41 protein-coding genes, 6 tRNA genes, 6 rRNA genes, 1 other RNA gene and 1 pseudogene (2 of these 55 cut by a window edge) are annotated in these 57,671 nt (G+C 43.9%); 7 read left to right on the top strand and 48 right to left on the bottom strand.

Annotated features, from left to right (window positions below):
- From murD to rsmI, 9 genes are all read right to left on the bottom strand, one after another.
- On the bottom strand, window positions 1-1,034 hold the 5' portion of the coding sequence (gene murD, locus AC2VOY_RS08485; protein WP_491830880.1) for a UDP-N-acetylmuramoyl-L-alanine--D-glutamate ligase. 370 nt of this gene lie to the left of the window's left edge; the window shows 1,034 of its 1,404 coding nt (coding positions 1-1,034); the start codon lies at window positions 1,032-1,034; its stop codon lies beyond the left edge, outside the window.
- Between the two features lie 38 nt (window positions 1,035-1,072).
- Complete coding sequence (gene mraY, locus AC2VOY_RS08480; RefSeq protein WP_491830879.1) at window positions 1,073-2,155, bottom strand: phospho-N-acetylmuramoyl-pentapeptide-transferase; 1,083 nt, start codon at window positions 2,153-2,155, stop codon at window positions 1,073-1,075.
- Window positions 2,152-3,519 carry a UDP-N-acetylmuramoyl-tripeptide--D-alanyl-D-alanine ligase gene (locus AC2VOY_RS08475; protein ID WP_491830878.1) on the bottom strand — a complete coding sequence of 456 codons (1,368 nt, stop codon included), beginning with the start codon at window positions 3,517-3,519 and terminating at the stop codon, window positions 2,152-2,154. Before AC2VOY_RS08475 ends, mraY begins: the two co-directional genes overlap by 4 nt.
- A 13-nt stretch (window positions 3,520-3,532) precedes the next feature.
- Window positions 3,533-5,101, bottom strand: coding sequence for a UDP-N-acetylmuramoyl-L-alanyl-D-glutamate--2,6-diaminopimelate ligase (gene murE / locus AC2VOY_RS08470; RefSeq protein WP_491830877.1), 1,569 nt, complete (start codon window positions 5,099-5,101; stop codon window positions 3,533-3,535).
- Between the two features lie 14 nt (window positions 5,102-5,115).
- Window positions 5,116-6,870 (bottom strand): penicillin-binding transpeptidase domain-containing protein, encoded by a 1,755-nt coding sequence (locus AC2VOY_RS08465; RefSeq protein ID WP_491830876.1) that lies wholly within the window; start codon window positions 6,868-6,870, stop codon window positions 5,116-5,118.
- Window positions 6,867-7,268, bottom strand: a complete 402-nt coding sequence (gene ftsL, locus AC2VOY_RS08460; RefSeq protein WP_491830875.1) for a cell division protein FtsL — start codon at window positions 7,266-7,268, stop codon at window positions 6,867-6,869. The genes AC2VOY_RS08465 and ftsL overlap by 4 nt, the downstream gene beginning before the upstream one ends.
- A 12-nt stretch (window positions 7,269-7,280) precedes the next feature.
- Window positions 7,281-8,231 carry a 16S rRNA (cytosine(1402)-N(4))-methyltransferase RsmH gene (rsmH, locus tag AC2VOY_RS08455; protein WP_491830874.1) on the bottom strand — a complete coding sequence of 317 codons (951 nt, stop codon included), beginning with the start codon at window positions 8,229-8,231 and terminating at the stop codon, window positions 7,281-7,283.
- 282 nt (window positions 8,232-8,513) lie between these two features.
- Window positions 8,514-8,936: RNase P RNA component class A (gene rnpB, locus AC2VOY_RS08450), an RNA gene on the bottom strand.
- Window positions 8,937-8,991: 55 nt separating this feature from the next.
- On the bottom strand, window positions 8,992-9,879 hold the full coding sequence (gene rsmI, locus AC2VOY_RS08445; protein ID WP_491830873.1) for a 16S rRNA (cytidine(1402)-2'-O)-methyltransferase: 888 nt from the start codon (window positions 9,877-9,879) through the stop codon (window positions 8,992-8,994).
- Window positions 9,880-10,035: 156 nt separating this feature from the next.
- On the opposite strand from rsmI, the gene AC2VOY_RS08440 reads away from it, so the two are divergent.
- The 3 genes from AC2VOY_RS08440 to AC2VOY_RS08430 are packed head-to-tail and all read left to right on the top strand — an operon-like array spanning window position 10,036 to window position 12,998.
- Entirely contained in the window at window positions 10,036-11,904 is a 1,869-nt protein-coding gene (locus AC2VOY_RS08440; protein WP_491830872.1) for a penicillin-binding protein activator, read from the top strand.
- Window positions 11,905-11,961: 57 nt separating this feature from the next.
- On the top strand, window positions 11,962-12,375 hold the full coding sequence (locus AC2VOY_RS08435; RefSeq protein ID WP_491830871.1) for a YraN family protein: 414 nt from the start codon (window positions 11,962-11,964) through the stop codon (window positions 12,373-12,375).
- A gap of 38 nt (window positions 12,376-12,413) precedes the next feature.
- Window positions 12,414-12,998 carry an SIS domain-containing protein gene (locus AC2VOY_RS08430; protein WP_491830870.1) on the top strand — a complete coding sequence of 195 codons (585 nt, stop codon included), beginning with the start codon at window positions 12,414-12,416 and terminating at the stop codon, window positions 12,996-12,998.
- Between the two features lie 388 nt (window positions 12,999-13,386).
- Here the strand turns inward: AC2VOY_RS08430 and AC2VOY_RS08425 are convergent.
- The 19 genes from AC2VOY_RS08425 to AC2VOY_RS08335 form a co-directional block, all read right to left on the bottom strand.
- Window positions 13,387-13,463, bottom strand: a tRNA-Trp gene (locus tag AC2VOY_RS08425).
- Between the two features lie 62 nt (window positions 13,464-13,525).
- Window positions 13,526-13,602: transfer RNA gene (locus AC2VOY_RS08420), tRNA-Asp, on the bottom strand.
- 95 nt (window positions 13,603-13,697) lie between these two features.
- A 5S ribosomal RNA gene (gene rrf, locus AC2VOY_RS08415) occupies window positions 13,698-13,813 on the bottom strand.
- A 134-nt stretch (window positions 13,814-13,947) separates the two neighbouring features.
- Window positions 13,948-16,841: ribosomal RNA gene (locus tag AC2VOY_RS08410) — 23S ribosomal RNA — on the bottom strand.
- A 355-nt stretch (window positions 16,842-17,196) separates the two neighbouring features.
- Window positions 17,197-17,272, bottom strand: a tRNA-Val gene (locus AC2VOY_RS08405).
- 41 nt (window positions 17,273-17,313) lie between these two features.
- A tRNA-Lys gene (locus AC2VOY_RS08400) sits at window positions 17,314-17,389 on the bottom strand.
- A gap of 38 nt (window positions 17,390-17,427) precedes the next feature.
- A tRNA-Glu gene (locus AC2VOY_RS08395) sits at window positions 17,428-17,503 on the bottom strand.
- Window positions 17,504-17,601: 98 nt separating this feature from the next.
- Window positions 17,602-19,144, bottom strand: a 16S ribosomal RNA gene (locus AC2VOY_RS08390).
- Window positions 19,145-19,553: 409 nt separating this feature from the next.
- A 5S ribosomal RNA gene (gene rrf, locus AC2VOY_RS08385) occupies window positions 19,554-19,669 on the bottom strand.
- A gap of 144 nt (window positions 19,670-19,813) precedes the next feature.
- Window positions 19,814-22,707: ribosomal RNA gene (locus AC2VOY_RS08380) — 23S ribosomal RNA — on the bottom strand.
- 437 nt (window positions 22,708-23,144) lie between these two features.
- Window positions 23,145-23,220 (bottom strand) — tRNA-Glu (locus tag AC2VOY_RS08375).
- 98 nt (window positions 23,221-23,318) lie between these two features.
- A 16S ribosomal RNA gene (locus AC2VOY_RS08370) occupies window positions 23,319-24,861 on the bottom strand.
- Together the 16S, 23S and 5S rRNA genes with 6 tRNA genes alongside form the textbook arrangement of a ribosomal RNA operon.
- Before the next feature lie 624 nt (window positions 24,862-25,485).
- Entirely contained in the window at window positions 25,486-26,265 is a 780-nt protein-coding gene (locus tag AC2VOY_RS08365; RefSeq protein WP_491830869.1) for a phosphoadenylyl-sulfate reductase, read from the bottom strand.
- Window positions 26,258-27,973 carry an assimilatory sulfite reductase (NADPH) hemoprotein subunit gene (cysI, locus tag AC2VOY_RS08360; RefSeq protein ID WP_491830868.1) on the bottom strand — a complete coding sequence of 572 codons (1,716 nt, stop codon included), beginning with the start codon at window positions 27,971-27,973 and terminating at the stop codon, window positions 26,258-26,260. The genes AC2VOY_RS08365 and cysI overlap by 8 nt, the downstream gene beginning before the upstream one ends.
- A complete protein-coding gene (locus AC2VOY_RS08355) occupies window positions 27,973-29,772 on the bottom strand; it encodes an assimilatory sulfite reductase (NADPH) flavoprotein subunit (protein WP_491830867.1) in 1,800 nt (599 codons plus the stop codon). Before AC2VOY_RS08355 ends, cysI begins: the two co-directional genes overlap by 1 nt.
- Window positions 29,773-29,915: 143 nt before the next feature.
- Window positions 29,916-30,146 (bottom strand): thymidylate kinase, encoded by a 231-nt coding sequence (locus tag AC2VOY_RS08350; RefSeq protein ID WP_491830866.1) that lies wholly within the window; start codon window positions 30,144-30,146, stop codon window positions 29,916-29,918.
- Window positions 30,147-30,365: 219 nt separating this feature from the next.
- Complete coding sequence (dusA, locus tag AC2VOY_RS08345) at window positions 30,366-31,352, bottom strand: tRNA dihydrouridine(20/20a) synthase DusA (RefSeq protein WP_491830865.1); 987 nt, start codon at window positions 31,350-31,352, stop codon at window positions 30,366-30,368.
- A 139-nt stretch (window positions 31,353-31,491) separates the two neighbouring features.
- Window positions 31,492-32,073 (bottom strand): class I SAM-dependent methyltransferase, encoded by a 582-nt coding sequence (locus tag AC2VOY_RS08340; RefSeq protein WP_491830864.1) that lies wholly within the window; start codon window positions 32,071-32,073, stop codon window positions 31,492-31,494.
- On the bottom strand, window positions 32,073-33,086 hold the full coding sequence (locus tag AC2VOY_RS08335; RefSeq protein ID WP_491830863.1) for an HNH endonuclease family protein: 1,014 nt from the start codon (window positions 33,084-33,086) through the stop codon (window positions 32,073-32,075). The genes AC2VOY_RS08340 and AC2VOY_RS08335 overlap by 1 nt, the downstream gene beginning before the upstream one ends.
- A 213-nt stretch (window positions 33,087-33,299) precedes the next feature.
- On the opposite strand from AC2VOY_RS08335, the gene zur reads away from it, so the two are divergent.
- A complete protein-coding gene (zur, locus tag AC2VOY_RS08330; RefSeq protein ID WP_491830862.1) occupies window positions 33,300-33,731 on the top strand; it encodes a zinc uptake transcriptional repressor Zur in 432 nt (143 codons plus the stop codon).
- Window positions 33,732-33,943: 212 nt separating this feature from the next.
- Here the strand turns inward: zur and pgi are convergent, their stop codons facing one another.
- The 4 genes from pgi to AC2VOY_RS08310 all read right to left on the bottom strand — a co-directional run bounded on the left by pgi (window position 33,944) and on the right by AC2VOY_RS08310 (window position 39,634).
- The gene (gene pgi / locus AC2VOY_RS08325; RefSeq protein ID WP_491830861.1) at window positions 33,944-35,593 is read right to left on the bottom strand and encodes a glucose-6-phosphate isomerase; all 1,650 of its coding nucleotides are present in this window, start codon (window positions 35,591-35,593) and stop codon (window positions 33,944-33,946) included.
- Between the two features lie 235 nt (window positions 35,594-35,828).
- Window positions 35,829-37,076 (bottom strand): BamA/TamA family outer membrane protein, encoded by a 1,248-nt coding sequence (locus AC2VOY_RS08320; protein WP_491830860.1) that lies wholly within the window; start codon window positions 37,074-37,076, stop codon window positions 35,829-35,831.
- A gap of 19 nt (window positions 37,077-37,095) precedes the next feature.
- A complete protein-coding gene (alr, locus tag AC2VOY_RS08315) occupies window positions 37,096-38,190 on the bottom strand; it encodes an alanine racemase (protein WP_491833055.1) in 1,095 nt (364 codons plus the stop codon).
- Between the two features lie 49 nt (window positions 38,191-38,239).
- Window positions 38,240-39,634: a replicative DNA helicase gene (locus AC2VOY_RS08310; RefSeq protein ID WP_491830859.1), complete on the bottom strand. Its 1,395-nt coding sequence runs from the start codon at window positions 39,632-39,634 to the stop codon at window positions 38,240-38,242.
- A gap of 228 nt (window positions 39,635-39,862) precedes the next feature.
- Between AC2VOY_RS08310 and AC2VOY_RS08305 the strand changes: the two genes are divergently transcribed.
- The gene (locus AC2VOY_RS08305; RefSeq protein WP_491830858.1) at window positions 39,863-40,834 is read left to right on the top strand and encodes a DUF481 domain-containing protein; all 972 of its coding nucleotides are present in this window, start codon (window positions 39,863-39,865) and stop codon (window positions 40,832-40,834) included.
- 152 nt (window positions 40,835-40,986) lie between these two features.
- Here AC2VOY_RS08305 and rplI read toward each other — a convergent pair whose 3' ends face one another.
- The 5 genes from rplI to AC2VOY_RS08280 form a co-directional block, all read right to left on the bottom strand.
- Entirely contained in the window at window positions 40,987-41,439 is a 453-nt protein-coding gene (gene rplI, locus AC2VOY_RS08300) for a 50S ribosomal protein L9 (RefSeq protein WP_491830857.1), read from the bottom strand.
- A 38-nt stretch (window positions 41,440-41,477) separates the two neighbouring features.
- Window positions 41,478-41,705, bottom strand: coding sequence for a 30S ribosomal protein S18 (gene rpsR, locus AC2VOY_RS08295; protein ID WP_000090472.1), 228 nt, complete (start codon window positions 41,703-41,705; stop codon window positions 41,478-41,480).
- Between the two features lie 10 nt (window positions 41,706-41,715).
- Entirely contained in the window at window positions 41,716-42,024 is a 309-nt protein-coding gene (gene priB, locus AC2VOY_RS08290) for a primosomal replication protein N (RefSeq protein WP_491830856.1), read from the bottom strand.
- A gap of 7 nt (window positions 42,025-42,031) precedes the next feature.
- The gene (gene rpsF, locus AC2VOY_RS08285; RefSeq protein WP_491830855.1) at window positions 42,032-42,412 is read right to left on the bottom strand and encodes a 30S ribosomal protein S6; all 381 of its coding nucleotides are present in this window, start codon (window positions 42,410-42,412) and stop codon (window positions 42,032-42,034) included.
- A gap of 325 nt (window positions 42,413-42,737) precedes the next feature.
- Window positions 42,738-43,982 carry a PQQ-dependent sugar dehydrogenase gene (locus tag AC2VOY_RS08280; protein ID WP_491830854.1) on the bottom strand — a complete coding sequence of 415 codons (1,245 nt, stop codon included), beginning with the start codon at window positions 43,980-43,982 and terminating at the stop codon, window positions 42,738-42,740.
- 113 nt (window positions 43,983-44,095) lie between these two features.
- Here AC2VOY_RS08280 and dhiT point away from each other — a divergent pair.
- Together dhiT and AC2VOY_RS08270 are read left to right on the top strand one after the other, a co-directional pair.
- A pseudogene (dhiT, locus tag AC2VOY_RS08275) lies at window positions 44,096-44,365 on the top strand (type II toxin-antitoxin system toxin DhiT).
- Between the two features lie 7 nt (window positions 44,366-44,372).
- Window positions 44,373-44,603, top strand: coding sequence for a DUF2442 domain-containing protein (locus AC2VOY_RS08270; RefSeq protein WP_491830853.1), 231 nt, complete (start codon window positions 44,373-44,375; stop codon window positions 44,601-44,603).
- A 194-nt stretch (window positions 44,604-44,797) separates the two neighbouring features.
- Here AC2VOY_RS08270 and rlmB read toward each other — a convergent pair whose 3' ends face one another.
- From rlmB to AC2VOY_RS08215, 11 genes are all read right to left on the bottom strand, one after another.
- Window positions 44,798-45,541, bottom strand: coding sequence for a 23S rRNA (guanosine(2251)-2'-O)-methyltransferase RlmB (rlmB, locus tag AC2VOY_RS08265; RefSeq protein WP_491830851.1), 744 nt, complete (start codon window positions 45,539-45,541; stop codon window positions 44,798-44,800).
- Between the two features lie 31 nt (window positions 45,542-45,572).
- Window positions 45,573-48,014, bottom strand: a complete 2,442-nt coding sequence (gene rnr, locus AC2VOY_RS08260; protein WP_491830850.1) for a ribonuclease R — start codon at window positions 48,012-48,014, stop codon at window positions 45,573-45,575.
- A gap of 153 nt (window positions 48,015-48,167) precedes the next feature.
- Window positions 48,168-48,605: a nitric oxide-sensing transcriptional repressor NsrR gene (gene nsrR, locus AC2VOY_RS08255; protein WP_491830849.1), complete on the bottom strand. Its 438-nt coding sequence runs from the start codon at window positions 48,603-48,605 to the stop codon at window positions 48,168-48,170.
- A 180-nt stretch (window positions 48,606-48,785) separates the two neighbouring features.
- Window positions 48,786-50,102 (bottom strand): adenylosuccinate synthase, encoded by a 1,317-nt coding sequence (locus AC2VOY_RS08250; protein ID WP_491830848.1) that lies wholly within the window; start codon window positions 50,100-50,102, stop codon window positions 48,786-48,788.
- 155 nt (window positions 50,103-50,257) lie between these two features.
- Window positions 50,258-51,274 carry a protease modulator HflC gene (hflC, locus tag AC2VOY_RS08245; RefSeq protein ID WP_491830846.1) on the bottom strand — a complete coding sequence of 339 codons (1,017 nt, stop codon included), beginning with the start codon at window positions 51,272-51,274 and terminating at the stop codon, window positions 50,258-50,260.
- A 2-nt stretch (window positions 51,275-51,276) separates the two neighbouring features.
- Window positions 51,277-52,464, bottom strand: a complete 1,188-nt coding sequence (hflK, locus tag AC2VOY_RS08240) for an FtsH protease activity modulator HflK (RefSeq protein ID WP_491830845.1) — start codon at window positions 52,462-52,464, stop codon at window positions 51,277-51,279.
- Window positions 52,451-53,785, bottom strand: a complete 1,335-nt coding sequence (gene hflX, locus AC2VOY_RS08235) for a ribosome rescue GTPase HflX (protein ID WP_491830843.1) — start codon at window positions 53,783-53,785, stop codon at window positions 52,451-52,453. Before hflX ends, hflK begins: the two co-directional genes overlap by 14 nt.
- Window positions 53,786-53,834: 49 nt before the next feature.
- Window positions 53,835-54,080: an RNA chaperone Hfq gene (hfq, locus tag AC2VOY_RS08230; protein WP_491830842.1), complete on the bottom strand. Its 246-nt coding sequence runs from the start codon at window positions 54,078-54,080 to the stop codon at window positions 53,835-53,837.
- Window positions 54,081-54,532: 452 nt separating this feature from the next.
- The gene (miaA, locus tag AC2VOY_RS08225) at window positions 54,533-55,474 is read right to left on the bottom strand and encodes a tRNA (adenosine(37)-N6)-dimethylallyltransferase MiaA (protein ID WP_491830841.1); all 942 of its coding nucleotides are present in this window, start codon (window positions 55,472-55,474) and stop codon (window positions 54,533-54,535) included.
- Between the two features lie 31 nt (window positions 55,475-55,505).
- Complete coding sequence (gene mutL / locus AC2VOY_RS08220) at window positions 55,506-57,497, bottom strand: DNA mismatch repair endonuclease MutL (RefSeq protein ID WP_491830840.1); 1,992 nt, start codon at window positions 57,495-57,497, stop codon at window positions 55,506-55,508.
- Between the two features lie 29 nt (window positions 57,498-57,526).
- Window positions 57,527-57,671: the final stretch of an N-acetylmuramoyl-L-alanine amidase gene (locus AC2VOY_RS08215; RefSeq protein WP_491830839.1), read on the bottom strand. The gene runs 1,070 nt beyond the window's last position; 145 of the gene's 1,215 nt are visible here — the last part of the coding sequence; its start codon lies off the right edge, out of view — the gene reads right to left on this strand; it ends in the stop codon at window positions 57,527-57,529.

Below are 57,671 nucleotides of genomic sequence, written 5' to 3'. Positions count from 1 at the left end.
TCATTGATCCAACGCACACCATCTTGCTCTTTGACAAGTTGACAACGATGACTCAGACCTTGGTACGCTTTGAGTGCGTCATAAAGCGCTGGATTTTCAATGATATCCACACCAACAGATTTCACTAATGCAAGTGCAACCAGAGCATTACTATGATTGTGCGCACCGACTAACGCAAGTCTTGAGGTGGCAATTAAGGTTTGCTGGTTATAGCTAAGGTATTCTTTATCTTGAAAATGAATTTTACCAAGCTCGGCTTCATCTGAGCCAAAACTTAGAATTTCAATACTTTCTTTAGGATATAAGCTTGGATCAGGATAAGTCGCAAGATCGTCACGATTCACCACAGCAACTTTGGCATGTTTGTAGATACGCTGCTTGGCTGCAAGGTATTCTTCAAGCTTGTTGCTGTAGCGATCCATATGATCTTCAGTAAAGTTTAAAAATGCCGCAGCATTCAAAAATAAGCTATCTGTGGTTTCGAGCTGAAAACTAGACAACTCTAAGACATAAAGATCTTTATCTTGTTGCAATAGATCCAACGCTGGCACGCCGATATTACCGCCAATTGCAGCGTTTAAGCCTGAAGCATTTGCCAATACACCGGTTAAATCCGTAACTGTGCTTTTGCCATTTGATCCTGTAATCGCGACAACTTTTGCTGTTTGTTCTGGGTTTTTTTGACGGCGTCTTTCCATTTCCCACGCAAACAACTCAATGTCACCGACAAGCTTTACGCCGGCTTTTTTCGCCGCTTGCAAAATTGGGGTCGCCAATGCTATGCCAGGATTGACAACAATCAAATCAGCATCAAGTAACCAGTCTTCTTGCCACTCGCCAGTGTGCAATGGCAAGTCAGGATATGCCTCTTGCAAATTCTCAAGGCTTGGCGGGTTGGCACGTGAGTCATTGACTTTAATGCTTAAATCAGCAATGCCTTGGGCTTTCAAGCGCGCTAAGTGCGAGACGACCGAAAGGCCTGTTACACCTAAACCTAGCACGACTACATTCTTGATTTCTTGCCAATTTGACATACCCGCCACTCCTTATCCTTTGAGGCAGAAAGCTAATCTTAACGAACTTTTAGTGTCGCTAAACCGATTAAAACTAAGACGATAGAGATGATCCAAAAACGCACAATCACGCGCGGCTCTGGCCAACCTTTTAGCTCATAGTGATGGTGAATCGGAGCCATTCTAAAGATGCGTTGACCGCGCAGTTTGTAAGAACCTACTTGTAAGATGACCGATAGAGTTTCCATCACAAAAACGCCGCCCATAATAACAAGCACGAATTCTTGACGAACCAAGACAGCAATGGTGCCTAGTGCACCGCCAAGTGCCAATGAACCCACATCGCCCATGAATACTTGTGCTGGGTAGGTGTTAAACCATAAAAAGCCAAGACCCGCCCCTGAAATCGCGGCGCAGACAATCACCAATTCACTTGCATCTGCAAGATATGGGATATGTAGATAATCTGCGTAAGTGCTGTTACCCGTTGCCCATGCAATGCCGGCAAATGCAGCTGACACTAAGATAGTTGGCAGGATTGCAAGCCCGTCCAAGCCATCAGTGAGGTTCACTGCGTTACTCGTTCCGACGATCACAAAGTAGGTTAAAATGACATAAAAAAGACCAAGTTGTGGCATCACATCTTTGAAAAATGGCACGACAAGTTTGGTTGCATCGGTATCATGGCCGTGTGCATACAATGCAAATGCGACCACTAATGCAATCGCTGATTGCCAGAAGTATTTCCAGCGTGCGATCAGGCCATCAGTATTTTTACGCACGACTTTACGATAATCATCGACAAAGCCAACTGCGCCATAACCAAAGAGCACAAACATCACCGCCCAAACATACACGTTTGATAGATCAGACCATAAAAAAGTCGTTAAGCCGATAGCAGCTAAGATCATCAAGCCGCCCATAGTTGGCGTGCCGCGCTTACTAAAGTGCGATTCTGGACCATCGTGGCGTACAACTTGACCCACTTGGAGCAGTTGCAAACGTTCAATCATCTTAGGGCCGACCCAAAGCGAAAAACCAAGTGCGGTTAAGACACTTAAAATTGCGCGAAATGAAAGGTATTCGAATAAACGAAAGAATGAAAAGTAAGGCTGAAGTAAGTCAGCAAGCCACATGATCATGAGTATTTCTCCTGTAAAGCAGCAACAATTTTGCTCATTTTTGAGCTATTCGCACCTTTTACAAGAATGGTATGGTCTTGCTGTGCTGTCGTGTCTAAGTGTTGTTGAATATAAGCGATCATTTGCTCATGGCTGGCAAAATGCTGACCATGACAAATCTCGCTAATGATTTTGGTATCGTCACCAAAAGTTAAAACTTGCTCGAAGTTATATTGCGCCGCATGTTCCGCGACTTCTTTATGCATTGCTAGGCTTTGCTCGCCAAGCTCCGCCATAAAACCAAGCACAAACCAACGTGAGCCTTGATAATTTGCAAGTAAATCCGCAGCAGCTTTCATTGCCGGCACGCTCGCATTATAGCTATCATCAATCAAGCGAATATTATCGGAAAGTTGCAGCGCTTGAACGCGCCCTTTGACCGACATATCAAGACTTAAACCTTGGATAATCGCATCCAGCGTAACCCCAGCAGTCATTGCCATGGCGCTTGCTGCAATCGCATTGCCGACATTATGCTCGCCAATAATACTGAGAGAAACCTTAGCCTCTCCTTGTGGTGTATGCAGGGTAAATGTCGCACAGCCTTGCGCATTCACCTTAATCTCAGAGGCATAAAAGTGCGCATCGGGATTTGTTTTGGCTATCTTGATACATTTTTTATCAGCTAGCACACTGTCCCAAAGCTCACCGCCATTGCTATCTAAATTGACAATTGCGCTTTGACCAACACTTAAGCCTTGGTAAATTTCACCTTTAGCTTTTGCCACACCTTCGAGTGAACCAAAGCCTTCAAGGTGCGCCGCCGCTACATTATTTACCAATGCAATATCTGGCTGAACCAAGGCAGTGGTGTAAGCGATTTCACCAATATGATTCGCGCCAAGCTCGATCACCGCAAAATCATCGTCCATTTCAGAGCGAAATAGCGTTAATGGTACGCCAATGTCGTTATTAAAGTTACCTGCTGTTGAAAGTACCTTGCCTTGGGTAGACAAGATATTGGTTAGCATTTCTTTGACTGTGGTTTTACCGCAACTACCAGTCAAAGCAAAAGTGATCGCATTTTGGTGTGCTTGTTGATGCAGCCAAGCGCCAATTTTTCCAAGTGCAACTTTGGTGTCTGACACGACAAGTTGGGTGACTGCTAGATCAAGTTTTTTGGAAACAAGCAGCGCACTTGCACCTTGCTCCACCGCTTGCGCGGCAAAATCATGGGCATCGAAACGCTCGCCAATTAAGGCAATAAATAAACTATTCGCTTTGACTTGGCGCGTATCGGTTGTGATATCTAAAATTTGGCAATCTGTGCCAATCAATTCGCCATCCGTGACAGCTATTAATTCCTTGATAGAAAATGGAATCATCGTATCTTCCTAATTACTTTTTATTTTTATCGCAACAAGGCGCATTTAATAGCTCAAGTGCGGTTTCACGATCACTATAATGAATCGTCTGCGCACCAATAATTTGGTAATCTTCGTGGCCTTTGCCTGCAATTAAAATCATATCCTGCACTTGGGCATGAGTAAACGCATACTCAATCGCATCAAATCGGCTATGCATAACTTGAATTTGCTCTGGCTGCTCTGCGCCATCGAGCATATCTTTCACAATCGCCTTAGGATCTTCACTACGTGGATTATCATCTGTGATCACAAGCTTATCTGCATACGCTTGCGCTGCTTGAGTCATTAAAGGGCGTTTACCTGTGTCTCGGTCACCGCCGCAGCCAAAGATACACCAAAGCTCGCCTTCACAGTGTATACGCAAGGCTTGGAGTGCTTTTTCTAATGCATCTGGCGTGTGCGCATAATCAACCACTAGTTTTGGCGTGCTGCGTGCTGGGTCAAAGAAAAGCTCCATGCGACCAATCACAGGTTTTAGCTTAGAAGCTGTTTGCGCGAGAGTATCCAAAGGGATCCCAAGCACAAGCAAACTCGCCAGCGCGCTCAAAATATTCATGCCGTTAAACTGACCGATTAAAGGCGCAGTCAATTTAGCCTCTCCCCAAGAAGAAACCAGCTCAAGCGCTATTCCTTTTTCGGTATAAGCCAATGATTTGGTATAAATAAATTGATGTTTCGCTTGAATACTTGGCGAAATTTCGCTTAATGATAGGCAAGTAAGTGTTTGCTGACTCGCATGCCAGTTCGCCTCTTCTACCCATTGCATACCGACGGAATCATCGATATTAATCACAGCATGACGGCAAGAATGTTGGCTAAAAAGGCTTTGTTTTGCCGCTGCATAAGATGCCATATCACCATGATAATCAAGATGATCACGACTTAAATTAGTAAAGACGCCAACATCAAACGCTAGCGCCTTAACGCGACCTTGCACGAGTCCATGAGATGAAACTTCTAATGCGCTTAAATCCGCATCTTGCGTAGCAAAGCTTGCTAACTTCTTTTGAATTTCAATCGCGCTGCCTGTAGTGTTAGCAGCGGTTTGCAAATTATCTAAAAAACCATTACCCGTTGTACCCATCACCGCAGCTTTTTTACCGATTAAGCCAGCCCATTGCGCAATTAATTGCGAGATCGTGGTTTTACCGTTGGTACCAGTGATCCCAACAAGCTGCATATTTTGATAAGGGTAAACAGACTTAGCAAGTTGGCTTAATTGCTGAGCTAGCGCATGGATATAAATAATCACATGGCTTTGATCCGCTGCAATCTCAAGGCGCGAATCGCCATCACATGCATCAGCAAAGATAACTTGAACACCTTTGTCTAAAGCTTGAGGGATAAAATTACGCGCATCGAGCTGATGACCTTTAACTGCAACAAACACATCTTGTGACGTTAGATTGCGGCTATCTAGCTCTAGATTTGTTACTGGCAATGCGCCAAATTTAGAGGCGCTTAATTGGGTTAATTCCTCTTGCGTTATAAACGCTGAAACCAAATCAGCCAACGCGATTGGATTTGAATTTAACTGCATCTTCATCCCTAAATTTAATTATTCTTATTGATGCCATCAGGTGCAACATTCATGATTTGCAAAGCGCCTTTCATGATTTCAGAAAAGACAGGGCCGGCAACCGAACCGCCGTAGTATTGATCCCCTTGCGGCTCATTGACCACCACAACCAAGGCAAATCTAGGATCACTCACAGGCGCAACCCCTGCGGTTAAACCAACGTATTGGTCGCTATAACCACCCGCTTCAGCTTTACGTGAGGTACCCGTTTTCGCGCCGATACGATAACCTGGCACTTGGGCTTGAATCGCTGTACCACCTTTTTGCGTCACGCCTTCTAGCATGTCCACAACTTCGCGCGCAACTTTGGCACTCGCTACACGGTGCGGCGGCTCTTTTGGAGAGTCTTTCACAATACGCAATGGGTGATACATCCCCATACCACCTAAGGTTGCATAGGCATGAGCTAATTGAATCGGAGTCACCGAAATACCATAACCAAAGGCTAGTGTTGCTTGTTCAAACTGAGACCAACGGCTACGCGTTGGGAAAATACCTTCCACTTCACCGCGTAAGTTTGTGCCCGATAGTTGCCCAAAGCCCACATCGCCATACATGGCAAGTAGTTCTTGGACCGGCATACGAAGTGCAACTTTCGCCGAGCCAATGTTACTCGATTTTTTCAAGATTAAGGCTAAATCTGCTTCACCGACAGGACTTGAATCACGAACGCGGCTGCCGCCAACACGCCAAATGCCGTTTCCTGTATCGATTTTCTCTGTTGTGGTCACCACGCCTTTTTCAAGTCCAGCTAACACCACAAAAGGCTTCATGGTTGAACCCGGCTCAAGCGAATCGGTAATCGTACGGTTACGCATACGGAAACTTTGTAGTTGCGAGCGATTATTTGGGTTATAAGATGGCGCATTAACCATCGCCAAGATGTCGCCATTTTTCACATCGACCAAGACAGCCGAAGCCGAAGTCGCACGAAAATCTGCCACCGCTTGTTTGACGGCTTTATATGCGATCGATTGAATACGTTGATCAATTGTAAGTTGAATCGGCTGACCTGGCTCTTGCTCTTGAAGTGCAACGTTTTCAACAACATTACCGTCTTTATCTTTACGAATCGTGCGCTTACCAGCTTCACCGGTTAAATGCTCATCATAGCTTTTTTCAATCCCTTCAAGACCATGTCCGTCAATCCCTGTCACGCCAATAACGTGCGCGCTAACTTCACCAGCAGGGTAATAACGGCGGCTTTCTTTCTTCAGGTTGATCCCCGGCAATTTAAGGTCACGAACATATTGAGCAATCGCAGGGCTAACTTGACGTTGCAAGTAAATAAAGCGTTTGGTTTTATTACGCTCAAGACGTGCCATCATTTTATCTGCATCAATATTTAATGCTGTGGCGAGCGCGCGCCAACGCTTAACATCAGCAAGGCCACCTTTTTTAAATACATCTTTTGGATCGGCGTAGACAGCTTCCACTGGCACACTCACAGCAAGTTGCTCGCCGTTGCGATCAGAAATAATGCCTCGCGCACTTGGAATAGACTTAACGCGAAGTGAGCGCTTATCACCCTCTTCAATTAAGTTGCCCGGTTTGATGACTTGAATATATGCCGTGCGCCCAAGCAAAATAACTAAAGCTAGCCCTAAAAAGACTAAAACTGTTTTATAGCGCCAACCAATCAAAGCGCCATCTTTAACATGAGTCTTGGCCTGTTTCGCATCGCGAAAATCCGTGCGCTTTTTTGAGAATTTAGAACTAGACTTCTTCATTTGAAATTCACAATCACTTCTTTGTCTGCATCTGGACGTATCATATCCAGCTCTTTAGTAGCAAGGCGCTGTACACGGCTGTGCTCTGCGAGCGAGTTTTCTTCTAAGATAAGGTTTGACCATTCATCGTCAAGTTTCACCCTTTCTTCTAATAATCTATCTCTGTGGCTAATTTGGTTTCTAGTTTCATAAGTCACCAGCACCACTGAGATCGATGAGATTAAGATTAAAATCAGTAGCAACAGGTGAAACCAACCTACCTTGAAAATATCTTGCAATACAGATTGGACAAGACTTTCATTAACTGAAAAGTCATCCGCCTCTGGCGAACTTGTCTTATCATTAAGCGCTTGATTATTTTCTAATAAAGCAGGAGAAGTTAAATCTTGATTTCTCATCGTGATCGACTCTTAAAGCTTTTGTGCCACACGCAAAACTGAGCTGCGTGAACGTGGGTTTTGTTCTACCTCAGCTTGGCTTGGTTTCGTTGCCTTGCCAATTGGCTTCATTTTTGCACTACCAAGCGCCTTGATTTGATCTTCCGTCAACGGCAAGCCATGTGGCACTGTTGGTCCTTGGCTTTCACGGCGGATAAAACGCTTCACCATACGATCTTCAAGCGAGTGGAAGCTGATCACCGACAAGCGACCTTCAGGTGCAAGGATCGCCATTGCGCCATTTAACGCTTTATCGATTTCTTCAAGCTCACTATTGATATAAATGCGGATCGCTTGGAAGCTACGCGTCGCTGGGTGCTTTTTCTCTTTAAAATTCTTTGGTGCGCTTTGCTCAATCAACTTCGCGAGTTGACTCGTGCGGGTCAAAGGTGGGTTTTCTTCATTTAGGCAATACTCAACGATGCCACGTGCAATACGACGTGCATGCTTTTCTTCGCCAAACTCACGCAAGACCCAAGTGATGTCATCAAGCTCTGCTTGCATCAGCCAATCTGCTGCGCTAATTCCAGAAGTTGGATCCATACGCATATCTAGCGGGCCATCTTTCATAAAGCTAAAGCCGCGCTCAGCATCATCAAGCTGTGGTGAAGACACGCCTAAATCAAAGAGTACGCCGTCCACTTTGCCAGCTAAACCTAAATCCGTTAAATAGGTTTCAATGCCTGAAAAAGGACCGTGGATGATTTGAAACCTAGGATCGTCAATTTTTTGCGCTTCAGCAATCGCCGTTGGATCGCGGTCAATTGAATACAAACGTCCATTTTCGCCAAGACGAGATAAGATTTGACGACTGTGACCGCCACGGCCAAATGTCCCGTCGACATAAATGCCATCAGGTTTAATTGCGAGTCCATCGAGGGATTCGTTGAGCAGTACAGATACGTGAGAAAAAGATCCGGTCATAAGGCACTAATAATTAAAGGTTAAATAAATGTTAGTCATTATTAATAGCTGTTGCTTGTTATAATAATTAACACAAAAAGTAGTTTCTATATATTTAGCTTGCATAAGCTTTAAAATATAAAAGGTATAGGATATTCGTCTAAGGCGCTCAAGGCAAGCAAAGTGTGAGTTTGAAAGGGCTAAATACAAAAAAACCACACCATCCAGATATGCGAAACATATACCGAATAAGGTGTGGCAATTTTGTCAAAAATAAGACAATAAATTGTCAAATTTTAAATGAGGTGAGTTGACACTATAAGCCGGGTTCTGTCTCCGTAAGTCATTTGTAAACAAATAAAATACAGCGATAGCCATTCGTCTAGGCCAGCAATCGCTCACTGGCTCAAGCAACCTACCCGCCCCCTAACGCGAGCCACGCTGTGTGAGGGCCTATTTGGTCTTGCTTCGGGTGGAGTTTACCCTGCTACGCACTGTTACCAGACGCACGGTGCGCTCTTACCGCACCCTTTCACCCTTACCTGTTCGCCCCTTGCGGATAGCGTCATCGGCGGTCTTCTCTCTGCTGCACTTGTCGTGAGCTCGCACTCCCCAGGCGTTACCTGGCACCCTGCTCTATGAAGCCCGGACTTTCCTCCCCTCCGACAGTCTCCCTCACATAAAGTAAAGGGACATCAACGAAGCAGCGACTATCTCGGTCAACTCGCGGCGGATTATAGAGATAAAGGTGCTCTATGTCTAGTCGAGATAAACAAATCCCTTATAATCCAGCCTCAAGACCCCATTTATATAATGCATTTTTCTTTAAATTATGCATTTGAGCAATCATGGCGGCGGCTTTTTTAAGCGGTAATTCTTGTACTAAAATTTGCAGATGACGGAGTGCTTCATCTGGCAAAGCATCTTCAGACTTATCTTCACGATGACCGTGAACTAAAACAACCATCTCGCCACGCGTGCGATTCGTATCTTCTTTTGTCCAATCAATGAGTTCACCTAATGGTGCGCCATAAATAGTCTCAAATGTTTTGGTTAGCTCTCGTGCTAGCACAACCTCCCGATCCGGACCAAGAATTGACAACATATCTTGTAGACTTTCTGCTATTCTATGAGGAGATTCATAAAAAATGCAGGTGCGCTCAGCTTTCGCTATTTCAAGCAGTTTATCTTGACGCGCTTTACGTTTCGGTGGGAAAAAACCCTCAAAGCTAAAGCGATCCGATGGTAAACCTGAAGCACTTAAAGCTGTGATCACAGCACATGCCCCAGGCAAAGGAATCACAGAAATACCAACGGCGCGGCAAGCTTTAACTAAGTGATAACCAGGGTCGCTAATCAGTGGTGTCCCGGCATCTGAAACTAAAGCAATAGATTGACCTGATTGAATTTTTTCAACTAATGCTTGCGCTTTTTGCTGCTCATTGTGATCATGTAATGGATAGGTTTTTGTGGATATATTAAAATAAGCCAATAAACGTCCAGAATGACGCGTATCTTCTGCGGCGATGAGGTCAACTTGATTTAAGACATTTAAACTACGCTGGGTAATATCTCCTAAATTACCAATCGGCGTTGGGACAATATAAAGCGCAGGAGAGTCGATTAAATCTGTTTTAGGAGCGGGTGAATCTATTTTGGAATCTATCATTTAGCACCATCTTGAGCAGCAAGTTTTATTTTATAGGTTTGATACATAGCACATTGAAAGCTTCACTAAACTTTCATCTATATTCCAGGAAAAGAATATAGGCTCTATCAAGTTAGATTTAAATCATCACTAGAAGAATCGAGAATTATGGACATTATGCATCAAAAGTATCTAAGTATATCACGCTTATTTTTTATCTGTGTGTTCGCGTTTACTTTATCTGCTTGCGGCAGCTTACAAGGATTTGGTGAAAGCGTTGACGTCTCTCAGGCACCACAATTAACACCACAAGAGTATGAACAAAAAGCACAAGCTTCTACCGGTTCAACCCAAGCTGGCTGGAACATCGTTGCCTTAAAAGCAAATATTGCACAAGGTAATTATGACGCAGCTTTAACTCAGCTAAATAGCATTAATCCAGAGACATTAACTGAAAAGCAAAATGCCGAGTGGATGCTTGCTCGTGCTCAAATCCAGCAATATCAAAAAGTTGCACCAGCTACCATTTTATCAAGCTTAAACTTTAACAAAAACTGGTCACTTGAAGATAGCCAATGGGCGCGCTATCACACACTTCGCTCGGATTTAATGCGCGCGAACAAAGACTACCTTAACTCAAGTCGTGAATTGATTTCATCACGTTATTATCAAGATGTACAAACACATCAAGCTATCTCTGATGGCATTTGGGATAACATGATGCATTACAATTCTAGCCAATTGCAGGGTTTAAACGTCGCATCAGATGAAAGCGAGTTGCAAGGTTGGATTTTTGTCGCGACACAGGTTAAGACCAATGCAAATGATCGTGATGCTCTCAATAGCCGACTGCAATCTTGGTATGAGATCAACCCAACCCATCCAATCGTGACCAACCCTCCGCAGCAGTTGCAGTCTTGGATAAATGGTGATGCAAGCCAACCAAAAAATATTGCCTTACTACTGCCACTTTCAGGCAAGTTTGGTACTCAAGGGCAAACCATTCGTGATGGCTTTATTCATGCCATGACCAATGACAGCACACGCCCATTGGATATGCAGCTCAATGTGATTGATACTGCATCGACAGATGTAAATAGCATTTACCAGCAGCTAAGCACAAATCAAACTGATTTTGTCGTTGGCCCATTAATCAAAAGTAATATTGAGAGCTTCCAAACCCTCAATGCTAATGGTGCTATTCCTATGCTAGCACTCAACTTCCCAGGTACGAAGAAAGAGCAATTATCTTCATGCTACTTAACGCTTTCACCAGAGCAAGAGGCAGAGCAAGCTGCGATTCATATTTATCAAAAAGGTCTACGTAAACCGCTAGTGATTGTTCCTCGTAACAAGCTGGGTGAACGTATGCGTAATGCATTCCAAGCGAAATGGAAGAGCTTAACGGGTGATACAGCTGCAACCGGTAGCTTTGGTGATACTTCATCAATGGCATCAAGTGTACGTGCAGCCTTCTCTGGCGCAGGTGGTGTTGATGCAACTTACATCATTGCAACTCGTAGCGAACTAACCTTACTTAAGCCTTACGTGGATGTATCGGTAAGCAGCTCAAGTCAAATGCCTATCTTCACTAGCTCTCGTAGTAACCCGAGCCCTATTGAATCTTACTTAGACCTACATGGCGTTGAATATAGCGATATCCCAGCGATTGTAGAACCAGATCCTTCGTTCAAAGCTGAGTACAATACGCTCTTCCCTGATAGCAGCTATGCTGAGATCCGCCTCCATTCATTAGGTATGGATGCTTACTCTTTAATTGCTAAATTACCTGTGATGAAGCTTAGCGATACCTATGCGATTAATGGTCAAACTGGACGCCTAACTATGGGTCAAGACTGTACGATTGATCGTGAGCTTAGTTGGGGCGTATATGATACCTTTGCTGCAGCAGCGGCTGAAGATCAGTTCCAAACAAGCGGGAGCTCTAGTGTAGAAGAAGCATCAGAGGAGAATACTTCGGATGACTCAGCAGAAGAAGCGCCACAGTCAGCACAAGATGTTTCAGATGTGGAGCCTAATTCTTAAATCTGACACAATCAAGCAGTAAGTCTTATTTTAAACTTGCTATTTTAGGAGGTAATTATGCCAAATAAGATAGCAAGCAAGAAAATTGGACAAGAATATGAAGCCTTGGCATTAGAGTTTCTCTTACGCCAAGGCTTTTTTTTACTTGAAAGAAATTTCCAAATACGTGGCGCTGAAATTGATCTAATTATGAAGCATCATGGCGTTATTGTTTTTGTTGAAGTCAAATACCGTAAAGATGCAGCTCATGGGCATGCGAATGAAATGCTAAGTTACGCTCAATCGAAGCGGATTATGAAAGCAGCTTTCCTATGGCTTAAAAAGCATGCTTATCGAATCGAGCATACTGAGTTTAGGTTTGATCTTATCGCTATTAGCCACGGCTCTTATCTCCCCTGCGCTACAATCAATATTTTAAATCGCCCCGATTTACAGGTAGAATGGTTACAAAACGTCATAACTCAAGACTAATGTCTTTTCTACCACCACAGACAAATAAAGGATAAGCAATGCAAGAGCGCATTAGTGATACTTTTAAAGAAAGCATTCAAATACAAATTGCCGCTGCAGAAGCACTACCAGATGCGATTACACACGCTTCACAAGCCTTAGTCAGTAGTTTGCTTAATGGAAACAAAATTCTTTGTTGTGGTAATGGTGGCAGCGCCGCTAATGCGCAGCAGTTTGTGACTAGCCTTATCCATCAATTTGAAACCCAGCGCCCGAGCTTTCCTGCGCTCGCTCTTTCTTCTGATCCTAGTTCGTTAACTGGTATTGCTAATGACGAAAATTATGAAGAAGTGTTTGCTAAACAAGTACGTGCTTTTGGTCAAACTGGCGATATATTAATTGCGATTTCACCAAGCGGTCATTGTAAGAGCGTGATTAAAGCAGTTGAGGCTGCAGTCACTCGTGATATGACGATTATCGCCCTGACAGGTCAAGATGGTGGAGATTTAGCCGGCCTTCTTGGCGAGTCTGATGTCGAGATTCGTATCCCAAGTCAGCGTATCCCTCGCATTCATGAAGTCCACCTGCTGACCTTAAATTGTTTGTGTGATTTAATCGAACAAGTAATTTTTGGCGTAGAGTGATCTCCCCACTAACATCCTCGAGATCAAGATATCTTCTTTCTATTTAGGTTAACGTCATACTTTGAGTTAACCTAAATCCTTTTCTCAAATCTATTACTTTAGCTAATTTCAGATATGCTCCCCAGTCTTTCGATTGAGGTTCAAAGATGGCAGGGGCTTCGATTCTCTAACGCCCAACACGCGCTATTTATTGGCATTAGGGGGAATCCGCTGCTTTGACAAATTCTAGGCATAAAAAAACCCCAGTCTTTCGACTGAGGTTCAAAGATGGCAGGGGCTTCGATTCTCTAACGCCCAACACGCGCTATTTATTGGCATTAGGGGAATCCGCTGCTCTGCCAAATTTTAGGCATAAAAAAACCCCAGTCTTTCGACTGAGGTTCAAAGATGGCAGGGGTGGAGAGATTCGAACTCCCAACACGCGGATTTGGAATCCGCTGCTCTGCCAATTGGAGCTACACCCCTAACTTGTTGTTTATACTACTTTATATAAAAGTAAGTGTAAACATTTTTCTTCTAAGAATAAGTGGCGGAGTGGACGGGACTCGAACCCGCGACCCCCGGCGTGACAGGCCGGTATTCTAACCAACTGAACTACCACTCCGCAACTAATTTGGTGCACAATAAAGTCTAACTTAAACTGCTTTATTGTTTTTTTGCTTTTAGATTTTTATTAAAAATCTGAAAGCAATTAAAAGAACCTGGCGATGTCCTACTCTCACATGGGGAAACCCCACACTACCATCGGCGCTATTACGTTTCACTTCTGAGTTCGGCATGGAATCAGGTGGGTCCATAATGCTATGGTCGCCAAGTAAATTCTTTTTATTTAACGTTTCACGTTAAATAATAATTCGGAAAGCTGTTATTTCTTTTTAAAGAAATAATTCTCTAACACTACATTCAAGTGTTTCTATTCAGTCCAACTACAAAACTTTTTAGGTGTTGTATGGTTAAGCCTCACGGGCAATTAGTACAGGTTAGCTCAACGCCTCACAACGCTTACACACCCTGCCTATCAACGTTCTAGTCTCGAACAACCCTTTAGGACACTTAAAGTGCCAGGGAAGACTCATCTTAGGGCTCGCTTCCCGCTTAGATGCTTTCAGCGGTTATCGATTCCGAACTTAGCTACCGGGCAATGCCATTGGCATGACAACCCGAACACCAGAGGTTCGTCCACTCCGGTCCTCTCGTACTAGGAGCAGCCCCCTTCAATCTTCCAACGCCCACGGCAGATAGGGACCGAACTGTCTCACGACGTTCTAAACCCAGCTCGCGTACCACTTTAAATGGCGAACAGCCATACCCTTGGGACCGACTTCAGCCCCAGGATGTGATGAGCCGACATCGAGGTGCCAAACACCGCCGTCGATATGAACTCTTGGGCGGTATCAGCCTGTTATCCCCGGAGTACCTTTTATCCGTTGAGCGATGGCCCTTCCATTCAGAACCACCGGATCACTATGACCTGCTTTCGCACCTGCTCGAATTGTCATTCTCGCAGTCAAGCGGGCTTATGCCATTGCACTAACCTCACGATGTCCAACCGTGATTAGCCCACCTTCGTGCTCCTCCGTTACTCTTTGGGAGGAGACCGCCCCAGTCAAACTACCCACCAGGCACTGTCCTCACCCCAGATAATGGGGCTAAGTTAGAACATCAAGCATACAAGGGTGGTATTTCAAGGTTGACTCCACGCAATCTAGCGACTGCGCTTCAAAGTCTCCCACCTATCCTACACATGTAGGGTCAATGTTCAGTGCCAAGCTGTAGTAAAGGTTCACGGGGTCTTTCCGTCTAGCCGCGGGTACACTGCATCTTCACAGCGATTTCAATTTCACTGAGTCTCGGGTGGAGACAGCGTGGCCATCATTACGCCATTCGTGCAGGTCGGAACTTACCCGACAAGGAATTTCGCTACCTTAGGACCGTTATAGTTACGGCCGCCGTTTACCGGGGCTTCGATCAAGAGCTTCGACCGAAGTCTAACCCCATCAATTAACCTTCCGGCACCGGGCAGGCGTCACACCGTATACGTCATCTTACGATTTTGCACAGTGCTGTGTTTTTAATAAACAGTTGCAGCCACCTGGTATCTGCGACTCTCGGCAGCTTAGAGAGCAAGTCTCATCACCGCTAAGAGCGTACCTTCTCCCGAAGTTACGGTACCATTTTGCCTAGTTCCTTCACCCGAGTTCTCTCAAGCGCCTTGGTATTCTCTACCCGACCACCTGTGTCGGTTTGGGGTACGATTCCTTACAATCTGAAGCTTAGAGGCTTTTCCTGGAAGCATGGCATCAATGACTTCACACCCTTGGGTGCTCGACGTCGTGTCTCAGCCTAACAATTTCCCGGATTTACCTAAGAAATTAGCCTACGCACTTGAACCTGGACAACCATCGCCAGGCCCACCTAGCCTTCTCCGTCCCCCCATCGCAATTGTAAGAAGTACGGGAATATTAACCCGTTTCCCATCGACTACGCATTTCTGCCTCGCCTTAGGGGTCGACTTACCCTGCCCCGATTAACGTTGGACAGGAACCCTTGGTCTTCCGGCGAGGGAGTTTTTCACTCCCTTTATCGTTACTCATGTCAGCATTCGCACTTCTGATACCTCCAGCAGCCCTTACAGACCACCTTCAACGGCTTACAGAACGCTCCCCTACCCCGCATATTCGTAAGAATATGCGGCCGCAGCTTCGGTTTATAGCTTAGCCCCGTTACATCTTCCGCGCAGGCCGACTCGACTAGTGAGCTATTACGCTTTCTTTAAATGATGGCTGCTTCTAAGCCAACATCCTAGCTGTTTTAGCCTTCCCACATCGTTTCCCACTTAGCTATAATTTGGGACCTTAGCTGGCGGTCTGGGTTGTTTCCCTCTCCACGACGGACGTTAGCACCCGCCGTGTGTCTCCCGGATAGTACTTACTGGTATTCGGAGTTTGCAAAGGGTTGGTAAGTCGGGATGACCCCCTAGCCTTAACAGTGCTCTACCCCCAGTAGTATTCATCCGAGGCGCTACCTAAATAGCTTTCGGGGAGAACCAGCTATCTCCAGGTTTGATTGGCCTTTCACCCCTAGCCACAAGTCATCCGCTAATTTTTCAACATTAGTCGGTTCGGTCCTCCAGTTGATGTTACTCAACCTTCAACCTGCCCATGGCTAGATCACCTGGTTTCGGGTCTATACCTAGCAACTCGACGCCCAGTTAAGACTCGGTTTCCCTACGGCTCCCCTAGATGGTTAACCTTGCTACTAAATATAAGTCGCTGACCCATTATACAAAAGGTACGCAGTCACACCACGAAGGTGCTCCTACTGCTTGTACGTACACGGTTTCAGGTTCTATTTCACTCCCCTCACAGGGGTTCTTTTCGCCTTTCCCTCACGGTACTGGTTCACTATCGGTCAGTCAGTAGTATTTAGCCTTGGAGGATGGTCCCCCCATGTTCAGACAAGGTTTCACGTGCCCCGCCTTACTCGATTTCACTGATTATGAGGTGTTGGTTACGGGGCTATCACCCTGTATCGCCAAGCTTTCCAGCTTGTTCACCTGCCTCATCAAAAGCTTAAGGGCTAATCCGATTTCGCTCGCCGCTACTTTCAGAATCTCGGTTGATTTCTTCTCCTCGGGGTACTTAGATGTTTCAGTTCCCCCGGTTCGCCTCATTAACCTATGTATTCAGTTAATGATACATGCTTATGCATGTGGGTTTCCCCATTCGGAAATCCCAGACTCAAGTGGTTTTTACTACCTAATCTGGGCTTATCGCAAGTTAATACGTCCTTCATCGCCTCTGACTGCCAAGGCATTCGCCGTGTACGCTTATTCACTTAACCATACAACCCTAAAAAGTTTTAGTGTTGTATACCAAACAAATAAGATTTGTTTTTGATATTTAGAGGGTTAATCTAAATATCGATTGCCGGACTCAATAGATACATTAATTACTAAGTAATTAATGCCAAGACACTTAAATGTGTGTTTGTTTACTTATCTTAAAAGATAAGATTGAGAACTTTTGGTGAAATAATAAAAATTGAAATTTATTATTTCGTCAGCTTTCCAAATTGTTAAAGAGCAAAGAGTTTTTATTTTACAATAAAACACTTTTTAAAGACTTTCGGCGACAAAAATCCGAACCAAGAGTAAAAACCCCTAGTTTGGAATCCGTTTCCAAAAATACTTAAAGAGTGGTGGGCGATACCGGGCTCGAACCAGTGACCCCCTCCTTGTAAGGGAGGTGCTCTCCCAACTGAGCTAATCGCCCACAAATTTTCTTGCCTAAAGCAAGCATTCCCGTGGAAGGAATGGTGGGTCGTGCAGGATTCGAACCTGCGACCAATTGATTAAAAGTCAACTGCTCTACCAACTGAGCTAACGACCCATTTTTTTCAACTGCCTTATGGCAATCAAAAGAAATAGTGGTATCCCGTAGGGGAGTCGAACCCCTGTTACCGCCGTGAAAGGGCGGTGTCCTAGGCCTCTAGACGAACGGGACACTATGGATACCTTTCGGTGTGATGCTTGGGAGCATCAAATCTCTTTACTTATAAACCGTATCAATCTGTGTGAACACTCATCTATGCACATTTCGTATAAGGAGGTGATCCAGCCCCAGGTTCCCCTAGGGCTACCTTGTTACGACTTCACCCCAGTCATGAACCACAAAGTGGTAAGCGTCCTCCCGAAGGTTAAACTACCTACTTCTTTTGCAGCCCACTCCCATGGTGTGACGGGCGGTGTGTACAAGGCCCGGGAACGTATTCACCGTGGCATTCTGATCCACGATTACTAGCGATTCCGACTTCATGGAGTCGAGTTGCAGACTCCAATCCGGACTACGACGCACTTTTTGGGATTCGCTCACTTTCGCAAGTTGGCTGCCCTCTGTATGCGCCATTGTAGCACGTGTGTAGCCCTACTCGTAAGGGCCATGATGACTTGACGTCGTCCCCACCTTCCTCCGGTTTATCACCGGCAGTCTCCCTGGAGTTCCCACCATTACGTGCTGGCAAACAAGGATAAGGGTTGCGCTCGTTGCGGGACTTAACCCAACATTTCACAACACGAGCTGACGACAGCCATGCAGCACCTGTCTTACAGTTCCCGAAGGCACCAAAGCATCTCTGCTAAGTTCTGTAGATGTCAAGAGTAGGTAAGGTTCTTCGCGTTGCATCGAATTAAACCACATGCTCCACCGCTTGTGCGGGCCCCCGTCAATTCATTTGAGTTTTAATCTTGCGACCGTACTCCCCAGGCGGTCTACTTAACACGTTAGCTCCGAAAGCCACGGCTCAAGGCCACAACCTCCAAGTAGACATCGTTTACGGCGTGGACTACCAGGGTATCTAATCCTGTTTGCTCCCCACGCTTTCGCATCTGAGTGTCAGTATCTGTCCAGGGGGCCGCCTTCGCCACTGGTATTCCTTCAGATCTCTACGCATTTCACCGCTACACCTGAAATTCTACCCCCCTCTACAGTACTCTAGCCTGCCAGTTTCAAATGCAGTTCCGAGGTTGAGCCTCGGGCTTTCACATCTGACTTAACAAACCACCTGCATGCGCTTTACGCCCAGTAATTCCGATTAACGCTCGCACCCTCCGTATTACCGCGGCTGCTGGCACGGAGTTAGCCGGTGCTTCTTCTGTTGCTAACGTCAAGCAACGCAGTTATTAGCTACGCTACCTTCCTCACAACTGAAAGTACTTTACAACCCGAAGGCCTTCTTCATACACGCGGCATGGCTGCATCAGGCTTTCGCCCATTGTGCAATATTCCCCACTGCTGCCTCCCGTAGGAGTCTGGGCCGTGTCTCAGTCCCAGTGTGGCTGATCATCCTCTCAGACCAGCTAGGGATCGTCGCCTTGGTGAGCCATTACCTCACCAACTAGCTAATCCCACATAGGCATATCCTAACGCGCAAGGCCCGAAGGTCCCCTGCTTTGGCCCGAAGGCATTATGCGGTATTAGCTATCGTTTCCAATAGTTATCCCCCACATTAGGGCAATTTCCTATGCATTACTCACCCGTCCGCCGCTCGACGCCGAAGGTGCAAGCACCTTCTCGTTTCCGCTCGACTTGCATGTGTTAGGCCTGCCGCCAGCGTTCAATCTGAGCCATGATCAAACTCTTCAATTTAAGATTTTGTGTCTTTCGACAAGCTCAATGAATACTGACTTCAAAACTAATTCTTACCCGAAGATAAGATGTAATTCTAAAGCTATTATCTTTCCAACAGAAAGATAATGAATTGACTGTGCCAAGTTTCCTATATCGTAAAACGATAAAAAATCTCGATTTGGTCACTAGTTCATTGAAATTTTGACTCTTAGTAAACTAAGAAGTCTAATTGTACAATCAACGAGTGCCCACACAGATTGATAGGTTTAAATTGTTAAAGAGCTTAACTTTCAACGATTTAGCTTTCACTTTATCGTTTCGAGATGCGTATAATACGCTATTCACTTTGAAAGTCAACATAAAACTCTAAATAATTTTAATAAAGTTTTATGGTGACTTTTCCTTTACAGGAAAAGTGCAAATTAGAACCTGGCGATGTCCTACTCTCACATGGGGAAACCCCACACTACCATCGGCGCTATTACGTTTCACTTCTGAGTTCGGCATGGGATCAGGTGGGTCCATAATGCTATGGTCGCCAAGTAAATTCTTTAATTTAACGTTTCACGTTAAATAATAATTCGGAAAGCTGTTATTTTCTTTATAACATAAGCTATAAAAGATAAGGTTCTCACACTCATTTAAGCGCTTCTATTCAATCCAACTACAAAACTTTTTAGGTGTTGTATGGTTAAGCCTCACGGGCAATTAGTACAGGTTAGCTCAACGCCTCACAACGCTTACACACCCTGCCTATCAACGTTCTAGTCTCGAACAACCCTTTAGGACACTTAAAGTGCCAGGGAAGACTCATCTTAGGGCTCGCTTCCCGCTTAGATGCTTTCAGCGGTTATCGATTCCGAACTTAGCTACCGGGCAATGCCATTGGCATGACAACCCGAACACCAGAGGTTCGTCCACTCCGGTCCTCTCGTACTAGGAGCAGCCCCCTTCAATCTTCCAACGCCCACGGCAGATAGGGACCGAACTGTCTCACGACGTTCTAAACCCAGCTCGCGTACCACTTTAAATGGCGAACAGCCATACCCTTGGGACCGACTTCAGCCCCAGGATGTGATGAGCCGACATCGAGGTGCCAAACACCGCCGTCGATATGAACTCTTGGGCGGTATCAGCCTGTTATCCCCGGAGTACCTTTTATCCGTTGAGCGATGGCCCTTCCATTCAGAACCACCGGATCACTATGACCTGCTTTCGCACCTGCTCGAATTGTCATTCTCGCAGTCAAGCGGGCTTATGCCATTGCACTAACCTCACGATGTCCAACCGTGATTAGCCCACCTTCGTGCTCCTCCGTTACTCTTTGGGAGGAGACCGCCCCAGTCAAACTACCCACCAGGCACTGTCCTCACCCCAGATAATGGGGCTAAGTTAGAACATCAAGCATACAAGGGTGGTATTTCAAGGTTGACTCCACGCAATCTAGCGACTGCGCTTCAAAGTCTCCCACCTATCCTACACATGTAGGGTCAATGTTCAGTGCCAAGCTGTAGTAAAGGTTCACGGGGTCTTTCCGTCTAGCCGCGGGTACACTGCATCTTCACAGCGATTTCAATTTCACTGAGTCTCGGGTGGAGACAGCGTGGCCATCATTACGCCATTCGTGCAGGTCGGAACTTACCCGACAAGGAATTTCGCTACCTTAGGACCGTTATAGTTACGGCCGCCGTTTACCGGGGCTTCGATCAAGAGCTTCGACCGAAGTCTAACCCCATCAATTAACCTTCCGGCACCGGGCAGGCGTCACACCGTATACGTCATCTTACGATTTTGCACAGTGCTGTGTTTTTAATAAACAGTTGCAGCCACCTGGTATCTGCGACTCTCGGCAGCTTAGAGAGCAAGTCTCATTACCGCTAAGAGCGTACCTTCTCCCGAAGTTACGGTACCATTTTGCCTAGTTCCTTCACCCGAGTTCTCTCAAGCGCCTTGGTATTCTCTACCCGACCACCTGTGTCGGTTTGGGGTACGATTCCTTACAATCTGAAGCTTAGAGGCTTTTCCTGGAAGCATGGCATCAATGACTTCACACCCTTGGGTGCTCGACGTCGTGTCTCAGCCTAACAATTTCCCGGATTTACCTAAGAAATTAGCCTACGCACTTGAACCTGGACAACCATCGCCAGGCCCACCTAGCCTTCTCCGTCCCCCCATCGCAATTGTAAGAAGTACGGGAATATTAACCCGTTTCCCATCGACTACGCATTTCTGCCTCGCCTTAGGGGTCGACTTACCCTGCCCCGATTAACGTTGGACAGGAACCCTTGGTCTTCCGGCGAGGGAGTTTTTCACTCCCTTTATCGTTACTCATGTCAGCATTCGCACTTCTGATACCTCCAGCAGCCCTTACAGACCACCTTCAACGGCTTACAGAACGCTCCCCTACCCCGCATATTCGTAAGAATATGCAGCCGCAGCTTCGGTTTATAGCTTAGCCCCGTTACATCTTCCGCGCAGGCCGACTCGACTAGTGAGCTATTACGCTTTCTTTAAATGATGGCTGCTTCTAAGCCAACATCCTAGCTGTTTTAGCCTTCCCACATCGTTTCCCACTTAGCTATAATTTGGGACCTTAGCTGGCGGTCTGGGTTGTTTCCCTCTCCACGACGGACGTTAGCACCCGCCGTGTGTCTCCCGGATAGTACTTACTGGTATTCGGAGTTTGCAAAGGGTTGGTAAGTCGGGATGACCCCCTAGCCTTAACAGTGCTCTACCCCCAGTAGTATTCATCCGAGGCGCTACCTAAATAGCTTTCGGGGAGAACCAGCTATCTCCAGGTTTGATTGGCCTTTCACCCCTAGCCACAAGTCATCCGCTAATTTTTCAACATTAGTCGGTTCGGTCCTCCAGTTGATGTTACTCAACCTTCAACCTGCCCATGGCTAGATCACCTGGTTTCGGGTCTATACCTAGCAACTCGACGCCCAGTTAAGACTCGGTTTCCCTACGGCTCCCCTAGATGGTTAACCTTGCTACTAAATATAAGTCGCTGACCCATTATACAAAAGGTACGCAGTCACACCACGAAGGTGCTCCTACTGCTTGTACGTACACGGTTTCAGGTTCTATTTCACTCCCCTCACAGGGGTTCTTTTCGCCTTTCCCTCACGGTACTGGTTCACTATCGGTCAGTCAGTAGTATTTAGCCTTGGAGGATGGTCCCCCCATGTTCAGACAAGGTTTCACGTGCCCCGCCTTACTCGATTTCACTGATTATGAGGTGTTGGTTACGGGGCTATCACCCTGTATCGCCAAGCTTTCCAGCTTGTTCACCTGCCTCATCAAAAGCTTAAGGGCTAATCCGATTTCGCTCGCCGCTACTTTCAGAATCTCGGTTGATTTCTTCTCCTCGGGGTACTTAGATGTTTCAGTTCCCCCGGTTCGCCTCATTAACCTATGTATTCAGTTAATGATACATGCTTATGCATGTGGGTTTCCCCATTCGGAAATCCCAGACTCAAGTGGTTTTTACTACCTAATCTGGGCTTATCGCAAGTTAATACGTCCTTCATCGCCTCTGACTGCCAAGGCATTCGCCGTGTACGCTTAGTCACTTAACCATACAACCCTAAAAAGTTTTTTAGTTCGATTTGTTTGTTACTACGTCGTTAAGTCTAAAAATTGCTTGGTCACATAGATGAACTATGTTCCCGGCGACAATTTCTATCCTTGCCTTGTATTAACTGCCAAATCTATCTAAAAACACATCATAAGATTTACTGTATGTCAGCACACTAAGATTTGTTTTTGATATTTAGAGGGTTAATCTAAATATCGATTGCCGGACTCAATAGATACGTTTAATTACTTAGTAATTAAACGCCAAGACACTTAAATGTGTGTTTGTTTACTTATCTTAAAAGATAAGATTGAGAACTTTTGGTGAAATAATAAAAATTGAAATTTATTATTTCGTCAGCTTTCCAAATTGTTAAAGAGCAGATTTATCACAGTGTAATAAACCATTTTTAAATATACTTTGAAATACACTTAAAGATGGTATCCCGTAGGGGAGTCGAACCCCTGTTACCGCCGTGAAAGGGCGGTGTCCTAGGCCTCTAGACGAACGGGACACTATGGATACCTTTCGGTGTGATGCTTGGGAGCATCAAATCTCTTTACTTATAAACCGTATCAATCTGTGTGAACACTCATCTATGCACATTTCGTATAAGGAGGTGATCCAGCCCCAGGTTCCCCTAGGGCTACCTTGTTACGACTTCACCCCAGTCATGAACCACAAAGTGGTAAGCGTCCTCCCGAAGGTTAAACTACCTACTTCTTTTGCAGCCCACTCCCATGGTGTGACGGGCGGTGTGTACAAGGCCCGGGAACGTATTCACCGTGGCATTCTGATCCACGATTACTAGCGATTCCGACTTCATGGAGTCGAGTTGCAGACTCCAATCCGGACTACGACGCACTTTTTGGGATTCGCTCACTTTCGCAAGTTGGCTGCCCTCTGTATGCGCCATTGTAGCACGTGTGTAGCCCTACTCGTAAGGGCCATGATGACTTGACGTCGTCCCCACCTTCCTCCGGTTTATCACCGGCAGTCTCCCTGGAGTTCCCACCATTACGTGCTGGCAAACAAGGATAAGGGTTGCGCTCGTTGCGGGACTTAACCCAACATTTCACAACACGAGCTGACGACAGCCATGCAGCACCTGTCTTACAGTTCCCGAAGGCACCAAAGCATCTCTGCTAAGTTCTGTAGATGTCAAGAGTAGGTAAGGTTCTTCGCGTTGCATCGAATTAAACCACATGCTCCACCGCTTGTGCGGGCCCCCGTCAATTCATTTGAGTTTTAATCTTGCGACCGTACTCCCCAGGCGGTCTACTTAACGCGTTAGCTCCGAAAGCCACGGCTCAAGGCCACAACCTCCAAGTAGACATCGTTTACGGCGTGGACTACCAGGGTATCTAATCCTGTTTGCTCCCCACGCTTTCGCATCTGAGTGTCAGTATCTGTCCAGGGGGCCGCCTTCGCCACTGGTATTCCTTCAGATCTCTACGCATTTCACCGCTACACCTGAAATTCTACCCCCCTCTACAGTACTCTAGCCTGCCAGTTTCAAATGCAGTTCCGAGGTTGAGCCTCGGGCTTTCACATCTGACTTAACAAACCACCTGCATGCGCTTTACGCCCAGTAATTCCGATTAACGCTCGCACCCTCCGTATTACCGCGGCTGCTGGCACGGAGTTAGCCGGTGCTTCTTCTGTTGCTAACGTCAAGCAACGCAGTTATTAGCTACGCTACCTTCCTCACAACTGAAAGTACTTTACAACCCGAAGGCCTTCTTCATACACGCGGCATGGCTGCATCAGGCTTTCGCCCATTGTGCAATATTCCCCACTGCTGCCTCCCGTAGGAGTCTGGGCCGTGTCTCAGTCCCAGTGTGGCTGATCATCCTCTCAGACCAGCTAGGGATCGTCGCCTTGGTGAGCCATTACCTCACCAACTAGCTAATCCCACATAGGCATATCCTAACGCGCAAGGCCCGAAGGTCCCCTGCTTTGGCCCGAAGGCATTATGCGGTATTAGCTATCGTTTCCAATAGTTATCCCCCACATTAGGGCAATTTCCTATGCATTACTCACCCGTCCGCCGCTCGACGCCGAAGGTGCAAGCACCTTCTCGTTTCCGCTCGACTTGCATGTGTTAGGCCTGCCGCCAGCGTTCAATCTGAGCCATGATCAAACTCTTCAATTTAAGATTTTGTGTCTTTCGACAAGCTCAATGAATACTGACTTCAAAACTAATTCTTACCCGAAGATAAGATGTAATTCTAAAGCTATTATCTTTCCAACAGAAAGATAATGAATTGACTGTGCCAAGTTTCCTATATCGTAAAACGATAAGAAATCTCGATTTGGTCACTAGTTCATTGAAATTTTGACTCTTAGTAAACTAAGAAGTCTAATTGTACAATCAACGAGTGCCCACACAGATTGATAGGTCTATATTGTTAAAGAGCATCTTCTTAGCTTGCTTAACAGCTTGCCTTGAAGAGGTGCGCTATATTATAGATTTAAACTCAAGTGTCAAACACTTTTTTGAAGTTTTTCTATTTTTCTTTATAAAAGAAAGAAGCGACTTATTTAACTGATTTGCTCTGCTGCTTTGCTCTTAAAGCTAGGCGGCGTCTGCCGTGTCAGTGAGTGCGCATTATAGAGATCGAGATAACTTTGGCAAGCACTTTTTTAGTTTTTTTCATAAAAAAAGGGTTAAGCGCTCAATTTACGCTCAACCCTTTATTTGTACACTTTTAGTCTCAAGTTCTTTACATCTTATCCACAAAACGATGTTGATAACTTAGCAAAAATGATGATTTTACTAAATCCCTAGACCATCAATATGCTTATCATCATCTTCATGTAAACCACATTCACGCTTCAAACCAAAGAATCTTGTTTCTTCTGCGCTCATCCCTGCTTCAAGTTTCGCTGTCGTATGTGTATCACCTATCGAAACATAGCCTTCATTCTTTAATGGATGAAATGGTAATGCATGTTCTTCTAAATAAGACTCAACTTGCTCCTCTGTCCAATCAATAATAGGTAGAAATTTAAATACCCCATGTTGAATGGATAATATAGGTAAGTTTTCACGCGATTTTGATTGCTCGCGACGCAAACCAGAGAACCAAGTTCCAACATTTAACTCAGTTAAACCTCTTTTTAACGGCTCTACCTTATTCAAGCGGTTATATTGCGTGATACCTTCAACCCCTTGCTCCCATAATTGGCCATATTTAGCTTCTTGCCATGCAGGGCTATAAAGAGAGCGGTAAACTTTTAAATTAAGGTTTAAGCTTTGGGTTAACTCATCTATAAATTGATAGGTTTCTTTAAATAGATAACCTGTATCTGTCAATATCACTGGGATATTAGGGATCGCTTGATTCATTAGATGCAGCATCACGGCTGATTGAACACCAAAACTTGAAGAGACAGCAAAGCTTGGCTGCAAATTTTGTTTTGCCCAATTAATTCTTGCTTGCGTATCCATTTTCTCAAGCTCAACGTTTATTTCACCAAGCGCGATAGTTTGCATCACTTTGTTCTGATGACGTAAATCATCTAAATCAAAAGCTTTTTGTGTTGTATTAAGCATGAAAGTCTCTCCGTGAAACTTTAACCTCATCGATGATCCCAGCACGTATAGTGAAATCACCAAAGCATTCATCTGCTTCACGCTCTTTCGCCCAACGGCCAATTAACTCATCAAGTAAATTTAAGATTTCATCGACTTGGATATTCTCTTTATACATTTTAGGAATACGGGTACCTGCGCGATTGCCCCCTAAGTGTACGTTATAACGTCCCGGCGCTTTGCCTACTAAGCCCACTTCTGCAAGCATGGCGCGGCCACAACCATTCGGACAACCTGTCACGCGCAAAATAATATTGTCATCTTTATCTAAAGCATGTTTTTCAAGTAAGCCTTCAACATCGGTGACAAACTCAGGTAAAAAGCGTTCCGCTTCTGCCATCGCTAATGGGCATGTTGGGAACGCAACACATGCCATTGAATTTTCTCTTTGTTTGGATACCGCAGCATCAATAAGGCCATGCTTTACTGCGATCGCTTCAATTTGCTCTTTTTGCTCACTTGGTACTTTTGCAACAATAAGGTTTTGGTTCGCTGTCATGCGAAACTCACCTTTATGTACTTTAGCAATCTCAGCAACGCCAGTCTTTAATGCTTTATCTGGGTAATCTAACAAACGGCCATTTTCGATAAATAGACTCAAGTGCCATAAACCATCATAACCTTCAACCCAACCGATGCGATCACCACGCTCAGTTAAAGCATAAGCTTTGGACGCTGCAAACTTCACCCCAGCGCGCTTTTCAACTTCGGCTTTAAACACATCAATCCCAACACGATCTAACGTATATTTGGTTTTAGCATTTTTACGATTTGAGCGGTTCCCCCAATCACGTTGAGTGGTGACAACAGCTTCGGCAATAGCGAGCGTATCTTTCACTTCGATAAAACCAAAGTCATCAGCGCGACGCGGATAAGTGGATGTATCACCATGCGTCATTGCCAAACCACCGCCAACGAGTACATTGAAGCCAATAATTTCACCGTCATCGACAATTGCAATAAAGTTCAAATCGTTGGCATGTAGATCCACATCATTTTGTGGTGGCACCACAACTGTTGTTTTGAACTTACGCGGTAAATAGCTATCACCTAAGATTGGCTCTTTATCTGTGGTTTCAGTTTTTTCACCATCTAGCCAGATTTCAGCATAAGCACGTGTTTTTGGTAAAAGGTGCTCACTTATCTTGGTTGCCCAATCATAAGCATCTTGATGTACTTTTGACTCATAAGGGTTTGAAGTACACAAAACATTACGGTTCACATCACCAGCTGTCGCAATCGAGTCAATGCCGACTTGATTTAGCATTTGGTGCATGCCTTTAATGTTTGGCTTTAAAACCCCATGGAACTGAAACGTTTGACGTGTGGTTAAACGAATGCTGCCATATAAAGTTTTTTCTTTCGCAAACTTATCAATCGCAAGCCATTGATCTGGCGTGATCACCCCACCAGGCATACGTGCACGTAACATAACATTATGCAAAGGTTCTAATTTTTGCTTCGCGCGCTCTTGGCGAATGTCGCGGTCATCTTGCTGATACATGCCATGAAAACGGATCAACTGGAAGTTATCAGAAGTAAATCCACCTGTGATCTGATCTTGCAAATCTTCTGCGATAGTGCCGCGTAAATGTCGGCTTTCACTTTTTAGGCGCTCGTTATCTGATAGTGGGCCTAATTCTTGACCTAATACTGTTTGCGTTTTCATTAATATACATCCCTTTGATAACGTTTAGCTTTGCGCAATTCATTGACATATTCTGTGGCAGCTTCTTCTGAGAGTTTGCCTTGGCTTTGTGCGATATCGATTAATGCTTGATGCACATCTTTTGCCATATATTCTGCATCACCGCACACATATAGATAAGCGCCCTCTTCAAGCCATTGCCAAACCTGCGCAGCGTTTTCTAATAATCTATGCTGAACATACACTTTCTCTGCTTGATCGCGACTGAAAGCTAGATCTAGTTTGGTCAACAAACCGTCTTTTAAATACTTCTGCCATTCAACTTGATATAAGAAGTCTTGCGTAAAAGTGCGATCGCCAAAGAATAACCAGTTTTCACCTTGTGCATCGCGAGCTTCGCGCTCTTGCATAAAGGCTCTAAAAGGTGCAATACCTGTTCCAGGTCCAATCATGATCACTTTTGCGTTATCATCTTCTGGAAGTTTGAAGTGCGAGTTTTCTTCAACAAAAACTTTAACTTGCGCGCCTTCTTCTAAATTTGCTAAAAATCCAGACGCACCGCCAAAGCGTGTTTCATCATCTTTTTGATAACTGACAACGCCCAATGTTAAATGCACTTCTTCTTCAACTTCCGCTTGGCTTGATGCAATTGAGTATAAACGTGGCGTAAGCTTTCTTAGCATGCCAAGCAATTCATCTGTGCTCAGCTTGGTTTTCTTTTCTTTTAATACATCAATCACTTGAGTTTTATTCGCATAATCACGTAGCTTATCTCTATCTTCAACAAGCTTTTCAAGTTTCTTACTCTTAGACAGCTCAGCGTATTTCATCACTAATTGTGGATTTGCAGCTGTAATTTCAAAAGCTTCAACCAGTGCTTGATGAATAGTCAAAGCTTGACCTGAAACTTCAACGCGCTCATCTTCACTTAAACCAACTTGCTCCAAAATTTGACGTGCTAGATCTGGAGAGTTTTGATACCAAACGCCAAGTGCATCACCTGGCTTATAATGTAAACCTGAATCACTGAGATCGATTTCAACATGACGCACATCTTTATCTGAATCACGACCTGTGATTTTTTGATTCGTCACCAGCTCAGCAAGGTATGGGTTTTGCTTGGTATAAGTTGATGCAGCAGCGCTTGATTGCACTGGCAGAGAAACAACTTGTGCATTGGCATCTTGTTTAAAGTCATCTTCTAAAAGTTTTAAAGCAGACTGGGTAAAAGATTGCGCAGCGTCGTCATAATCCACATCACAATCGACTCGCTCTAAAAATGCGGTTGCACCAAGTTTTGATAAATATGCATCAAAGTCCTTACCTGTTTGGCAGAAGAACTCATAGCTCGAGTCACCAAGAGCAAGCACGGCATATTTTAAGTTTGGTAGTTTTGGCGCTTTTTTCGATTGTAAGAACTCATGCAAGGCAATCGCATTGTCAGGTGCTTCACCTTCACCATTGGTTGAAGCAACGATGATCACATGGGTTTCTTTGGCAAGTTGTTTGCCTTTGTAATCCGCGGCATCAACAACTTTAGCAGTAATGCCTAAGCTATTTGCCTCGTCACGAATTTTACCCGCAAGCGCTTTGGCATTGCCGGTTTGTGAGGCAAAAATAATTGTGAGGGTTGCACTTGGTTGGTTAGAAACAGCTGTTAACGCTGCATTGGCTGGAGCCGATTGTTGGCTCATTCCCCAAAAATAACCACTGACCCATGCAAGCTGCGATGGGTTAAGCTCTGAGATGGCTTGTTGAAGCTGACCAATTTGTTGATCGCTTAGTGGGCTAGCAAGCGCCGATAAATCCTTTAATAGCATGATAAAACTTCCGCTGAGAAACATGCTCTAAGATTAACCAGTCTTGGCTATAATAAAAAATAATAGATAAGTATGCTTTATAACTTTTAGAGTTAAGGGAATTGAAAGAAGTTAGGAAGTTGTCACTTTTTCAGAGAAAGAGTTTACTTATTGACGATGCGGACATGATCAAAGCCTATATCTAAGGCAGACCGAGAAGCAGTTTCAAAATCATTATAATGTTGCTCACGACCGACTTCATCCGTGAGAAGCTTTAGTCCTCCTTCACAATCGCGACATTCGACAATCCAAGCACTACCATCTGGCGCGGACTCAACCAAGGCTTCGATTAATTGTTTTCTTTGATATAAAAGACGCAGCTCATCTATCGTCATTATCTTATCCTCAAATTTACTCTCATACTCAAAAGCATTGGAGTTGCAGCAAGGCAACAAGGTGATGAGACCCTAGGAGCATATAAGAATATGTGACTAGGGCGAATCAGCGTAGTTAACGAAGTTGCAGCTTCAAAGATGAAGAGTATATTTAATAAGCATGGGCTGATATTTGAGATACGTCTAGTTTTTAAGCTAAAAATTGTAAGCTAAGGCGCGTTATACATCTAGCTCAGCAGGAATTTTTGCCAATGCTGTTTGGACCACCTCAAGACCTGCGCCTTGTTTATGTGCATTTTCACTAATATAGCGACGCCATTGACGTGCGCCCGGCATGGCTTGGAACAAACCTAGCATGTGGCGTGTGATATGCCCAAGGTAAGCACCTTGCGTTAATTGCTGCTCGATATACGGATACATTTCCTCAACGATAGCGCGACGCTTTTTCACAGGATCCGTTGAGCCAAAGATTTCTTGATCAATTGATGCGAGTAAATAAGGGTTTTGATAGGCTTCACGCCCAACCATCACGCCATCTAAATGCTCAAGGTGAGTTTTAATTTCTTCAATGGTTTTGATACCGCCATTCACTGCAATATCCAAATGTGGGAAATCTTTTTTGATTTGATATGCGCGCGGATAATCTAATGGCGGGATCTCACGGTTCTCTTTTGGACTTAAACCGCTCAACCAAGCTTTACGCGCATGGATAGTAAAGTGCTCAGCGCCACCTTTCTCATGCACAATCGAAATAAAGTCAGTTAAAAACTCATACGAGTCTTGCTCATCAATCCCGATACGGGTTTTAACTGTGACTGGAATATCGACCACTTCACGCATAGCTGAAATGCAATCTGCCACCAGCTGCGGCTCCCCCATCAGGCAAGCACCAAACATTCCGTTTTGAACGCGATCCGATGGGCAACCTACATTTAAGTTAATTTCATCATAACCACGTTCGGCTGCGAGCTTTGCACAAGTTGCGAGATCTTGTGGGTTTGAACCACCAAGTTGCAGCGCTAGTGGATGCTCTTCTTGGTTATATGCTAGGAAATCACCTTTACCGTGAATAATCGCGCCAGTGGTTACCATTTCTGTATATAACAGAGTGTTTTTGGTCATCAGGCGATGAAAATAACGACAATGACGATCTGTCCAATCCAACATCGGCGCAATGGAAAAGCGACTACTAGTATATTGATTCACGAAAACACCATTTAATGAAGTTTAATTTTAAAGTAAAGCCAAAATAAAGAATTAAATTTCAATTGGCATTTTAAGATTGATCATTATAGCAGTAAATATCAGCTCTAAAAATACCCAATATAAATTGAAAGCGTTTTAACTATGCATTAGAGCGAACAACAATGTTTAACCAAGTATCACTTCTATCACTACGCTTATCCTTAGTTAACCATTGCTTTGTTACTTCAAATCTACCCAATTGTTGAATGAAAGAATCTAAGCGCTCTTCATTCATATCGGTAAATAAACGTCCGTCTTTCTCTCTCTGTCCTATTCCATATTTGAAAGACATATACCAAACACCATTTACTTTAAGTGATCGAGAAAGAGTGCTTAATGTATCAAGTAGATCCTTCTCTGAGACATGTAACAAAGATGCACAGGTCCAAATGCCATCATAACGATTGACGACGTTTACTTGATTAAAACGCTTCAATTCAACATTAATACCTGTCACTAACTTGGCTCGTTTTACCATTTCACTTGAGGCGTCAAATGCTTCAACCTTAAATCCTTTGTTTAAAAAGGCTTTGCTATCTCGACCTGAACCACAACCAGCATCGAGAATGAGCGCTTTGGGTGGTAATAAATCAACAAATTCTTTATACAATTCTTCCATATCTACATCGATTGTATTCTCAAAAAAGCTAGTTGCATTATCTTGATAGTATTGAATCGTCATTAGAAATTAATAACTCCTTTGATTATTGGATGCCATTCATGGAGAAGTTGTTGCTTAGCAAGATTATAGTTATCTTGCAGGAAACTGGCGCGCTGCTGCTTTGTTCGGCCCGTTTGTTGGATTAACGTTTCTCTTAAAGGTAGATGACTATTAATAAAGTATTCATTTCGCTTGTGTAGTTTTTCAAGCAATTGAATATTTGGCACTTTAGCAAATTTTCCATTCTCACCACGATTACAATCACTACAGGCAAGAACCAAGTTCCACACACCATTTATATTAGCTATGGTGCCATGAAGTAGCCAAGGAAAGAAGTGATCTACATCAGCTAAATCATCTGAATGCTTTTCGATGCTAATATACTGATGACAATAAAAACAGTGACCTTTTTGATATCCATTCAAACTATCACGGCAACTCGTTATATTTACTCTACGAACATGACCCTTAGAATAAAGGGTATCCAGACTACTATCATATTCAACTGCAATTAAGCTTCGCGAAACTCCCATTTCCCAACCCTTCTCAACCAATCTCCAACGAGCTTCTGTCTCATTTTCAAAGCTTTCAAATTGTTGACTCTCTGTCAATGAGAAGAAATTTTCGGTTAAACGAATACTTTTATTCTGCCTTCTTTCATCAAGAAAAAAGCGCTTTTCTATCTCTTGAGTATTTACAATATGAAAAGCATCAATAACGTTATTAAAACCAAGCTTGATGGTTGTAGCGATTAACGTATCTTTACTTAGTTTTCCTTCATTGTAGTCAATACAAGCCGTCATAAACTTGCTCGATTTGGAGGTGATTTGTTTGGGACTATGCCTCAAATGCTCACATAGATGCCGACTAAAAGGTTCTGCGAGCTCTTCTAGCTGAATAAGATCATTTTCAGATTTCTGGAGTTCATAAAGGGATTTAGCTAATGCAAACTTATAAGAGGCAACATTTCTCCCAAATAGAATAATCGATCGCCAATAATTTTCTAATGAAGGATCTACTTGGTAAAACTCCATGCTCACTCCTAACGCTGCATATAAGTGTAAGAATACGTTTTATCAATATCATGATATAAAGTCACTTCTAAATTGATAATAGTCAAATCTACCAAGCTATTTGGATTAAATAAATTAATTCACCCATTCACTGCAAGTCATGCTTTCGCTATTCCCATTTTCATACCAAGCTTGTATCCTTAACATATTCCAATATTTAGATAGGCATTCATTGTGGATCAAAAAACAAAACAGAAAATCATTAACTTGTGTCAAAGTCGTCAGATCCGACTCACTAAGCAAAGAATGCATATTTTTGAATTGATTTGGAATCATAAAGGCGCAGTAACGGCGTATGAGCTCTTAGATATGTTGAAAAAGACTGAGCCGCAAGCCAAGCCCCCAACTGTTTATCGTGCGCTTGATTTTTTACTCGCACAGGGTTTTATTCATCGCGTGGAGTCAAATAATAGCTTTATCTGCTGTTCATCCTTTGATGAGGATAAGCATTTTTCGCATTTGTTGATTTGTGAAGAGTGTGGCGAGGTGACGGAAATCCAAGATCAAGCACTGCTGGATCTTTTAAATCAGCATATTCAGGATAAGAATTTTGCGCTAACAAGCCATGTGATTGAAACCCATGGGCGTTGCACGCGTTGTCAGTAACTGGATGACGTCTGCTTTGATTATGAATAATTAGCTTGAGGGTATGTGTATCAGCGCAGCAAAGTTTTCGAGGCACATGGATGTGCCGAGTGAGCGACCATGGATGGCTGCGAGCGACTTTGCGTAGTCGATATACATACCCTTAAGCTAGAAGTAACCCAAATATCTGTTTATCTAATCAATTCAACCCGATAAACATGATATATTGAAAATTAAGCTTGCAACGCTTTAAATGCGTTAATCAAACCATTGGTTGAACTATCGTGAGAATCAACCGCTTTATCATCCGCAAGCTCAGGCAAGATACGGTTTGCAAGTTGCTTACCAAGTTCAACGCCCCACTGATCGAACGTAAAGATATTCCAAATCACGCCTTGCACAAAGATTTTGTGCTCATACATAGCAATCAAACTACCTAGCGTTTCAGGGGTGATCTTCTTCACCAAGATAGAGTTAGTTGGACGGTTGCCTTCAAAGACTTTAAATGGAACCAAGTCTTTTACTTCATCCAATGTCTTACCTGCTGCAATAAACTCAGCTTCCACTTCTTCTTTTGACTTACCAAACGCAAGCGCTTGAGTTTGCGCGAAGAAGTTAGACATTAGTTTTTGATGGTGATCAGAAACAGGGTTATGCGTTAATGCTGGCGCAATAAAATCACAAGGAATAAGTTTTGTGCCTTGGTGGATCAACTGATAAAACGCATGTTGACCATTTGTGCCTGGTTCACCCCAGATGATAGGACCTGTTTGATAATCCACAGCATCGCCATTGCGATCAACAAACTTACCATTTGATTCCATATTCCCTTGTTGGAAATACGCAGCAAAACGGTGCATATATTGATCATAAGGTAAGATAGCTTCTGACTCTGCTCCATGGAAGTTGTTATACCAAATACCGATAAGCGCCAAGATCACTGGGATATTGTTTTCAAACTCAGTTGAAGTGAAGTGCTTGTCCATTTGATGTGCGCCATCAAGAAGAGCCACATAGTTGTCAAAGCCAACAGACAGAGCGATAGATAGGCCGATTGCAGACCAAAGAGAATAACGACCACCGACCCAATCCCAGAACTCAAACATGTTGTCAGTATCGATACCAAATTCAGAAACAGCCGTTGCATTGGTTGAAAGCGCTGCAAAGTGTTTTGCAACATGCGCTTCATCTTGCGCAGCGTTTAGGAACCAATCACGTGCACTGTGTGCGTTTGTCATTGTTTCTTGAGTAGTAAATGTTTTTGAAGCTACAAGGAACAATGTCGTTTCAGGATTCACGGCTTTTAGTGTTTCAGCAATGTGGGTGCCATCTACGTTCGATACAAAGTGCATGTTTAAGTGGTTTTTATAAGGTTTTAGCGCCTCAGTAACCATGAAAGGACCTAGGTCAGAACCACCGATACCAATGTTTACAACGTCAGTAATGGCTTTGCCAGTGTAACCTTTCCACTCACCAGAGATAACGCGTTTAGTAAAGCTTTCCATTTTAGCCAGAACAGCGTTCACTTCAGGCATCACATCTTTGCCATCAACCATAACAGGTGTGTTTGAGCGATTACGTAGCGCCGTATGTAGCACTGCGCGACCTTCCGTTTGGTTAATTTTCTCACCGCTAAACATTGAAGCAATTGCTTCTTTAACTTGTGTTTGCTCTGCAAGTTCAAATAGCTTTGATAATGTTTCAGTTGTGATCAGGTTTTTTGAGTAATCAACTAAGATATCACCAAATTGCGCTGAAAATGTCTCAAAACGTTGGCTATCTGCTGCGAAAAGATCACTGATTTTCATGTCTTTATTTGCATCGAAATGTGCACTTAGTGCTTTCCACGCAGCGGTTTGAGTTGGATTAGTTGTGTTTAACATTGCGTTATACCCTTAAGTTGAGTGAGAACTGATAAAACAAATTACTATTAGTAGACTCTTTAAGCATAAATTTTTCAAGTCAAAATAATAAAATTCTTAACTAGTTGCTAGTTTCCTGAGCTTTATCAAGTATGTATTTTCAGCTTTACAATAAAAAGAAAGCCTTGAGCACAATTTCTACTCAAGGCTTTAAATGTTTCAAAATGAATCTCTTAGATATAAAGAGAGTAATTCTTTAGAAAGTTTGGTTCACCATTACGCGGAACATGCTGTCTTCTTGGCCCCAAGCCATTTCAGTACGAATAACCACACCCTCGATTTGGAAGCGTACACCACCGCCGGCGCTCCATTTCATATCTTCATGCAGCTCAGAAAGATCATAATCATCTGCAACGCGACCAACATCAGCAAATAAAGTCCATTGCCACCAAGGAATGTTGTACCAATTAAAGATAGGCCAGTCACCAAGTGGTTGCCATTCAGGTTTGACGCGATACTCTGCGCTATAGTGAATGGCCGCATTACCAGTATAACGCGCCGTCGCATAACTACGTAAATGATATAAACCACCTAAACGCATACCAGCATATTCAGGTGCTTGGTGACAGGTACCATCATCACACTCACCTGCATTTGGACTCACACCGGTATAGAAATCAAAGGCAAAGACTTGTTGGTTAAAAATACCATCCCAAGCGCCAAGATCCCAATAATGGCTATTTTGTAGCTCGACCGTCTGCCATGAATCCACATCCCCTTGCTCAGGTGCATACGTATAGCTCAGCAAAGAGTAAGAACCTTCACTTGGGTTACGGGTGTCGTTACGGTTATCCCACTCAAGCCCAAGCGTCATGCCCCAAGTGTCATCGAGATCGCTATCGCGCACATCACTCAAGTCGCGCTTTTTATAAAAAGGTTGGAATTCGATGCTCGTCACACCACTTTCCCAAGGCGTATGTCCTGTCACTTCACGCTCTGGCGTATAATAAGCACTAGCACCATCACTGCCTGCAGCAAGTGGTAAGACATATTTCAAACGCATTCGATAACGCGTTTCCATGCCATCGACTTCAATGCTGTCATTTTCATCTGAGTCATTATCTGTGGCTTCGCCAGTGTAATAATCATACTCAACAAAACGTCCTTGATAACCATCTAAATACCATAACCAGCGATCACCGATTTGGTAGTTATTGGCTGAGAAATAATAAGCATAAGAGTGTTTATTGGAAACAAATGCGGCGCCCAATAAAGAGGCTTGAGGTTGACCAACACCACGAAACAGCGCTCCGACACCACCAGCAAAGCCTATGCTATCGGTGCCAAAAATAAATGGCACAGTAACATTCTTTTTATACGCAGGATCATTGGTGATATCTATATCACCTGGAGACTTTGCAGCATAAGAAAGATGAGAAACAAGTAAACTCGATACAGCTAGACTTGCAAGGCTTAAAGATAAAAAAGGTTGATTCAATTTCAAAAGGTAATTCTCGTAAGTTCTAGCTAGATTGGTAACAAATGACAACACGGCTAGTCAATTGCGTGACAAGTTCATAGGCAATAGTGCCGACGTGTGCAGCGACAGTTTCAACAGGTAGGTTATGCCCCCAGAGTTCAACTAAGTCACCGACTTGATCTTGGCTCTCTGGGCCTAAATCAATGCATAGCATATCCATAGATACACGCCCTGAAATCTTCGCATTACGGCCATTGATCCAAACAGGTGTGCCATTTGGCGCGCTGCGTGGATAACCGTCGGCATAGCCAATCGCAACCACACCGACATAAGTATCTTGCTTGGGCGCCCAAGTTGCGCCATAACCCACACTCTCCCCTGCTTTGACTTTTTTTACAGAAATTAAGTGCGAATTTAAAGTCATCACAGGTTTAAAACCTAGGTCTGTACCGGTTTTATCATCAAATGGGGAAATACCATACATAATGATGCCTGGCCTCACCCAATCTAAATGCGATTCTGGCCAAGCGAGGATCCCTGCGGAGGCAGCAATACTGCGACACTCAGATGGATCGGTAACAGAGGCTAAGCAGTCAAGTTGCTGCTGCGTCAAAGGACTTGCTTTATCATCGGCGCACGCAAAGTGGCTAATATAGTGAATAGGGCTACTGACATTGTCAGAGTCATTTAATCTTTGCTTGAAATCGGCAAAATCCTCAACCGATACCCCAAGACGATGCATGCCTGTATCTAGCTTGAGCCAGACCTTTAGTGATTGCTTTAAATTTGCAGACTCAAGTGCTTCAAGCTGCATGGGGCAATGCACGACGGTCTCAAGGTTGTATTTAACCAAAAGCTCAAGATCTTGTGGCGCATAAAAGCCTTCAAGTAAGACGATCGGTAGTTCTACCCCTGACTCACGCAAAGCAATCGCCTCTTCAAGACGAGCAACCCCAAAGCCACTCACACTGTGTCCATCATCTAAGTGTTCAATTGCTTGGGCAACTTTTAATGCCCCATGTCCATAAGCATTCGCTTTGATAATTGCGAGTAATTTGCTTTCTGGGGCGATTTTTTTAATTAAAGTTATATTGTCTAACAAGGCATCCAGATGAATAAAAGCCGTTGTTGCAGTCAAGGGAGACTGGTCTTTATTTAAGGTCATTGACTATCCATGTAATTTTTAATTATTCATCATCAAAGGCTGGGCCGGCATAATTATCAAAGCGCGAGAACTGTCCTTGGAAGGTTAAGCGCACTGAGCCTATTGGGCCATTACGTTGCTTACCTATAATGATCTCGGCAATCCCTTTAAGGTCACTCTCAGGGTGATACACTTCATCACGATAAATAAACATAATTAAATCCGCATCCTGCTCGATCGCACCGGATTCACGTAAGTCTGAGTTAATCGGGCGCTTATCGGCGCGCTGCTCCAATGAGCGGTTAAGCTGAGATAGAGCAACAACAGGAACTTGCAATTCTTTAGCAAGTGCTTTGAGTGAGCGCGAAATCTCTGAGATCTCAAGGGTACGGTTATCTTGCATGCCCGGCACACGCATCAGCTGCAAGTAATCGACCATAATCATGCTTAAGCCACCGGTTTCACGTGCGACACGACGTGCGCGCGAACGTAAGTCAGTCGGCGTTAAGCCTGAACTATCATCAATATAAATATTTTTCTTTTGCATCAAGATCCCCATCGTCGAGGAGATCCTTGCCCAGTCTTCATCATCGAGTTGACCGGTACGAATTTTGGTTTGATCAACGCGAGAAAGTGAGGCAAGCATACGCATCATCAGCTGTTCTGAAGGCATCTCAAGTGAGAAAATCAGCACAGGTTTATCACTATCCATGGCGGCGTTTTCACATAAGTTCATCGCAAAGGTTGTTTTACCCATAGATGGACGCGCTGCGACGATGATAAGATCCGATGGTTGTAAACCTGCAGTTTTTTTATTCAGATCATCAAATCCAGTTGAAACACCTGTCACACCATCTTGCGGCGTTTGGTATAAATATTCAATCCTCTCAATGGTTTTTTCGAGAATATTATCGATTCCTTTTGGGCCTTCGTTTTCATTGGTGCGCTCTTCGGCAATCTTAAAGACTTTGCTTTCTGCCATATCTAAAAGGTCAGCAGAACTACGCCCTTGAGGATCATAACCTGCATCAGCAATTTCATTCGCAATTCCAATCAGGTTACGCACCATAGCGCGCTCACACACAATATCGGCATAAGCATTAATGTTCGCGGCACTCGGGGTATTTTTAGCGAGATCAGCAAGATAAGCAAAACCACCAACCGATTCAAGTTCTTCTCTTTGCTCTAAATATTCAGAAAGAATGACGAGATCAAGTGCTTGGTTATCTTCTAAAAGCCTTTTGATGGCTGCAAAAATAATACGATGCGGACGGCTATAAAAATCACTTTCAATGACTTTACTTGAAATATCATCCCAACGTTCATTTGCAAGTAACAAGCCACCTAAAACAGCTTGCTCTGCATCGAGCGAATGTGGCGGGACTTTTAAACCTTCGGTTTGAGCATCCGTTCTTTTACGATTAAATTGTTCGGCCATGGTTTCAACTTTTCACTTTTGATGTACGTGAGAATAATCACGTCATTATATACGTAAGTGATCAGCAAAACAAAAGAGTATTAGATGACTTCACCGCGACCCTTGGGTATAATCTTTGCTCAATTTTTGTCTAGTTGATGAAATTGAGCGTTTCCTAATTAGTCTATCCAATAACAACCTCTAAGGTGTTGTGGCGCCTAATATTGCTTTACTTATTTTGAGGCTCGCGTGCTTAAAACTTCTTCTTTATATTTTGGTTTGCTTTTTACAAGCAGTATCTTGCTGAGCCCTGCTAGCTATGCGCAAACGGCTGATAGTGATGCGCCAGCCGCAGACACCAATGTGCCGGTGACACCGAGTGCAACGCCGACTGCAAATACCGCCGAGACAGCTCAAGCTGAAGACACCGAAATCAACCAAGCTGTTTTAGATGATATTTTAGGGGACGAAAACCCTATCGCAGAGGAACCTGAAAAAACCAAAGCGGCCCAAGCAAAAGCTGAAATTGAAGATGATGAAGAGGAAGAAAAGTCACCTTGGGAGAGTGAACTCGAATTTGGCTACCAGTCACATACGGGCAATGAAGATAATCAATCACTTAATGCTAGACTCTATGCGTCTTATATCAATGGTCCTATGCGTTATCAAGGTGAGTTTAAAGCTTACGCTGAAGATGAAGATGGTGAAGAAGATAAGCGCCAGATGAGTTACCAGCTGCAAGGGGATTACAAACTTGGCCCCCGCTCATATCTTTATAGCAACTTCAAAGGCATAGATTCAAAGTACAGCTCATACTTTCATGATTATACTTTATCTGCCGGTTTAGGTTATCAGCTCTATAACACCAAAAAACTAAAACTCGAGTCGGAAATCGGCCCGGGTTATCGTTATCAAGATCCAAATACAGATGAGATTGATAGCGATGATCCTATTTTACCGGATGTGGTACGAGAGGCGATCATACGTGGTAGTTTGAACGCAAAATGGCAAGCGCTTAAAAACCTCAGCTTAGAATCTGAGTTTACCCTTGTCAGTGGTAACAGTAATACACGATTTGATACAGATATTAATGCGATCACTAAAATGAATGAATTTATGGCTTTTAAGATGGGCTACTCAAGACAGTATTTGACCAAAGTCCCAGAAGGGCTAAGCCATGATGATACCGTTGTGACAATGAATATTTTATTTTCATTCTAATTCTGTTTGCTAAACGAGTTTGTTCTTCGATCCCGCCTTATATTTAAAGATCTAAATTTACAGCAACCTTCAAATTTAAGATATAAAAAAACCGACACATCGCAAGACATGTCGGTTTTTTTGCAACAATAAACTAATCGAAAGACTAGTTATTATTCAGCTGCAACAACTTGTAGTTTGATGTCAGCAAAAACTTCAGAGTGAAGTTGTAGGCTGATTTCAAATTCGCCAGTTGTACGTAGAGCGCCTTCAGGAAGACGAACTTCGCTTTTCGCAACTTCAACACCAGCAGCAGTTACTGCATCAGCGATGTCACGAGTACCGATTGAGCCGAATAGTTTGCCTTCGTCACCAGCTTTAGATTCGATTACGATCGCTTCTAATGCGTTAACTTTTTCAGCACGTGCTTGTGCAGCAGATAGTTGCTCAGCAACTTTAGCTTCTAGTTCAGCACGACGTGTTTCAAACATTTCAACGTTAGCTTTAGTAGCCATAACTGCTTTACCCTGTGGGATAAGGAAGTTACGAGCGTAGCCAGATTTAACGTTTACTTGATCGCCTAGGCCACCAAGGTTACCGATTTTATCAAGTAGAATAACTTGCATTATCTTAGTCCTCTTAACTTAATTAAACTTGCGACCAATTACTGATGCTTGTCAGTGTATGGTAGAAGTGCTAGGTAACGAGAACGCTTGATAGCACGAGCTAGCTGACGTTGATATTTAGCGCTAGTACCAGTGATACGGCTAGGTACGATTTTACCAGCTTCAGTGATGTAGTTTTTTAGAGTTGCTACGTCTTTGTAGTCAATCTCTTGAACGCCTTCTGCTGTGAAACGGCAGAATTTACGACGACGGAAGAAACGAGCCATGGGCTATCTCCTAATCTTGTATTTGAGTAATTGTATCGGCATGTAACACTATTTTACCTATGCCATTTCGGCCGGTGTGGTAAGCAATGAAACCACTTACCTTAATGTGACTGCCTATAACTAAATCTTGAGTGAATTCATTTGACCTTGGGCCACTCATCACCACCTGCATACGACAATAAACTTGACGCGGCAAACCAGCTTCTTGAGTCAGCGAGCGATGTTCAATGTGAAAACTACAGTGACATACGCCGGCTGGGCTTTGGCTTCGACGGGGCGCACTGACCAAATGGCCACTTAACTCCAATCGATTGGTCATTTAAATATTACTCAGCAGCTTCTTCAGGCTTAGCTTCTGCACGCTCTTCACGACGTGGAGCGCGCTCTTCGCGTGCTTTCATCATGATAGATTGCTCAGTTACAGCTGATTTAGTACGCATGATCATGTTACGTAGAACTGCATCGTTAAAACGGAAAGCAGTTTCTAGCTCATCAATAACTTCTTGGCTAGCTTCAACGTTCATAAGAACATAGTGAGCTTTGTGAAGTTTGTTGATTGGGTAAGCCATTTGACGACGACCCCAATCTTCTAGACGGTGGATAGTACCGCCAGCTTCAGTGATAGAACCAGTGTAACGCTCGATCATGCCAGCAACTTGCTCGCTTTGATCAGGGTGCACCATGAATACGATTTCGTAATGACGCATAGGTTGCTCCTTACGGATTAGTAGCTTCCAGAGTGGCTCGACCGTCCGGAGGAAGCAAGGAACGAAAATATAAAGGCCGAGATTTCAAAGAGCGCAGATTGTATAAGTTATAGACGCTGTTGGCAAGCTAATTTTATATATATCACTTTTATAAATCGCAGCACTCATGCCAATAGGATTACACAAAGATGCTCAAGCCATCCATGCGCGCTTTCAAAATGACGTCCTTGTCATTTTAAACTTTGTTCCACCCTATTTGGCATTAGTGCTTTATACTTAAAAATAAACGCAGTTAACGCAGGTGTAGCTTCAAATATGAAGATAATTAGCCTTTGTAAAACACGCGATAAATAACACCTTTAAAATCATCGCTAATTAATAACGAACCATCTTCTAGCGTCATCACATCCGCAGGACGTCCAAACACTAGCTCACCTTGCTTGGGATCTTTCTCAAGCCAACCGGAAACAAAGTCTTGCATCTCACCTACTTGGCTTGGTTTATCTTTGGAGCCAGCTTCAAACGGAATGAAAACAACTTTGTAGCCGACCTTTTCACTGCGGTTCCAAGAACCGTGCAAAGCAACAAAAATGCCGTTGCGATATGCTTTGGGAAATTCTTTTTCCGTATAAAAATCCATGCCTAGGGCAGCAACATGCGCGCCGAGTTTAAGTTGTGGCGGCGTATAGTTTTGCGCAGCTTTGCCTTTACCAAATTCAGGATCTAATACATCGCCTTGATGGACATAAGGAAAGCCAAAATCTTGGCCCCAAGTATCCACACGGTTGAGTTCATCGGATGGTGTATCATCCCCCATCATGTCTCGCCCATTATCCGTAAACCAAAGTGCACCTTGTTTATGCAGCAAAGATTTAGGCTCGAACGCAAAGCCGACACTGTTGCGCACCCCTTTGGCAACAACTTGAGTTTGTTTGGTTTCTAAATCAAGGGCAATGATTTGGCTGTATTGCTCACGTTTGTCGCACACATTACAAGGCGCGCCTATTGGAATAATCAGCTTGCCATCATCGGAGACTTTCAAATATTTCCAGCCGTGATGACGATCGCTTGGCAGTTTGTCATAAAAGACGTCATATTTTGGCTTAAAAGGTTTATCAAGCTGCTCATCGATATTTTTAAACACTAGGATTTTATCTAACGCGGCAACGTACAAATCATCTTTATACACAGCAACACCTGATGGCAATGAGAGCCCACTTGCCATCACTTGTACGGCGTCATGGCGCTGATCATCATCAGAATCACGAATCGCATAGACTTTACCTTCTTCGCGGCTGCCAACAATTAAAACCCCTTTATCTGTCAATGCCATTTGGCGTGCATTCGGCACCTGAGAAACATAAGTCTCAATGACAAAGCCTTCTGGGAGGATCAGGTTTTTGGCAGAAAAAACGGTTTTATGCTCAGGTAGGCGCCCTTCTAAGATTTCATCAGGCACTTCAACTTTAGCCTCAGCTTGCTTGCTGTCTGAAGGAAATTCTTGTGCTGCTTGGGCAGTCAAACTAAACAATGCCACAACCAATGATAACGATAAGGAGGTGATTCTCATTTTTAAGCCTTTTTGAAAGATGTTGGTCCCTATAATTTTAGTGTGGAATTGAAGATTAACAAACCTATCTTTTATTTAATTAACAATAATTTGAATTTAAAAAAGGTGTTTATATGCCAACTATATCTATGTTTTATGGGATCATTGTAACTATGTATTATTTTGATAATAACCAACACAAACAGCCACACATACATGCTAAATATGGTGAATTTATGATTTAAGTATCAATACCCGATGGCTCTATTCTTGATGGTCATTTCCCACAAAAGCAATTAAAATTAATTCAAGCATGGATAAGTATTCATGAAGATGAACTCATGGCAGATTGGCAATTAGCCGTGCAAGGTGAGCCACCATATAAGATAGAACCATTAAGGTAAGCAGCTTATGTTACAAGTGATATCCGTTGAATGTGCGCAGAACTACCAACTTAAAGTGGAATTATCAAACGGCGAATCTGGAATATTTGATATGAAGCCTTACCTAGATAAAGGCGTATTTAAAGAACTGCAAGATTTAAATTACTTTAAACGTGTTTCGATTGATCACATGGGAGGAATTTGCTGGCCGCACGAACAAGACTTAAGTGCGCATACACTTGCCAGTGAATTGATTTAGACTCTTATACAAACAAAAAATCCAGTGATAAGCATCTGCCTAGCACTGGATTTTAAAGTTAGTTATTTCAACTATGACGAACGAGTTCTAAATAGTTGGAACACTAACAAGGCAGCAAGATGATGAGACCCTATGAGCATATGCTAATATGTGATTAGGGCGAAGCATCGTAGCTAACGAAGTTAGGGATTCAACTATGACGAACGAATTCGCTGACGGACAGCCTCGTATAGACAGATGCCACTAGCCACTGACACATTCAAACTTGAAACGCTGCCAGCCATTGGGATCTTGATTAAGTCATCACAAGTCTCGCGCGTTAAGCGGCGCATGCCATCGCCCTCTGCGCCCATCACGATCGCAAGTGGACCAGTTAGTTTCGCATCATAGACATCATGCGTTGCTTCACCTGCCGTACCAACAATCCAGACGCCCTTTTCTTGCATCATACGCATGGTACGTGCAAGGTTAGTTACGCGTACAAAAGGAACGGTTTCTGCCGCGCCGCAAGCAACTTTACTTACGGTGCCGGTTAATGATGCTGATTTATCTTTTGCCACGATCACTGCCGCAACCCCAGCGCCATCTGCGTTACGCAAACAAGCACCTAGATTATGCGGATCGGTGACGCCATCTAAAATTAAAAAGAGTGGCTGCTCAGTTGTATTTAAAATCTGCTCAAGATCATGCTCATTTAAAGCTTTAGCAGGTTTTACTTTGGCAATGATCCCTTGGTGATTCGCACCGCGTGCTTTGTCATCAAGGGTTTTACGCGTCATTTGTTGAATTGATACGCCGCATACTTGAAGCTGCTCAATCACAGGCATTAAACGATCATCTTGGCGACCTTTTAATACAAAAGCTTCCACAATGCGTGCTGGATCTTTTTCTAAGACAGCGTTAATGGCATGAATGCCAAAAATAAATTCGTTACTCATATAGAGTCGGTTTCCTTAAAAATTTAATCTGTTACTTCTTGGTGCTCGTTTTCGCACGTGCACGCTTACTTGGGCGTTTCTTTTTGGCTTTTTTTGCCTTTGGATCTTTTAGATCGCTGCCATCAGGACGTTTAGTTGGCTCCACAAGTGGCTTCGCACCAGACTTAGCTTTGGTAGATTTTAACACACGACGTTTTTGTGTGGTGGCCTTTTTCTCAAGGTTTGCAGCGCGTTTCTTCGCTGTTTTACCTTTGCCACGTGGCTGGCGCTCGCTATCGACCATTTCAAAGTCAATTTGACGCTCATCGAGATTAACCGCCAAGACTTTCACTTTCACCGAATCACCTAAACGATAGACTCGACCAAAGCTCTCACCAATCAAACGCTGGCCTGGGGCATCAAACTGATAATAGTCATTTGCAAGGCTTGAGATATGTACTAAGCCATCAATATGCAGCTCATTTAAGCGTACAAAAAAACCAAATCCCGTGACATTGGCAATTACGCCTTCCATTTCATCACCAACATGGTCTTGCATGTATTCACACTTGAGCCAGTCATTAACATCACGGGTCGCATCATCGGCGCGGCGCTCAGTCATCGAGCATTGCTCACCATACACATCCATATCATCAAAGCTGTAATGATAACCACCGGTTGCGCTGATTTGCTGCATATCTTTGCCTTCGGCCTTGCCGACAAGATACTTGATTGCGCGGTGTAAGAGTAAATCAGGATAACGACGGATAGGCGAGGTAAAGTGCGCATATCGCTCAAGCGCCAAGCCAAAGTGACCGCCATTGTCTGCATTATAAACCGCTTGCTTCATCGAACGCAGAAGCATGGTTTGGATCAACTCTTTATCTGGACGCTCGGCAATTGATTTCACCAAAGCGGCATAATCTGTTGGCGTTGGCTCAAGACCGCCAGTTAAGTTTAAGCCAAGCTCGCCTAAGAAATCTCTAAAGCCAAGCAGACGCTCTTCTCCTGGCGTGTCATGGACACGATACAAGGCTGGCTCTTTGGCTTTTTCGACTAGAGATGCCGAAGCAATATTGGCTAAGATCATACATTCTTCGATGATCTTATGTGCATCATTGCGGATCACAGGTTCAATGCGTTCAATCTTACGCTCTGCATTGAAGATAAATTTGGTTTCTATGGTTTCAAACTCAATCGCGCCACGCTCAGCACGCGCAGTTTTAAGCACTTGATACATGCGATGCAGTTCTTCAAGATCAGGGACAACGCCTTGATAGCGCTCACGCAACTCTTCATCACCATCTAAAATCGCGCCAACTTTGGTATAAGTTAAACGAGCATGAGAGTTCATCACTGCTTCATAGTGCTTATAATTTAAAAGCTTACCTGTGCTTGAGAGTTTCATCTCACACACCATACACAAGCGATCCACTTGTGGGTTAAGTGAGCATAAGCCATTTGAAAGCACTTCAGGCAGCATAGGCACTACTTGCGATGGGAAATAAACCGAGTTACCGCGATTAATCGCTTCTTTGTCTAATGCAGATTTAGGGCGCACATAATAACTGACATCTGCAATCGCCACCCATAAACGCCAGCCGCCATCTTCCGCGCGGCAATACACTGCATCATCAAAGTCACGGGCATCTTCACCATCGATTGTCACCAATGGTAATTCACGTAAATCGACACGCCCCTCTTTGGCTTTTTCAGGTACTTCTTCGCTTAAACCTTTAACTTGTTTTAAGACTTCTTCAGGCCATTCATTTGGGATCTGGTGAGTATGAATCGCAATTTGCGTCTCCATTCCCGGCGCCATGTTCTCACCTAAAATCTCAACGACTTTACCCATCATGCCACGCATACGTGTTGCACGCGCTGTGATATCAATCACCACCACGTTGCCCATACGCGCACCAGCTTTAAACTCATCTGGAATATAAATATCTTGGCTAATACGAGAATCATCAGGGACCACAAAACCATGACCATTCTCAACAAAGAAACGCCCCACAATTTTACCGGCACGCTCTTCTAATACACGCACCAGACGCCCTTCTTTGCGTCCGCGCTTATCTTCACCCGTTGGCTGAACCAAGACAAAATCACCATGAATAATGCTGCGCATTTGATGATGCGGAAGCAAAATATCATTATCTTTCCCAACACTCCCTTCAGGACGCACCCAGCCAAAGCCGTCCTTATGACCAATCACGCAGCCTTTCACTAATTCCAGTTTTTCAGGCAAGGCGTAACATTGACGACGGGTAAACACGAGTTGTCCATCACGCTCCATCGCGCGCAGACGACGGCGTAAACCTTCGTAGTGTTCTTCTCCTTTTAGCTCTAATGCTTCAAAGAGATCATTGCGGTTCATCGGGACATTAGCTTTTTCGAGGAAGCCTAGAATAAATTCACGGCTTGGGATTGGGTTTTCATAATTTTGGGATTCGCGATCTGCGAATGGGTCTTGATGTGTGGTATCTGTCATGGCTTGCCTTTTATACGAGTATGGGTATATCTATCAGTATATAGAAAATCCACCCTAACCTATAGCATAAGCGCATAATCTTTTCATGTTTTGCCAATAGCTTAGAATTTTTAAAAGGGGAAATGAAACAAATAAGAAAGGAAGTTTGCCTGCTTAATCCAGTTGCAGGCTTGGGATCAAGAGCGCTTTAAGGCTTTGATTGTCATCAACTAGGTCACTCAAATAGCAATGCTTGAGCTCGGCTAAAAAAGCGAGTTTTGCTTTATGGATATATGATTTTAAGCGGCACGCATTGGTTATATGACAATTTTGTTCACTGCAATCTAGAATATCTAACGGCTCAATTTGAATGATAAGCTCACCGATATTGATTTCAGAAGCGGCTTTCGCCAGACGGATCCCGCCATTTTTACCGCGTACAGTTTCAATATAACCAAGCTGACCGAGCTTATGCACGACCTTAATCAGATGATTTTTAGAGATCTGAAATGACTCGCTGACATTTGAGATATTAGTCAGCGCTTGATCTTCTATCTGAGTAAGAAAGATCAAAGTGCGGATCGCATAGTCAGTAAAGCTAGTTAATTGCAAAGATCATCTCCTTAAAGAAAGATCTAATATAGCAACAATCAGACAAATATACCACTTTAGAGTTAGTGGTTATTTTTCTCAAAGTCTGACTATCGCTTCAGGATTATATAGATACAAAAAAACCAGCACCTTAAAAAAGCACTGGTTCTATTTGTTATTTACTAAGATGTAAACGAGGGATTAAGCACCGAATGGGTGAACTTTAATGATAGTCTCGTTACGATCTGGGCCAGTTGAGATAATATCAACAGGCACACCAGTTAACTCTTCGATACGTTTGATGTAATCAAGCGCAGCTTGTGGCAATGCGTCAATTGATTTAGCACCGAAAGTATTTTCAGACCAACCAGGCATAGTTTCATAGATAGGCGTTACTTGCTCGTAAGCATCTGCAGCCATTGGAGAAACTTCTAGGATGCTGCCATCTGCCATTTTGTAACCAGTACAGATTTTTAGCTCTTCAAGACCATCTAACACGTCAAGTTTCGTTAAGCAGAAACCTGATAGTGAGTTAATTTGAATTGCGCGACGCATCGCAACAGCATCAAACCAACCTGTACGACGTAGGCGACCTGTTGTTGCGCCAAACTCATGGCCAACTGTACCTAAGTGCTTACCGACAGGATCTTGCTTATCGATGCCATCATATAATTCAGTTGGGAATGGACCTGAACCAACACGTGTGCAGTATGCTTTCGCAATACCAAGGATATAACCTAGGTGACGTGGGCCAAAACCAGAACCTGCAGCAACACCACCAGCGGTAGTATTTGAAGAAGTTACATAAGGGTATGTACCGTGGTCGATATCAAGAAGTGTACCTTGCGCACCTTCGAACATGATTTTGTCGCCACGCTTACGTGCGCCATCAAGCTCATCAGTTACATCAATAACCATTGACGTTAGCAGCTCAGCATAGCCTTTTGCTTGCTCAAGTACGTCTTCGTAGCTTACTGCTTCAACTTTATAAAGGTTAACTAGTTGGAAGTTATGATATTCCATTACTTCTTTTAGTTTTTGAGCGAAAGAGTCCATATCAAATAGATCGCCAACACGTAGACCACGACGAGACACTTTGTCTTCGTACGCAGGACCGATACCGCGACCAGTAGTACCAATTGCTTTTTTGCCACGTGCTAATTCGCGCGCTTGATCAAGAGCAATATGGTAAGGAAGAATGAGTGGACAAGCTTCAGAAATGAATAGGCGCTCACGAACAGGAATACCACGTTCTTCTAGTGGTTTCATTTCGTTGATTAGTGCATCAGGAGAAAGCACTACACCATTACCGATAATACATTTTACGTTATCACGCAAGATGCCTGATGGGATCAAGTGGAGAACTGTTTTCTCACCATCAATAACAAGTGTGTGGCCAGCGTTATGACCGCCTTGATAGCGCACCACATATTTTGCATCTTCAGTTAAAAGGTCAACAATTTTACCTTTACCTTCATCACCCCATTGGGTACCAAGAACAACTACGTTATTTGTCATCTTTCCAAGTCTGCTTGCTAGTTAAAAAAGAATTCTAGCACCGAATACGTCATTTTGCAGTCATTTTTTGAACATTAAGCCAAAAAAGCATCATACAAATAAAAAAAGAGCCTCAATTGAGACTCTCTTTATTGGTTTCGCTTATTTAGCACTCGTTATTGTGCAATAACCGGCGTACTTGTCGATCTCGCTGGAGCGACTTTAGCTTTACTTTCGTTCATGTACTTAAAGAATTCACTCTTAGGATCAAGCACGAGCACATCAGATTTATCACTAAATGATTTCTGATAAGCTTGTAGTGAACGCAAGAAGTCATAGAACTCAGGGTCTTTTGTATACGCTTTAGCATAGATATTTGCCGCTTGAGCGTCCGCATCACCACGTGTAATACGCGCAGTTTTATCTGCTTCTGCTAAGATAGTCGCGACTTCAAGCTCAGCTTGCGCACGAATGATTTCAGCTTGCTCTTGACCTTGTGATCTATGCTTACGAGCAACCGACTCACGCTCCGCACGCATACGACGATAAATTGACTCACTGATTTCATCCGGTAAGTTAATTTTCTTAATGCGGAAATCAACCATTTCTACGCCAAGATCGTCGAATGCACTTTTACGTGTGCCTTCCAAAACGTTCGCCATGATTTTGTCACGTTGACCGTCTACTTGTAGCGCTTCTTTTGCTGATTCAGGAATTAAATCTGTTTCAGCAAGGTCAGTTGGCGCCGCGACGATATCACCACGTGGGCCCGATACGATTTGCTTGATCTCACGTGAACCGATTTCAGAACGGAGTAAGTCCGTCACTTTACGCTCAAGTAAGCTTTCAGCTGTCATGGTATTGCCACCACCTGTTGCCAAGTAGTATTGACCAAAATCGCTGATACGCCATTTCACGTATGAATCAATGATCACATCTTTTTTCTCTGAAGTTACAAAGCGATCAGAGCGACCATCCATTGTCTGAATACGTGCATCTAACGTGCGCACGCTATCAAAGAACGGTAGTTTAAAGTGCAGACCAGGCTCATAAATACGCGCCATTTCGTTATCTGCTTTCAAAATACGACCGAATCGAACTACGATGCCACGCTCACCTTCTTGGATCACAAACGCAGACATCAAGAGTGCGATCAGCGCTAATACAATGACAGGAATCGTCAAATTACGCATACTTAGAATCTCCCTTGACGTGTTGAAGTGCTGCTAGGCTGTGTTGTTGTTGAGCTCGAAGCGCTATCTGAATCAAGTTGGATCTTGTCATATACAGGCGTATCTTGAACTCGCGTGCTTGTCGATTTAGCTTTGGTGCCACTTTCGGCAATCTTATCGATAGGCAGATAAAGCATGTTGCCTGTCGAGTCAGAGTCAATTAACACTTTTGAGCTTTTACGATAAACATTTTCCATTGCATCAAGATACAAGCGGTTACGCGTGACATCTGGCGCTGCATGGTATTCAGGTAAAAGTTTCTCAAACTGCGCAACTTGACCGAATGCTTCGTTAACTGTGCGCTCGCTATAACCAGAAGCTTCTTTTTTCACCCTTTCTGCACGACCTGTTGCTTTCGGCAAAATTTCGTTTTTATAGGCTTCAGCTTCACGAATAAAGCGGGCTTCATCTTCTCGCGCTGCGATAGCATCATCAAAAGCATCTTTCACTTGCTCTGGTGGACGAGATGATTGGAAGTTCACATCCACAACCGAGATACCCATATCATATTTATCAATGATATCGTTTAAGGTTTCTTGCGTCGCTTGACGAATTTGTTGACGGCCACTGGTTAAGATGCTGTCCATCAAGGAGTCACCGATTACTGCACGTAGCGCAGAATCCGTTGCTTGACGTAAGCTATCATCCGCATTCGTCACTCTAAACAGATATTTATACGGCTCAGAAACGCGGTATTGAATATCCATGCTAACAGTCACGACGTTTTCATCTTTGGTTAGCATTAAGCCTTCTGCGCGCAATGAGCGAATCGCTTGCACGTTGACAGGCGTAACTTCATCGATAAAGCGTGCACGCCAGTTTAGACCTGGGCCTACATCATGGCTGTATTGACCTAAACGTAAGACAACGCCACGTTCAGCTTCGCCAATGGTATAGAAACCAGACACACCCCAAATTGCAATACCAACTGCAGCAATGACGCCCAGACCAGCTAAACCGCCTTTACCGCCACCATTACCGCCGCCTTTGCGACCGAATGTACCACCTAGCTTTTGGCTTAACTTACTAAAAATTTCGTCCAAGTCTGGTGGTCCTTGATCACGACCGCCATTACCACGATTATTGTTTCCCCAAGGATCGTTATCGCGGCCTTTATTGTCGTTATTATTTCCCGGCTCATTCCACGCCATCAGAAAACTCCATCCTATCTAAATCTTTTGTTGCTTGAACTTTTATATCAGCCAAAGCAACCCCTTCACGTTTTTCTAATCTTAACCAATCTACTTGCTGCATACGAATATCAAGCAGCAAATTGCCGTCTTGATCATAGCTTTCGTTTTGAATCGCATTCATATTAAAGAAAAAGCTGCGCAAGCGACCTTGATGCATGGGTGGGATCTCTAAATGATACTCAACCATTTGGCTCGCAAGGCGTTCGGTGAGTGCTTCAAACAGAAGATCTAACCCTTCACCTTGCATTGCAGAGACCCAAACCGTGCGCACAACACCTTCATCATCACGATCAATGCGTGGCTTTTGGTCTTCCATGCTATCAATTTTATTCATCACAATAAGAGATGGCACATCAGAAGCATCGATTTCTTCCAATACAACATTAACCGCTGTCATATTCTCACGAAAACGGTCATCACTTGCATCTACAACATGTAACAAAATGTCTGCTTCTTGTGTTTCTTGCAAGGTTGCTTTAAAGGCTGCAACCAGATCATGCGGCAGGTGACGAATAAAGCCAACGGTATCAGCTAAAATAGCCGGCCCAACATCTTCGAGCTCAATCTTACGCAAGGTAGGATCAAGGGTTGCAAAGAGTTGATCGGCAGCGTAAACGCCAGCTTCAGTAATACGGTTAAAGAGTGTCGACTTACCTGCGTTGGTATAACCCACTAGAGAAACCGTTGGGATCTCTGCGCGTTGTCTTGCTTTTCGGCCTTGTTCACGCTGCTTGGCAACTTTTGCCAAACGACGCAAAATCGCTTTGATGCGATCACGTAATAAACGGCGGTCGGTTTCCAGCTGGGTTTCACCCGGCCCACGTAAACCTATACCACCTTTTTGTCGCTCAAGGTGCGTCCAGCCTCGGATAAGGCGAGTAGAAAGATGACGCAACTGTGCGAGTTCCACCTGAAGTTTACCTTCGTGGGTACGGGCACGCTGCGCAAAAATATCCAAAATCAGCCCTGTTCTATCAAGCACACGGCATTGACAGAGGGCTTCCAAGTTTCGCTCTTGTGCAGGCGATAGTGAATGGTTAAAAATCACTATCTCTGCATCTAAAGCGCGAACAGTGTCCGCAATCTCTTGCGCCTTGCCTTCACCTACATAGTATTTCGCATGTGGTGCTTGGCGGCTACCTGTGACCACTTGTAGTGCATTGACACCAGCGGATGATACCAGCATCTCAAATTCTTTGAGATCTTCCCATTCGCCTTCTTGAGTAAAATTGATATGAACAAGTACTGCCTGTTCACCGGCTTCATAACGGTCAAACAAGTAACCGACTCCTTAGCATTGCATATAAGTGTGTAGATCGAACTTGTGCTTATTCTTCTTTTTCACCGCGCTCATTTGGCGTGTGGTGGCTGACAGCACGTGCCGGCACAACTGTTGAAATCGCATGTTTATAAACCATTTGATTGACAGTATTTTTCAGAAGGATCACAAATTGATCAAAAGATTCGATTTGACCTTGCAATTTAATACCATTGACAAGGTAGATTGATACAGGGATGCGTTCACGACGTAACGCATTTAGAAATGGGTCTTGTAAAGATTGCCCTTTAGCCATGATTTTTATTCCTTGGTAATATTGTTGTTTTAGTATAAAGGCCGAATGATGAATACCTTTCGAATAGAAGTGCATCACCTTTGTTTGAATGCCAGCACATTTGCTACGCCATAACACAAACAAAAAACAAAGCTTTTAATTCAAAGATACAGGCCTAATCCTTTTGTATCTTCTGTGTTATTTGCCAAGTCTTAGTATCATATGCTCAAGCTATGATTACAGATAAGTTAAGGAAAAAAGTACACACTTAAAAACTTTTCAAAAACTAGAGTTTTGCTTTTAAATATTGTCGAGCGTAAAACTCTAGGATCTAGCTATAAACTACAAAAAACGGCTCAAAATGTACACCATAAGCTGAAATAAATTGCTAGATATAAGCGTATAAGCCCATTCTTGAGCTAAAAATCGATGATCAACCCAAAATAAGTTTAACTCTTTGAGTATATACTAATTTATTCATGTTTCATGTAGGCTTCAATAGATTTTACAATTTGAGCCACTGAATCATCAATTTCAAGACTATCGAGCCAAGTCAGATCCTGCCAACTACGCAGCCAAGTGATTTGACGTTTGGCAAGTTGACGCGTCGCACAAACCCCTTTAAAAATCGCCTCATCTAAGCTGATTTCACCATCTAAATGCTCCCACATTTGACGGTAACCAACGCAGCGGATCGACGGTAGATCTGGGTGTAAATCACCACGCTGATATAGAGCTTCCACTTCCTCTTTAAAGCCCGCCTCGATCATCTTAGAAAATCTTAATTCGATGCGACGATGGAGCTCACTACGCTCTTGCGGCATAATAGCAAACTGTTTGATTTCATAAGGAATTGGCTCGCCTTTTTGCTCCGTTAACTCTGTTAATGACTTCCCAGTGATGTGATAAACTTCCAAGGCGCGCGATAAACGCTGCGGATCATTTGGGTGAATACGCTCGGCTGAAACGGGATCAATCTGAGCTAATTCTTCATGTAGCACCTGCCAACCTTTGGTTTGCGCTTCTTGTTCAATCTGAGCACGGATCTTTTGATCAGCAGCTGGTAATGGCGATAAACCTTCAATTAAGGCCTTGTAATAAAGCATAGTGCCGCCCACAAGAAGTGGGATCTTTCCTTGTGAAACAATCTCTTGCATCTGCTCTAGCGCATCACGACGAAAGTCTGCAGCAGAATAAGCTTCACTTGGGTCTAAGATATCAATCAAGCGGTGTGGCGCTTTGGCGAGCTCATCGGCATCCGGCTTAGCCGTTCCAATATTCATGTCTTTGTAAATTAACGCAGAATCTACGCTAATGACTTCAACTGGGTATTTTTGTGCAAGACGGATAGCAACCTCAGTTTTACCTGAAGCGGTTGGGCCCATTAAAAAAATGGCGAGTGGTTGTTGGTTCATAACATTCTCTTTTAGGGAGCAAAAAACTAAACTATTTAGTGCTTTTTAGCTTCCCGATAACCTCTTTGAATGAAATAGCTTGTAACAAAGTAGGATCATTCAATTGATTTAAATTTGGATAAAACTGCTCAAGCGAAGTGATCAGCTCAAGCGCTTGAGACAAAGTATAGCTCTCTATCTCAGGTTTAATTTGCTTTGCGAGCCAAGTGCTCAAGGCGCGAGGATCTTCTGCAGACCAATTTGTCTGCTTGATCCATTGGCATAGCTTAGGGATGAGCAGCTGTAAGTTCTGATGGCGAAGCGGCTCTGGTACGCCCATTAACGCAAGTTTTTGCCCTGAGAATTCGATTTGAATACCAAAAGCTTGCAGATCTTGTTGATTCGCCTCGGTTAAAATCAAATCCTTTTCGAGCTTGATTTGCAATGGAATAAGCAAAGGTTGCGCGGTCAAAGGTTTTATTAAAGTTCCTGACTGAGTAACATCTAGCTTGGCAAAGCTTCGCCAGTACTCTGCTCTTGGTAGGTTTAAGAGCAAGTGCCCGGCGTCTGTCTCACCACTCTCTAGAAGTAAATAAGACTTATCAATCACGCTAAGTGCCTTGCCTAAAGGCGCAGTTTGTTTTGTCACTTGTACGCTGATCGGCTCAAGTTGAAGCGGTTGGCTTTCTATTTGACTATCACTTGGCGCGGCAGCCGGTGTATGGGCAGTATTCATTACAGGAGCTGTCGCTTGCGCTTGATGCTGACGTGGCAAGGTTTCAAATAAGGCTTGATAAATGCCCACTTGCTCAGATAAGCGTGCTGGTTTTGTTTGTCTTGAGAAAGCCGAAGATCCTTGCGAAGGTATACCTCGAGCTGAGCGATCGGCTTGAGGTGCTTTCGGCGCTGCAGGATAACTTGCCTCATTATAGCGAGTGGAAGTGTTGCGACCAGCTGCCGTGTTGAAGCTAGCAGAAGAATCACTCGAGCTTGGCATATAATCCGACGCATAAGCTGATTGACTCACAGCAGGCGCTTCCAAGTCTAACGCTTGCTCTAATGAGCTTCTTAATACTTGATAAATAAAATCATGCACATAACGCGCTTCATGAAAACGCACTTCATGTTTCGCGGGATGCACATTGACGTCTACTTGGTGCGGATCAATTTCAATATACACTACATACGCAGGGTGTTTATCTGAAGTGAGCGCAGTTTCATAGCTTTGACGAATCGCGTGGTTAATTAACTTGTCACGCATCATGCGGCCATTGACATAGCAATACTGGGTATCCGCTTGCGCTCTTGCTGCCTCAGGCGTGGCTAAATAACCTTTGACCTTTAAATCATTTTGGCTCTGCTCAAAGGCAACACTATGATCAATAAAGTGCTGTGAACACACGGCTGCGATGCGTTTTTCAATTTGTTTTTGGGTTTGCGCTGCGCGGTATTGACGGATTGATTTACCGTTATGAGTTAAGCGAATGCTCACATCAAGGCGACTCAGAGCAATTCGCTTCAATAACTCATCAATATGATTAAATTCAGTTTTTTCCGTGCGTAAAAATTTGCGCCGCGCTGGCGTATTAAAGAATAAATCTAACACTTCAACCGTGGTGCCAACAGGATGCGCCGCAGGTTTAAGCGTCACTTCCATCTCGCGACCTTGCGCATAAGCAGACCAAGCTTCGCTTTGATCCTGCGTGCGAGAGGTCATCGTCAGGCGTGATACTGAGCTGACACTTGCCAAGGCTTCACCGCGAAAGCCTAGACTCATAATAGCTTCTAAATCATCTAAATTTTTGATTTTAGAAGTAGCATGGCGGCTTAAAGCCAGACCAAGTTCATCTTTTGGGATCCCTTGGCCATTGTCACGAATACGGATCAGCTTAGCGCCGCCCTTCTCGATATCTATATCAATTTGGGTTGCGCCAGCATCAAGACTATTTTCGACCAGCTCTTTCACCACAGAGGCTGGCCTTTCTACCACCTCACCGGCTGCAATTTGGTTTGCAAGACGAGGCGGTAGGATTTGGATACTCATATATTCGTTTATACCTTCAAGCCAAACTATTATTTGGTTGGTGGGTTCTCTTTAAAGTAAGCACGCACCGCATTGGTTACCGCTTGTGCGAGCTTCTCTTGGTGGCCATTTGAAACCAACAATCTTTCTTCTTGTGGGTTTGAAATAAAGCCTGTTTCAATCAAGATCGATGGA

The organism is Vibrio sp. KMM 9700, from assembly GCF_058545285.1.
The sequence above is the reverse complement of the archived record's forward strand: the minus strand, read 5'-3'. Positions and strand labels throughout refer to the sequence as shown.

Bases quoted from the DNA above. Each gene is read 5' to 3' on its own strand.
- AC2VOY_RS08430 (WP_491830870.1), top strand. From the start codon at position 12,414: ATGCAAGAGCGCATTAGTGATACTTTTAAAGAAAGCATTCAAATACAA.
- AC2VOY_RS08270 (WP_491830853.1), top strand. From the start codon at position 44,373: ATGTTACAAGTGATATCCGTTGAATGTGCGCAGAACTACCAACTTAAA.
- AC2VOY_RS08340 (WP_491830864.1), bottom strand. From the start codon at position 32,073: ATGACGATTCAATACTATCAAGATAATGCAACTAGCTTTTTTGAGAAT.
- ftsL (WP_491830875.1), bottom strand. From the start codon at position 7,268: ATGAGAAATCAAGATTTAACTTCTCCTGCTTTATTAGAAAATAATCAA.
- AC2VOY_RS08310 (WP_491830859.1), bottom strand. From the start codon at position 39,634: ATGGCCGAACAATTTAATCGTAAAAGAACGGATGCTCAAACCGAAGGT.
- AC2VOY_RS08335 (WP_491830863.1), bottom strand. From the start codon at position 33,086: ATGGAGTTTTACCAAGTAGATCCTTCATTAGAAAATTATTGGCGATCG.
- AC2VOY_RS08355 (WP_491830867.1), bottom strand. From the start codon at position 29,772: ATGCTATTAAAGGATTTATCGGCGCTTGCTAGCCCACTAAGCGATCAA.
- rsmH (WP_491830874.1), bottom strand. From the start codon at position 8,231: ATGACCGGATCTTTTTCTCACGTATCTGTACTGCTCAACGAATCCCTC.
- hflK (WP_491830845.1), bottom strand. From the start codon at position 52,464: ATGGCGTGGAATGAGCCGGGAAATAATAACGACAATAAAGGCCGCGAT.
- priB (WP_491830856.1), bottom strand. From the start codon at position 42,024: ATGACCAATCGATTGGAGTTAAGTGGCCATTTGGTCAGTGCGCCCCGT.
- AC2VOY_RS08365 (WP_491830869.1), bottom strand. From the start codon at position 26,265: ATGCTTAATACAACACAAAAAGCTTTTGATTTAGATGATTTACGTCAT.
- AC2VOY_RS08350 (WP_491830866.1), bottom strand. From the start codon at position 30,146: ATGACGATAGATGAGCTGCGTCTTTTATATCAAAGAAAACAATTAATC.
- cysI (WP_491830868.1), bottom strand. From the start codon at position 27,973: ATGAAAACGCAAACAGTATTAGGTCAAGAATTAGGCCCACTATCAGAT.
- mutL (WP_491830840.1), bottom strand. From the start codon at position 57,497: ATGAGTATCCAAATCCTACCGCCTCGTCTTGCAAACCAAATTGCAGCC.
- rpsF (WP_491830855.1), bottom strand. From the start codon at position 42,412: ATGCGTCATTACGAAATCGTATTCATGGTGCACCCTGATCAAAGCGAG.
- rplI (WP_491830857.1), bottom strand. From the start codon at position 41,439: ATGCAAGTTATTCTACTTGATAAAATCGGTAACCTTGGTGGCCTAGGC.
- AC2VOY_RS08465 (WP_491830876.1), bottom strand. From the start codon at position 6,870: ATGAAGAAGTCTAGTTCTAAATTCTCAAAAAAGCGCACGGATTTTCGC.
- AC2VOY_RS08250 (WP_491830848.1), bottom strand. From the start codon at position 50,102: ATGACAAATAACGTAGTTGTTCTTGGTACCCAATGGGGTGATGAAGGT.
- hfq (WP_491830842.1), bottom strand. From the start codon at position 54,080: ATGGCTAAAGGGCAATCTTTACAAGACCCATTTCTAAATGCGTTACGT.
- AC2VOY_RS08475 (WP_491830878.1), bottom strand. From the start codon at position 3,519: ATGATTCCATTTTCTATCAAGGAATTAATAGCTGTCACGGATGGCGAA.
- AC2VOY_RS08280 (WP_491830854.1), bottom strand. From the start codon at position 43,982: ATGAGAATCACCTCCTTATCGTTATCATTGGTTGTGGCATTGTTTAGT.
- pgi (WP_491830861.1), bottom strand. From the start codon at position 35,593: ATGTTAAACACAACTAATCCAACTCAAACCGCTGCGTGGAAAGCACTA.
- rpsR (WP_000090472.1), bottom strand. From the start codon at position 41,705: ATGGCTCGTTTCTTCCGTCGTCGTAAATTCTGCCGTTTCACAGCAGAA.
- murE (WP_491830877.1), bottom strand. From the start codon at position 5,101: ATGCAGTTAAATTCAAATCCAATCGCGTTGGCTGATTTGGTTTCAGCG.
- AC2VOY_RS08440 (WP_491830872.1), top strand. From the start codon at position 10,036: ATGCATCAAAAGTATCTAAGTATATCACGCTTATTTTTTATCTGTGTG.
- mraY (WP_491830879.1), bottom strand. From the start codon at position 2,155: ATGATCATGTGGCTTGCTGACTTACTTCAGCCTTACTTTTCATTCTTT.
- rsmI (WP_491830873.1), bottom strand. From the start codon at position 9,879: ATGATAGATTCCAAAATAGATTCACCCGCTCCTAAAACAGATTTAATC.
- miaA (WP_491830841.1), bottom strand. From the start codon at position 55,474: ATGAACCAACAACCACTCGCCATTTTTTTAATGGGCCCAACCGCTTCA.
- AC2VOY_RS08435 (WP_491830871.1), top strand. From the start codon at position 11,962: ATGCCAAATAAGATAGCAAGCAAGAAAATTGGACAAGAATATGAAGCC.
- rlmB (WP_491830851.1), bottom strand. From the start codon at position 45,541: ATGAGTAACGAATTTATTTTTGGCATTCATGCCATTAACGCTGTCTTA.
- rnr (WP_491830850.1), bottom strand. From the start codon at position 48,014: ATGACAGATACCACACATCAAGACCCATTCGCAGATCGCGAATCCCAA.
- hflC (WP_491830846.1), bottom strand. From the start codon at position 51,274: ATGCGTAATTTGACGATTCCTGTCATTGTATTAGCGCTGATCGCACTC.